The organism is Variovorax ureilyticus (assembly GCF_037889935.1).
Classification (GTDB): Bacteria; Pseudomonadota; Gammaproteobacteria; order Burkholderiales; family Burkholderiaceae_C; genus Variovorax; species Variovorax ureilyticus.
On sequence record NZ_JBBKZU010000006.1, the window covers coordinates 112685 to 167509 of the forward strand.

Annotated in this window: 57 protein-coding genes (2 of these 57 only partly in view); 34 read left to right on the forward strand and 23 right to left on the reverse strand. The window is 67.7% G+C overall.

The annotated features are described in order from the left end of the window. Nucleotides 1-179: the start of a tripartite tricarboxylate transporter substrate binding protein BugE gene (locus WKW77_RS15130; protein WP_340357679.1), read on the reverse strand. Its footprint begins 796 nt before the window's first position; the window shows 179 of its 975 coding nt (coding positions 1-179); the start codon lies at nucleotides 177-179; its stop codon lies off the left edge, out of view. 97 nt (nucleotides 180-276) lie between these two features. On the opposite strand from WKW77_RS15130, the gene WKW77_RS15135 reads away from it, so the two are divergent. Continuing rightward, entirely contained in the window at nucleotides 277-1197 is a 921-nt protein-coding gene (locus tag WKW77_RS15135) for an AEC family transporter (RefSeq protein WP_340357995.1), read from the forward strand. Nucleotides 1198-1241: 44 nt separating this feature from the next. Continuing rightward, on the forward strand, nucleotides 1242-1667 hold the full coding sequence (locus WKW77_RS15140) for a hypothetical protein (RefSeq protein ID WP_340357680.1): 426 nt from the start codon (nucleotides 1242-1244) through the stop codon (nucleotides 1665-1667). On the opposite strand, the gene queG is transcribed toward WKW77_RS15140, so the two are convergent. Next, nucleotides 1654-2724 carry a tRNA epoxyqueuosine(34) reductase QueG gene (queG, locus tag WKW77_RS15145; protein ID WP_340357681.1) on the reverse strand — a complete coding sequence of 357 codons (1071 nt, stop codon included), beginning with the start codon at nucleotides 2722-2724 and terminating at the stop codon, nucleotides 1654-1656. The genes WKW77_RS15140 and queG overlap by 14 nt on opposite strands. Between queG and tsaE the strand changes: the two genes are divergently transcribed. Further along, entirely contained in the window at nucleotides 2710-3204 is a 495-nt protein-coding gene (gene tsaE / locus WKW77_RS15150) for a tRNA (adenosine(37)-N6)-threonylcarbamoyltransferase complex ATPase subunit type 1 TsaE (RefSeq protein WP_340357682.1), read from the forward strand. The genes queG and tsaE overlap by 15 nt on opposite strands. Beyond that, a complete protein-coding gene (locus WKW77_RS15155; protein ID WP_340357683.1) occupies nucleotides 3201-4676 on the forward strand; it encodes an N-acetylmuramoyl-L-alanine amidase in 1476 nt (491 codons plus the stop codon). The genes tsaE and WKW77_RS15155 overlap by 4 nt, the downstream gene beginning before the upstream one ends. A 6-nt stretch (nucleotides 4677-4682) precedes the next feature. Here the strand turns inward: WKW77_RS15155 and WKW77_RS15160 are convergent, their stop codons facing one another. Next, a complete protein-coding gene (locus WKW77_RS15160) occupies nucleotides 4683-5183 on the reverse strand; it encodes a hypothetical protein (protein ID WP_340357684.1) in 501 nt (166 codons plus the stop codon). Between the two features lie 135 nt (nucleotides 5184-5318). Between WKW77_RS15160 and WKW77_RS15165 the strand changes: the two genes are divergently transcribed. Genes WKW77_RS15165 through WKW77_RS15180 form a run of 4 tightly spaced genes read left to right on the forward strand, consistent with a single transcriptional unit; the run spans nucleotide 5319 to nucleotide 7500 of the window. Then, complete coding sequence (locus WKW77_RS15165; protein WP_340357685.1) at nucleotides 5319-6032, forward strand: RNA polymerase sigma factor; 714 nt, start codon at nucleotides 5319-5321, stop codon at nucleotides 6030-6032. Between the two features lie 28 nt (nucleotides 6033-6060). Next, nucleotides 6061-6630, forward strand: a complete 570-nt coding sequence (locus WKW77_RS15170; RefSeq protein ID WP_340357686.1) for a ferritin-like domain-containing protein — start codon at nucleotides 6061-6063, stop codon at nucleotides 6628-6630. Next, a complete protein-coding gene (locus WKW77_RS15175; protein WP_340357687.1) occupies nucleotides 6627-7013 on the forward strand; it encodes a c-type cytochrome in 387 nt (128 codons plus the stop codon). Before WKW77_RS15170 ends, WKW77_RS15175 begins: the two co-directional genes overlap by 4 nt. A gap of 28 nt (nucleotides 7014-7041) precedes the next feature. After that, nucleotides 7042-7500, forward strand: a complete 459-nt coding sequence (locus tag WKW77_RS15180; RefSeq protein ID WP_340357688.1) for a hemerythrin domain-containing protein — start codon at nucleotides 7042-7044, stop codon at nucleotides 7498-7500. A gap of 29 nt (nucleotides 7501-7529) precedes the next feature. On the opposite strand, the gene WKW77_RS15185 is transcribed toward WKW77_RS15180, so the two are convergent. Further along, the gene (locus WKW77_RS15185; protein ID WP_340357689.1) at nucleotides 7530-7952 is read right to left on the reverse strand and encodes an Lrp/AsnC family transcriptional regulator; all 423 of its coding nucleotides are present in this window, start codon (nucleotides 7950-7952) and stop codon (nucleotides 7530-7532) included. Nucleotides 7953-8093: 141 nt separating this feature from the next. On the opposite strand from WKW77_RS15185, the gene WKW77_RS15190 reads away from it, so the two are divergent. Then, entirely contained in the window at nucleotides 8094-9143 is a 1050-nt protein-coding gene (locus tag WKW77_RS15190) for an ornithine cyclodeaminase (RefSeq protein WP_340357690.1), read from the forward strand. A 226-nt stretch (nucleotides 9144-9369) separates the two neighbouring features. Beyond that, nucleotides 9370-9651: a glycine zipper domain-containing protein gene (locus WKW77_RS15195; protein ID WP_340357691.1), complete on the forward strand. Its 282-nt coding sequence runs from the start codon at nucleotides 9370-9372 to the stop codon at nucleotides 9649-9651. 149 nt (nucleotides 9652-9800) lie between these two features. On the opposite strand, the gene WKW77_RS15200 is transcribed toward WKW77_RS15195, so the two are convergent. Further along, entirely contained in the window at nucleotides 9801-10451 is a 651-nt protein-coding gene (locus tag WKW77_RS15200; RefSeq protein ID WP_340357692.1) for a DedA family protein, read from the reverse strand. Between the two features lie 48 nt (nucleotides 10452-10499). Here WKW77_RS15200 and mutL point away from each other — a divergent pair, with 48 nt between their 5' ends. The 5 genes from mutL to WKW77_RS15225 all read left to right on the forward strand — a co-directional run bounded on the left by mutL (nucleotide 10500) and on the right by WKW77_RS15225 (nucleotide 16353). Beyond that, complete coding sequence (mutL, locus tag WKW77_RS15205) at nucleotides 10500-12374, forward strand: DNA mismatch repair endonuclease MutL (RefSeq protein WP_340357693.1); 1875 nt, start codon at nucleotides 10500-10502, stop codon at nucleotides 12372-12374. Between the two features lie 180 nt (nucleotides 12375-12554). After that, nucleotides 12555-13481 carry an alpha/beta hydrolase gene (locus WKW77_RS15210; protein WP_340357694.1) on the forward strand — a complete coding sequence of 309 codons (927 nt, stop codon included), beginning with the start codon at nucleotides 12555-12557 and terminating at the stop codon, nucleotides 13479-13481. A gap of 25 nt (nucleotides 13482-13506) precedes the next feature. Then, the gene (locus WKW77_RS15215; protein ID WP_340357695.1) at nucleotides 13507-14760 is read left to right on the forward strand and encodes a multidrug effflux MFS transporter; all 1254 of its coding nucleotides are present in this window, start codon (nucleotides 13507-13509) and stop codon (nucleotides 14758-14760) included. Next, nucleotides 14750-15703, forward strand: a complete 954-nt coding sequence (miaA, locus tag WKW77_RS15220) for a tRNA (adenosine(37)-N6)-dimethylallyltransferase MiaA (RefSeq protein WP_340357696.1) — start codon at nucleotides 14750-14752, stop codon at nucleotides 15701-15703. The genes WKW77_RS15215 and miaA overlap by 11 nt, the downstream gene beginning before the upstream one ends. Beyond that, nucleotides 15700-16353, forward strand: coding sequence for an ABC transporter ATP-binding protein (locus tag WKW77_RS15225; protein WP_340357697.1), 654 nt, complete (start codon nucleotides 15700-15702; stop codon nucleotides 16351-16353). The genes miaA and WKW77_RS15225 overlap by 4 nt, the downstream gene beginning before the upstream one ends. Here the strand turns inward: WKW77_RS15225 and WKW77_RS15230 are convergent. Next, on the reverse strand, nucleotides 16350-17321 hold the full coding sequence (locus WKW77_RS15230; RefSeq protein ID WP_340357698.1) for a threo-3-hydroxy-L-aspartate ammonia-lyase: 972 nt from the start codon (nucleotides 17319-17321) through the stop codon (nucleotides 16350-16352). The genes WKW77_RS15225 and WKW77_RS15230 overlap by 4 nt on opposite strands. Before the next feature lie 74 nt (nucleotides 17322-17395). On the opposite strand from WKW77_RS15230, the gene WKW77_RS15235 reads away from it, so the two are divergent. From WKW77_RS15235 to WKW77_RS15245, 3 genes are all read left to right on the forward strand, one after another. Beyond that, on the forward strand, nucleotides 17396-18364 hold the full coding sequence (locus tag WKW77_RS15235; protein WP_340357699.1) for a hypothetical protein: 969 nt from the start codon (nucleotides 17396-17398) through the stop codon (nucleotides 18362-18364). A gap of 119 nt (nucleotides 18365-18483) precedes the next feature. Further along, nucleotides 18484-18840: a YciI family protein gene (locus WKW77_RS15240; protein ID WP_340357700.1), complete on the forward strand. Its 357-nt coding sequence runs from the start codon at nucleotides 18484-18486 to the stop codon at nucleotides 18838-18840. Beyond that, nucleotides 18837-20078, forward strand: coding sequence for an RNA polymerase sigma factor (locus WKW77_RS15245; RefSeq protein WP_340357701.1), 1242 nt, complete (start codon nucleotides 18837-18839; stop codon nucleotides 20076-20078). The genes WKW77_RS15240 and WKW77_RS15245 overlap by 4 nt, the downstream gene beginning before the upstream one ends. Before the next feature lie 7 nt (nucleotides 20079-20085). Here the strand turns inward: WKW77_RS15245 and WKW77_RS15250 are convergent, their stop codons facing one another. Next, nucleotides 20086-20430 carry a hypothetical protein gene (locus WKW77_RS15250; protein WP_340357702.1) on the reverse strand — a complete coding sequence of 115 codons (345 nt, stop codon included), beginning with the start codon at nucleotides 20428-20430 and terminating at the stop codon, nucleotides 20086-20088. Nucleotides 20431-20603: 173 nt separating this feature from the next. Here WKW77_RS15250 and WKW77_RS15255 point away from each other — a divergent pair, with 173 nt between their 5' ends. Together WKW77_RS15255 and WKW77_RS15260 are read left to right on the forward strand one after the other, a co-directional pair. Further along, a complete protein-coding gene (locus tag WKW77_RS15255; protein WP_340357703.1) occupies nucleotides 20604-23159 on the forward strand; it encodes an FtsX-like permease family protein in 2556 nt (851 codons plus the stop codon). 7 nt (nucleotides 23160-23166) lie between these two features. Continuing rightward, nucleotides 23167-24258 (forward strand): lipocalin-like domain-containing protein, encoded by a 1092-nt coding sequence (locus tag WKW77_RS15260; protein ID WP_422823195.1) that lies wholly within the window; start codon nucleotides 23167-23169, stop codon nucleotides 24256-24258. A 44-nt stretch (nucleotides 24259-24302) separates the two neighbouring features. Here WKW77_RS15260 and WKW77_RS15265 read toward each other — a convergent pair whose 3' ends face one another. Beyond that, entirely contained in the window at nucleotides 24303-25124 is an 822-nt protein-coding gene (locus WKW77_RS15265; protein ID WP_340357704.1) for a MipA/OmpV family protein, read from the reverse strand. A gap of 191 nt (nucleotides 25125-25315) precedes the next feature. Between WKW77_RS15265 and WKW77_RS15270 the strand changes: the two genes are divergently transcribed. Continuing rightward, entirely contained in the window at nucleotides 25316-25954 is a 639-nt protein-coding gene (locus WKW77_RS15270) for a carbonic anhydrase (protein ID WP_340357705.1), read from the forward strand. A gap of 31 nt (nucleotides 25955-25985) precedes the next feature. Continuing rightward, on the forward strand, nucleotides 25986-26627 hold the full coding sequence (locus WKW77_RS15275; protein WP_340357706.1) for an FABP family protein: 642 nt from the start codon (nucleotides 25986-25988) through the stop codon (nucleotides 26625-26627). On the opposite strand, the gene WKW77_RS15280 is transcribed toward WKW77_RS15275, so the two are convergent. Further along, complete coding sequence (locus WKW77_RS15280; protein WP_340357707.1) at nucleotides 26624-27646, reverse strand: AraC family transcriptional regulator; 1023 nt, start codon at nucleotides 27644-27646, stop codon at nucleotides 26624-26626. The genes WKW77_RS15275 and WKW77_RS15280 overlap by 4 nt on opposite strands. Before the next feature lie 125 nt (nucleotides 27647-27771). Here WKW77_RS15280 and WKW77_RS15285 point away from each other — a divergent pair, with 125 nt between their 5' ends. The 11 genes from WKW77_RS15285 (at nucleotide 27772) to WKW77_RS15335 (ending at nucleotide 40082) form a co-directional block, all read left to right on the forward strand. Further along, a complete protein-coding gene (locus tag WKW77_RS15285) occupies nucleotides 27772-29331 on the forward strand; it encodes a long-chain-fatty-acid--CoA ligase (RefSeq protein ID WP_340357708.1) in 1560 nt (519 codons plus the stop codon). Between the two features lie 29 nt (nucleotides 29332-29360). Further along, nucleotides 29361-30542, forward strand: coding sequence for a lipid-transfer protein (locus tag WKW77_RS15290; RefSeq protein ID WP_340357709.1), 1182 nt, complete (start codon nucleotides 29361-29363; stop codon nucleotides 30540-30542). Nucleotides 30543-30556: 14 nt separating this feature from the next. Beyond that, a complete protein-coding gene (locus WKW77_RS15295) occupies nucleotides 30557-30997 on the forward strand; it encodes a MaoC family dehydratase N-terminal domain-containing protein (protein WP_340357710.1) in 441 nt (146 codons plus the stop codon). Nucleotides 30998-31001: 4 nt separating this feature from the next. Further along, nucleotides 31002-31421, forward strand: a complete 420-nt coding sequence (locus WKW77_RS15300; protein WP_340357711.1) for a MaoC family dehydratase — start codon at nucleotides 31002-31004, stop codon at nucleotides 31419-31421. Between the two features lie 26 nt (nucleotides 31422-31447). Further along, on the forward strand, nucleotides 31448-32278 hold the full coding sequence (locus WKW77_RS15305) for an SDR family NAD(P)-dependent oxidoreductase (RefSeq protein ID WP_340357712.1): 831 nt from the start codon (nucleotides 31448-31450) through the stop codon (nucleotides 32276-32278). Nucleotides 32279-32291: 13 nt separating this feature from the next. Further along, nucleotides 32292-33443: an acyl-CoA dehydrogenase family protein gene (locus WKW77_RS15310; protein WP_340357713.1), complete on the forward strand. Its 1152-nt coding sequence runs from the start codon at nucleotides 32292-32294 to the stop codon at nucleotides 33441-33443. Beyond that, the gene (locus WKW77_RS15315) at nucleotides 33440-34240 is read left to right on the forward strand and encodes an enoyl-CoA hydratase/isomerase family protein (RefSeq protein WP_340357714.1); all 801 of its coding nucleotides are present in this window, start codon (nucleotides 33440-33442) and stop codon (nucleotides 34238-34240) included. The genes WKW77_RS15310 and WKW77_RS15315 overlap by 4 nt, the downstream gene beginning before the upstream one ends. Nucleotides 34241-34853: 613 nt before the next feature. Then, a complete protein-coding gene (locus WKW77_RS15320; RefSeq protein WP_340357715.1) occupies nucleotides 34854-35414 on the forward strand; it encodes a fimbrial protein in 561 nt (186 codons plus the stop codon). 89 nt (nucleotides 35415-35503) lie between these two features. Continuing rightward, nucleotides 35504-36241 carry a fimbria/pilus periplasmic chaperone gene (locus WKW77_RS15325; RefSeq protein WP_340357716.1) on the forward strand — a complete coding sequence of 246 codons (738 nt, stop codon included), beginning with the start codon at nucleotides 35504-35506 and terminating at the stop codon, nucleotides 36239-36241. A gap of 135 nt (nucleotides 36242-36376) precedes the next feature. Then, entirely contained in the window at nucleotides 36377-38965 is a 2589-nt protein-coding gene (locus WKW77_RS15330; protein WP_340357717.1) for a fimbria/pilus outer membrane usher protein, read from the forward strand. Between the two features lie 25 nt (nucleotides 38966-38990). Next, the gene (locus WKW77_RS15335) at nucleotides 38991-40082 is read left to right on the forward strand and encodes a fimbrial protein (protein ID WP_340357718.1); all 1092 of its coding nucleotides are present in this window, start codon (nucleotides 38991-38993) and stop codon (nucleotides 40080-40082) included. Nucleotides 40083-40131: 49 nt separating this feature from the next. Here the strand turns inward: WKW77_RS15335 and WKW77_RS15340 are convergent, their stop codons facing one another. From WKW77_RS15340 to WKW77_RS15385, 10 genes are all read right to left on the reverse strand, one after another. After that, nucleotides 40132-41121 carry a branched-chain amino acid ABC transporter permease gene (locus WKW77_RS15340; RefSeq protein WP_340357719.1) on the reverse strand — a complete coding sequence of 330 codons (990 nt, stop codon included), beginning with the start codon at nucleotides 41119-41121 and terminating at the stop codon, nucleotides 40132-40134. A 31-nt stretch (nucleotides 41122-41152) separates the two neighbouring features. Further along, complete coding sequence (locus WKW77_RS15345) at nucleotides 41153-42028, reverse strand: branched-chain amino acid ABC transporter permease (protein WP_340357720.1); 876 nt, start codon at nucleotides 42026-42028, stop codon at nucleotides 41153-41155. A gap of 130 nt (nucleotides 42029-42158) precedes the next feature. After that, entirely contained in the window at nucleotides 42159-43352 is a 1194-nt protein-coding gene (locus tag WKW77_RS15350) for an ABC transporter substrate-binding protein (RefSeq protein ID WP_340357721.1), read from the reverse strand. Between the two features lie 38 nt (nucleotides 43353-43390). Beyond that, nucleotides 43391-44584, reverse strand: a complete 1194-nt coding sequence (locus tag WKW77_RS15355) for an ABC transporter substrate-binding protein (RefSeq protein WP_340357722.1) — start codon at nucleotides 44582-44584, stop codon at nucleotides 43391-43393. A gap of 33 nt (nucleotides 44585-44617) precedes the next feature. Continuing rightward, nucleotides 44618-45328, reverse strand: a complete 711-nt coding sequence (locus tag WKW77_RS15360) for an ABC transporter ATP-binding protein (protein WP_422823207.1) — start codon at nucleotides 45326-45328, stop codon at nucleotides 44618-44620. 86 nt (nucleotides 45329-45414) lie between these two features. After that, the gene (locus tag WKW77_RS15365; protein WP_340357724.1) at nucleotides 45415-46185 is read right to left on the reverse strand and encodes an ABC transporter ATP-binding protein; all 771 of its coding nucleotides are present in this window, start codon (nucleotides 46183-46185) and stop codon (nucleotides 45415-45417) included. 289 nt (nucleotides 46186-46474) lie between these two features. After that, on the reverse strand, nucleotides 46475-48034 hold the full coding sequence (locus tag WKW77_RS15370) for a DHA2 family efflux MFS transporter permease subunit (protein ID WP_340357725.1): 1560 nt from the start codon (nucleotides 48032-48034) through the stop codon (nucleotides 46475-46477). 18 nt (nucleotides 48035-48052) lie between these two features. Beyond that, nucleotides 48053-49366, reverse strand: coding sequence for an efflux RND transporter periplasmic adaptor subunit (locus WKW77_RS15375; protein WP_340357726.1), 1314 nt, complete (start codon nucleotides 49364-49366; stop codon nucleotides 48053-48055). 30 nt (nucleotides 49367-49396) lie between these two features. Further along, complete coding sequence (locus WKW77_RS15380) at nucleotides 49397-50893, reverse strand: efflux transporter outer membrane subunit (RefSeq protein WP_340357727.1); 1497 nt, start codon at nucleotides 50891-50893, stop codon at nucleotides 49397-49399. Next, a complete protein-coding gene (locus WKW77_RS15385) occupies nucleotides 50874-51428 on the reverse strand; it encodes a MarR family winged helix-turn-helix transcriptional regulator (protein ID WP_340357728.1) in 555 nt (184 codons plus the stop codon). The genes WKW77_RS15380 and WKW77_RS15385 overlap by 20 nt, the downstream gene beginning before the upstream one ends. Nucleotides 51429-51504: 76 nt before the next feature. On the opposite strand from WKW77_RS15385, the gene WKW77_RS15390 reads away from it, so the two are divergent. Next, nucleotides 51505-53289, forward strand: a complete 1785-nt coding sequence (locus WKW77_RS15390) for an ABC transporter transmembrane domain-containing protein (protein ID WP_340357729.1) — start codon at nucleotides 51505-51507, stop codon at nucleotides 53287-53289. A 40-nt stretch (nucleotides 53290-53329) separates the two neighbouring features. On the opposite strand, the gene WKW77_RS15395 is transcribed toward WKW77_RS15390, so the two are convergent. From WKW77_RS15395 to nuoN, 4 genes are all read right to left on the reverse strand, one after another. Continuing rightward, nucleotides 53330-53764 carry a DUF1178 family protein gene (locus WKW77_RS15395; RefSeq protein ID WP_340357730.1) on the reverse strand — a complete coding sequence of 145 codons (435 nt, stop codon included), beginning with the start codon at nucleotides 53762-53764 and terminating at the stop codon, nucleotides 53330-53332. Between the two features lie 7 nt (nucleotides 53765-53771). Next, on the reverse strand, nucleotides 53772-54386 hold the full coding sequence (locus WKW77_RS15400) for an NUDIX domain-containing protein (protein ID WP_340357731.1): 615 nt from the start codon (nucleotides 54384-54386) through the stop codon (nucleotides 53772-53774). Nucleotides 54387-54459: 73 nt separating this feature from the next. Beyond that, nucleotides 54460-54762, reverse strand: coding sequence for a DUF2818 family protein (locus WKW77_RS15405; protein WP_340357732.1), 303 nt, complete (start codon nucleotides 54760-54762; stop codon nucleotides 54460-54462). A 9-nt stretch (nucleotides 54763-54771) separates the two neighbouring features. Continuing rightward, a protein-coding gene (gene nuoN / locus WKW77_RS15410; RefSeq protein WP_340357733.1) for an NADH-quinone oxidoreductase subunit NuoN crosses the window boundary here: on the reverse strand, nucleotides 54772-54825 show its 3' end. Its footprint extends 1434 nt past the window's final position; only the last 54 of its 1488 coding nucleotides appear in the window; its start codon lies off the right edge, out of view; the stop codon is at nucleotides 54772-54774.

The window sequence follows — 54825 nt, forward strand, 5'->3', positions numbered from 1 at the left end:
CCCAGCGCCTTGCCAAGAGGTTCGGAAATCACGCGCGCGACGATGTCGGTGGTGCCGCCCGGCGCGAACGGCACCTGCAATTCGATGGGCCTGTTCGGGTAGTTCTGCGCCCAGCTGGATCCTGCGACCGCGAACAGCGCGGCTGCGCCGGCGAACGCACTCCATTGACGACGGTTCATTGAATGGCCTCCTTGAGCCAAGAAGAAACGAAAGTCCGATGCTAGCGGCTCGGTCGCCACCCTTCCTCGTGGATAACCCACAAGAAGACCACCGTTTATCCTCGGCCGGGTGAACCATGCGCAGCTTCTCTTTCCGGACTTCTCGCTCATCGCCTGCGGCTGGCTCCTGTGCCGCTACACCGCACTCAACCGCCTCGTGTGGGACCAGGTCGAAAGCCTCGTCTACTACTTCCTCTTCCCGGTGCTGCTCTTCCATTCGATCGTGCGCAGCCCGCTCGACTTCGGCGCGACCTCGAACCTGCTGACCGCCGGCGTCGGAGTCGGCCTCTCGGGCATCGTGCTCGCCTACGCCCTGCCCTTCCTGCCGGTGATCGGGGCGCGCATCGACCGGCGCGAGCACGCGGCGAGCGCGCAGATCGCCTTTCGCTTCAATTCATTCATCTGCCTCGCGCTCGCGGGACGCGTGGCCGGTCCCGAAGGGCTGCTGATGATCGCCGTGCTCATCGGCGTGTGCGTGCCGATGTTCAACATCGCCGCGGTATGGCCGATGGCGCGGCATGCGCAGACCGGCTTCGCGCGGCAGCTCGCGCGCAATCCGCTCATCATCGCCACCGCGACCGGGCTCGTCGCCAACCTGCTGGGCCTGGGCGTGCCGACGTGGCTCGAACCCACGCTCTCGCGCATCGGCGCGTCATCGCTGGCGCTGGGGCTGATGGCCGCGGGCGCAGGCATGCAGTTCGCGTCGCTCGCGCGCGGCAAGCTGCTGGCGGTGTCGCTGCTGGCGATCCGCCATCTGGCGCTGCCGCTCATCGGCTGGAGCCTGGCGGTCGTGCTGCGGCTCGATGCGGCGCAGGCGGCCGTGCTGATGACCTTCTCCGCGGTGCCGACCGCATCGAGCGCCTACGTGCTCGCGGCGCGCATGGGCTACAACGGCCCGTATGTCGCGGGGCTGGTCACGCTCTCGACGGTGCTCGGCATTGGCAGCTTGCCTTTCGCGTTGGCGCTGATCGCGCGCTGAAGTCGCCGCTGCCGCAAAGCCCGGCCAGCGGCTACGATGCGCCGATGCGCAACTTCCTCGTCGCTGTCGCTGCGGCGTCGCTCGTCGGCGCCGCGCAGGCGCAGGACTACACGCGCTACCAGGGCGCATGGAACGGCCCATTCCTCTTCTACTTCGCGCAGCAGGACGGCGGCGCGATGGGGCCGCCGATGGTGTACGCGGGCACCCTGCGGATCGAGCAGGACGGCACCGTGCAGGGCAGCGTGCCCGATGCGGCCTGTCTAATGGCCGGCTCCAGCGCCGACTACGTGTCGCCGGTGAACGCGACGATCGATCTGGATGTCAGCGGCTGCCAGGACGTGCGCTTCAATGGCCGCTACAGCGGCAAGCTGCTTAACAATCCGGCACTGAAATACGCCTCGATCCGCCTGAGCTCCACGCGCTCGCTCGAGACCGGCACCGCGCAGATCTCCGCGATCATCCGGCACTGAGGCCGAGCGCCCATTCGACATGCTCGCGCACCAGCGCGCTGGGATGCGACAGGCGTGTCTCCAGCGCGGCGCGGGCGCCTTCATCGCCCGCGCGCAGCGCATTGCCGAGCGCGACCGCCACATTGCGCAGCCATCGTTCATGGCCGATGCGGCGGATCGGACTGCCCTCGGTGTGGCGCAGGAATTCCTCCTCGCTCCATGCGAACAGCTTGTCGAGCTGCCGGCCGGTGAGGCCCTCGCGCGCATCGAAATCGGGCAGTGCGCTCTTCCTGGCGAACTTGTTCCAGGGACAGATGAGCTGGCAGTCGTCGCAGCCGTAGACGCGGTTCGCCATCAGGGGCCGCAGTTCGACCGGGATCGGCCCCGCGTGCTCGATGGTGAGGTAGGAGATGCATCGCCGCGCATCGAGTCGGTAGGGCGCGATGATCGCCCCGGTGGGGCACACGTCGATGCAGGCGCTGCAACTGCCGCAATGCGCGCTGACCGGCTCGCTCGCCGGCAGCGCCATGTCCACGTAGATCTCGCCAAGGAAGAACATCGAGCCCGCCTCGCGGTCCAGCACCAGCGTGTGCTTGCCGCGCCAGCCCTGCCCGCTGCGCGATGCGAGTTCGGCCTCGAGCACCGGCGCGGAATCGGTGAAGGCACGATGGCCGAAGGGCCCGACCTCTTCCGCGATGCGCTCGGCGAGCTTCGAGAGTCGAGAGCGCAGGACCTTGTGATAGTCCCTGCCGCGCGCGTAGAGCGAAACGATGGCCTCGCCCGGCCGCTTCAGCCGCGCGAACTCCACGGCCTGCCATTCGTCGGGTGTGGCGCGCGGCAGGTAGTCCATGCGCGCGGTGATCACCGACACCGTGCCCGGGACCAGCTCAGCAGGTCGCGCCCGCCGCATGCCATGAGCGGCCATGTAGTCCATTTCGCCGTGGAAGCCCTTCGCGAGCCACTGCGCGAGGCCCGGCTCGGCACTCGACAGATCGACGCCCGCAATCCCGATTTGGGAGAATCCGAGTTCCCGGGCGAGTGCCCGAATCCGATTCACGAGTTGATGGCTGCCGATCACCTGCCGATTGTAGAAACGCACAGCGTCACGCGCGTCTGCCGCACGGAAGACGACACGGAAGCATTGGCTCGCGCACTCGCGTCATCGCCGGCGCTGCGTGATGCGTTCATCTCACTGCAGGGCGATCTCGGCGCGGGCAAGACGACTTTCGTGCGCCACTTGCTGCGAGCGCTCGGCATCACGGGCCGCATCAAGAGCCCGACCTATGCCGTGGTGGAACCGCACGAGGCGCCCGATGGACTTGCGATCTTTCATTTCGACTTCTACCGTTTCAGCGATCCGCGCGAATGGGAGGACGCAGGCTTCCGGGACATCTTCGCCGGCCCCGGCGTCAAGGTGGCCGAATGGCCTGAAAACGCCGCAGGCCGCATCCCGCTTGCAGATCTTGCTATTAAAATCGAAGCAATGACAGACGACACCCGCACCGTGACCCTTCGCGCCAACACCGCGCGCGGCAGCCGGTTACTTACCGCCGCATGAGCAGCAAAGGTTTGAAGCGCCGCGAGTTGCTGCAAGGCGGCAGCCTCGCCCTACTGCTCGGCATCCACGAGATCGCGCGCGGCGCGAGCATCGTCGCCGTGCGCGTCTGGCCCGCCGAGGACTACACGCGCGTCACCATCGAATCCGACGGACGGCTGAATTCCCAGCAGCTGGTCGTCGGCAATCCGCCCCGCCTCGCGGTGGACATCGAAGGCATCGATCTCAACCCCGCGCTGCGCGAGCTCGTCGGCAAGATCAAGCCTGACGACCCCTACATCAACGGCCTGCGCGTCGGGCAGTTCGCGCCGAGCGTGGTGCGCATCGTGTTCGACCTGAAGCAGGCGGTGGCGCCGCAAGTGTTCTCGCTTGCGCCGGTGGCGGCGTATCGCGACCGGCTGGTGCTCGATCTCTATCCGCAGAAGCCGATCGATCCGCTCGAGAGCTTCATCAGCGAGCGCATGCGCGAAGTGCCCAACAAGGCACAGGCCGCCGCGCCTGCGCCGCGCAATACGCCGCAGACGGCAGAGGCGCCCGCCGCGCCCAAGGCCGGCGGCGAAGCGGCCGATCCGCTCGGCGACCTGATGGCGCAACAGGCGGTGCGCGCGCCGCAGCAGCCCTCTTCCGCAGCATCCGCTGCCGCGGCGGGCCGTGCACCGGCTGGCGGCGGACTGCCGCTGCAAGTGCCGCCGGTCGCAAGCTCGCCGGCGCCCTCGCCCGCGCGCGGCGGCGCCATGCCCAACCAGACCGATCGCATCATCATCGTCGCGCTCGACCCCGGCCATGGCGGCGAGGATCCGGGCGCGATCGGGTCGAACGGCACGCGCGAAAAGGACATCGTGCTGCAGATCGCCCACCGCCTTCGCGAACGCATCAACGCCAGCACCGTCAACGGGAATCCGATGCGCGCCTTCCTCACGCGCGATGCGGACTTCTTCGTACCGCTCGGCACGCGCGTGCAGAAGGCGCGGCGCGTGCAGGCCGACCTGTTCGTGAGCATCCACGCCGACGCCTTCACCACGCCGGACGCGCGCGGCGCGAGCGTGTTTGCGCTGAGCCAGGGCGGCGCATCGAGCAGCGCGGCGCGCTGGCTCGCCAACAAGGAAAACCAGGCCGACAAGGTCGGCGGCGTCAACGTGGGCAGCCATGAGGTGCAGGTGCAGCGCGCCTTGCTCGACATGAGCACCACGGCGCAGATCAACGACAGCCTCCGCCTCGGCGGCGCGATGCTGGGCGAGATCCGGTCCATCGGCGCACGGCTGCACAAGGGGCAGGTCGAGCAGGCCGGATTCGCGGTCCTCAAGGCGCCGGACATCCCGAGCGTGCTGGTCGAGACGGCCTTCATCAGCAACCCCGAGGAAGAAGCCAAGCTGCGGAGCACGACCTACCAGGAAGACCTGGCAGATGCGCTGATGCGCGGCATACAGCGCTACTTCGCGCAAAACCCGCCCCTGGCGCGGAGTCGGCAGCTCTAGCGACCGCTATTTCAGATCGATCTGCGGATGCCGCAACGGCAGCGGCTCCGTGGCGCCGCAGGAGCGCATCGATTCCTTCTTGAGCTTGGCGATCTCGCCTTTCGATGTCGGCGGCGAAGCGCGGAACGACGTGGCGAAGGCCTCGGCGCTGCAACTGCAGAACTCGCCATGGTTGGGCCGCCTGTCGGCGTTCGAGATGCAGTCCTGCCGGAACCATGCATAGATATTCGACTTCGCGGCCGGGCATTGCTGCAGCAGCTTGTAGTCGCGCACGAGCGCGCGGCGCCGGAAGGTCGAGCCTGTCTCCTTCACCGCCTCCCGGTAGCCTTCGGTGAGGCAGCGGCAGTCGTAGAGGTCGGGGTAGTCCTCGTTCTTGGCGCATGCGACGGCGAAGCGCTGCACCTCCTGCTCGAGCTTCGCCGGGGACGCCGCGACCGCGCCGAGCGCAAAAGCCAGCGCCAAAGCCAGAAACGCCGTCGCGCGGATCGCACGCCAAGCCCCGTTCATCCGTTCTCCTCTGAAGCGGCCGCCATCGGGCGGCGGCGACCATGTTGCCGGGTCTCGCGCCGGCTGTATATGGCGGCTTCCACGAAAGTTGAAACGCGCCGCTGTGATGAACCATCCAATGGGCAAGAGAAGCACATGTCACACATCGCACCCACTCCTTCCAGCCCGCCCTCGCCGCAGGACTCCGATGCCGGGCTCGCGGCCCGCGCCGCCGGCGGCGACGCACAGGCCTTCGCGCTCATCATGCGGCGCCACAACCAGCTCCTGTTCCGCACCGCGCGAAGCATCCTGCGCAGCGACGACGAAGCGGAAGACGCTTTGCAGGAAGCGTACCTGCGCGCCTGGCGCGCGATCGGCAGCTTCCGCGAGGAGGCCCGCCTCTCGACCTGGCTCGCGCGCATCGTCATCAACGAAGCCCTGGCGCGCCTGCGCCGCCGCGGTGCGCAGGTGATACCGCTCGACACCGCGATCGACGCGGCCGCCGAGACGGGCGAGCCATGGGAGGAAGCCGACCCCGACCAGCAACCGGAGCGCATCGCCATGCGGCAGGAAATCCGAAACCTCATCGAGCACAGGATCGACCGGTTGCCCGAGGCCTATCGCACCGTGTTCATGCTGCGCGCCGTCGAGGAGATGAGCGTGTCGGAAACCGCCGAGATGCTCCAGCTCAACGAGGCCACGGTGCGCACCCGCTTCCTGCGGGCGCGCGGGATGCTGCGCGAGCACCTGTCGCGCGACATCGACGTGGCGCTGGGCGATGCCTTCTCGTTCGCCGGCGCGCGTTGCGACCGCATCGTGGCGGGCGTGCTGGCGCGCCTGCCCGAGGGCGCGCAGCCCGCGCGCGACTGACCCATCCACCACCTGAAGGGAGCCCACCATGTCGTTCTTTCTGATGCCATCCACCGCCTCCGCGCGACGTCACTTTCTCGGCCAGACCGGGCTCGTGCTTTCCGGCACGGCCGTGGCGCTGCTCGCCGGCAACCAGGCCCTCGCGGCCAAGGCCGGCGGCGACAGCGCCAATGACGTGCGCATCCTCAACACCGCGCTGGGCGCGGAGCTCGAAGCCATCGCGGCGTACCAGGTCGGCGCGGAAAGCAAGCTGCTCGACAAACCCGTGCTCGATCTGGCGACGACCTTCCAGGGCCATCACAAGCAGCATGCGGACGTGCTCGCGGCAACGATCACCAAGCTGGGTGGCAAGCCTGTCATGGCCAAGTCGAAGTACGACTTTCCGATGGAGCAACTGAAGTCGCAGGCCGACGTGCTGCGCTTCGCGGCGAAGCTCGAACAGGGTGCGGTCAGCGCCTATCTGGGCGCGGTGCCGCTGTTCCAGGAGCGCGAGCTCTCGAAGGCGGCGGCCAGCATCCTCGGCGACGAGGCGATGCACTGGGCCGTGCTGCGCCAGGCGGTGGGCGAGTCGCCCGTTCCTGCGGCCTTCGTGTCGTGAAGGCGCGCTCGCTGGCGGTGGCGGTCGCGTTGACCGCCGGCGCGACCGTGCCCGCATTCGCGGCACCGGACGTCACGCGCGGCGAACAGCTCTATGTCCGGTGCATAGCCTGCCATGCGCTCGCCACCGACCGCGTCGGACCGCGGCATTGCGGCCTGTTCGGCCGGCACGCGGGCAGCATCCCGGGCTACCCCTATTCGGATGCGATGAAGAACTCGCGCATCGTCTGGAACGACAAGTCGCTGGATCGCTTTCTTTCGAATCCGCCCGCCACCGTACCCGGCACCACGATGACGTACGCCGGCATCGACGACCCGGGCGAACGCGCGGACCTGATCGCCTTCCTGCGGCAAGCCGGCGAAGGGCCGCCCTGCGGGCACTGAGGGCTGGTGCGATGATCGACGCCAGACCATGAGTGCATTCGACAACGCGCTGAACCACGAGATCGCGCCCCTGCTCGCGCACCTCTCCGAGCGCCTGCGCCGGGGTCCGCTCGATGCGCGATCGCAGCAGATGCTGCACCGGTTGCGCGAGGTCTTCTTGCCCGCGCTCGCGGCGCACGACGAATGGCTGTCGACGCAACTCTTCCCCGCGCTGTACGAATCGATGGCCGGCTCCGATGCCGTCTGCATTCGCGACATGGAGAGCGGCCTGCGCTCGGACCACCGCAGCCTCGCGGCGCAATGGCACGCGCTGGCACCCCTGCTCTGCAGCGACGCACTCCCTTCGACCCACGCGCAGACGCTGCTGCCGCGCATCGAAGCGCTGACCGCGCTGTGCGCCCGTCTCGCCGAATTCGAGCGCGATGAGCTCTTCCCGATGGCCGAGCGGCTGCTGAGCGACGACGTCCTGGCCCGCCTGCTCGCCTGATCGGGGGCAGCCCGCCGGCCGCGCTTCGATCACAGCTTGTAGGTCGACAGCAGGATGCTGGTCTCGCTGTTCGAGATGCCGGGAATCGAACGGATCGCGGTCAGCACCCGGTCGAAGGCTTCGAGCGTGTCCGCACGCAGCTCGGCCAGCAGGTCCCACCGGCCGTTGGTCGAATGCAGGGCGATCACGTTGGGATGGCCCCGCAGCGCCCGGCGCACCTCGTCGCCGTTGGGGCCGTCGACCTCGATGCTCATCATCGCGCGGATCCGGTAGCCCTCGGCATCGGGCCGCAGGCGCACGGTGTAGCCGACGATGGTGCCATCGGCCTCCAGCTTCGCGATGCGGTTCTGGACCGTCGCACGCGCCACGCGCAGCTTCTGCGCCAGCGCCACCACGGACATGCGCGCGTTGTCTCTCAGCAGTGCGATCAACTGGCGGTCGATGTCGTCCATGAATTGGCATTTTGCTTTCCGCAGTGAGCGATCTGCAAGCTTCATCGCGGGATTTGGCAAGTTGGAGGGTTCAATCTGGCACCATCCGCCGGAACAATGGGCACATACCGGCAGCGGCCGACGCCCAGCGAGGAGAGCCCCATGACGCGCTTCATCGATGTACCCACCATGTCCAGGCTGATCCAGGGCGTCGGCGTGATCCCGTTCATCGGCCAACTCTCCGACGTGATCCGCGAGGACTTCATCCGCTGGGCCGACTTCGACAAATCGGCCCGCATGGCGAGCCATTCCGACATCGGCGTGATCGAGCTGATGCCGGTGTCGAGCGCCAAGACCTACGCCTTCAAGTACGTCAACGGCCATCCGAGCAACACCGCGAAGGGCCTCTACACCGTGATGGCTTTCGGCGTGCTCGCGGAAGTGGAAACGGGCTACCCGGTGCTGCTGTCCGAACTCACCGTCGCCACCGCGCTGCGCACCTGCGCGACTTCGCTCGTGGCGGCGCGCGCACTCGCCCGGCCCGGGGCGCGACGGATGGCATTGATCGGCAACGGCGCACAGAGCGAGTTCCAGGCGCTGGCCTTCCATGCGCATCTGGGCATCCACGAGATCGCGGTCTACGACGTCGACCCACGCGCCACGGACAAGCTGCTTCGCAACCTGTCGATCTATCCGGACCTCAAGCTGGTCCGCTCGGCATCGACCGCCGAAGCGGTGCGCGGCGCCGACATCGTGACCACCGTCACCGCCGACAAGACCTACGCGACCATCCTCACGCCCGACATGATCGAGCCGGGCATGCATATCAACGCCGTCGGCGGTGATTGCCCCGGCAAGACGGAGCTGCACGTGGACGTTCTTCGCGATGCGCGAGTGTTCGTGGAATACGAGCCGCAGACGCGCATCGAGGGCGACATCCAGCAATTGCCGAAGGACTTCCCGGTGGTCGATCTGTGGCGCGTGCTCGCCGGCATCGAAGCCGGCCGTCAGCATGCCTCGCAGGTCACCGTCTTCGATTCGGTGGGCTTCGCGCTCGAGGACTACTCCACGCTGCGCTACGTGTTCGATCAGGCCATGTCGCGCGACATGGGCGTCGATGTCGAACTCGTGCCCGGGGCCGACGACCCGAAGGACCTGTTCCGCTACACCCGCCCCGGTGCTTCGCGCGCAGTGATGCGCCGCGTGGCCTGAACGTCGATCCAGCAGAAGAGGCAGGCGCCTCGGTGCGCAGCATGACTGCGGGCATTCACCTCGCACCGGGCTTGCGCGATGCGATGCCTCTGCACTGATGTCTTGCACGCAATTTGTCGCGCACGCGCCGATAGCGCATTCGCTCATGACACCGGCGCCATTTCCTACACCCGTGTACAGCCGTCTCCACAGAATGAACTCCATCAATCACTGAAAGGTGGACATCATGAAGACGAGACTCTGGATCACGACAGCGACGGCCACCGCCATCATGACGCTGGCAGGGTGTGCCGCAGGACCGAACGAGCAGTTGGGAACGGCCGGCGGCGCAGTCGGCGGCGCGGTGCTCGGCAACGCCATCGGCGGCAACACCGCAGCCACGGTGGGCGGCGCGGCGGTCGGCGGCTTGATCGGCAACCAGGTGGGCCGCAGCGCCGACCAGCGCAACTACGACCGCCAGTACTACCCGAGCAACAGCTACTACCCCAATAACGGACCGCGGTACTAGCACTCCCCCAGGCTCGCGCACTGCGTGTCGCTCTCCACCCCCTCGCCGGGGGCAACCCCGGTGGACCGGCGGAGCCGGATCCGCGGCGTTTCTGGAACAACAAAAAAGCGCGCCTTTGGGCGCGCTTTTTGTTGGGGGGGCTTAGTGGTTCAACGGGCTGCGGAGGCGTTGCGGGAGCCGCGCCAGGCGCCGAAGATGGCGATGAGGCCGGGGATGAGGATCAGTCCCCAGATGATCTTCTCCAGGTGCTCGCGTACCAGCGGGAGGTTACCGAAGAAGTAACCCGCGGTCGTGATGCCCAGGACCCAGATCAACGCGCCGACCACGTTGAACATGGTGAACTTCCCGCGTGTCATGTCGGCCACGCCTGCCACGAAGGGCGCGAAGGTGCGGATGAACGGCATGAAGCGCGCGAGGATGATCGTGATGCCGCCATAGCGCTCGTAGAACGCATGCGCCTGGTCGAAGGCCTTGCGGTTGAAGAAGCGGGAGCTTTCCCACTGGAAGACCTTGGGCCCGAAATAACGGCCGATGCTGTAGTTGCACTGGTCGCCGAGGATCGCGGCCGCGAGCAGGATGGGCACCGCGATTCCATAGCTCATGAGCCCCGCGCCGGCCAGCGCCCCGACGATGAACAGCAGCGAATCGCCGGGCAGGAAGGGCATCACGACAAGCCCGGTTTCGACGAATACGATCAAGAACAGGAGGCCATACACCCAGACCCCATAGGTCGCCACGAAGGCTTCAAGATGCTTGTCGATGTGAAGGATGAAATCGACGAGAAAGCTGATGATTTCCATGGCGCGCATTATCACGACTGCAAAGAGGGGCCCTTCTAGAATGTCCCCGTGAGCGCACTCCCCTCTTCCACGGCTTCCAAGGCCCCTGCAGCGCGGCGCCCGATCCGCGAGCTTCCCGACGAATTGATCAGCCAGATCGCGGCGGGGGAAGTGGTGGAGCGCCCTGCGTCGGTGATCCGCGAGTTGATCGACAACGCGCTCGATGCCGGTTCGCGGCAGATCACCGTGCGGCTTTCGGCCGGCGGCGTGCGGCTGATCTCCGTGGAGGACGACGGCACCGGGTTGCCACGCGACGAGCTTCCGCTCGCATTGCGACGTCACGCGACCAGCAAGATCACGAGTCTTCATGATCTCGAGACCGTCGGCACCATGGGCTTTCGGGGCGAAGCACTTGCGGCCATCAACGCCATTGCCGAACTGAGCATCCAGTCGCGCTTCGCCGGCGCCGACAGCGCCTTCGCACTCGATGGCCGCACGGGCGAACTGCGCCCCGTGGCGCGCGCGAACGGCACCACGGTCGAAGTGCGCGAGCTGTTCTTCGCGACCCCCGCGCGCCGCAAGTTCCTGAAGACCGATGCGACCGAGCTCGCGCACTGCATCGAAGCCGTGCGCCGCCATGCGCTTGCGAGACCTGACGTCGGCTTCTCGATCTGGCACGAAGGCCGCCTCGTCGAGCAGTGGCGCGCGGCCGCCACACTGGAAGAGCGGCTTGCCGACACGCTCGGCGACGACTTCGTCACGCACAGCGTCGCGGTCGCGCGCGAAGCGGGTCCTGTGCGCGTCACCGGCCGCGCGGGCATCCCCGATGCCGCACGGTCGCGCGCCGACCAGCAGTTCTTCTACGTCAATGGCCGCTTCGTTCGCGACAAGGTGCTTGCCCACGCGGTGCGCAGCGCCTACGAAGACGTGCTGCATGGCCAGCGCCAGCCGGTGTATGCGCTGTACCTCGAGATCGACCCGGCGCGCGTCGATGTCAACGTGCATCCGACCAAGATCGAAGTGCGCTTCCGAGACGGCCGCGAAGTGCATCAGGCGGTGCGCCACGCGATCGAGGACGCGCTCGCGGCGCCGCGCGCGGTCGATGCGGCGGCCGCGCCCGCAGAACCCTTCTTCAAGCCGCGCGCCATGCCTGAAGCGGCTTCGTGGACGCAGCCCGCGATTCCGTTCGCCTCCGAACGCGGCCTCGGCGATGCGGCGGCGATGTGGCCCGCCTACCGCAACCAGACGGCCACGCCCGTCGCGCTGCCGACATCGGATGCGCATTCGAAGCCCGCGGCGGCCCCGACATTCGCGCCGGCCGTGCAAGCCCCGGCAAGCCCCGGCGCGGCCCCGGAAGGAAGCTGGCCCCTGGGCCGTGCACTGGCGCAACTGCAAGGCATCTACATCCTCGCGGAGAACAGCCAGGGCCTCGTGATCGTCGACATGCATGCGGCGCACGAGCGCATCGTCTACGAGCGCCTCAAGACGCAGCTCGACGGCGCCTCGATCGCGAGCCAGCCGCTGCTGATTCCGGCGACCTTCGCGGCCACGCCGCAGGAAGTCGCGACGGCCGAAGCCTGCGCCGCAGTGCTGCCTTCGCTCGGGCTGGAAATCTCGCCGTTTTCGCCGCGCACCCTCGCAGTGCGTGCCGTGCCCAGCACGCTGGCGGACGGCGACCCGGTCGAACTCGCGCGCAGCGTGCTCGCCGAGTTGGCCCAGCACGACGCCAGCACCGTGGTGCAGCGCGCGCAGAACGAGCTGCTCTCCACCATGGCCTGCCACGGCGCGGTGCGCGCCAACCGCCGGCTGACCGTCGACGAGATGAACGCGCTGCTGCGCCAGATGGAAGCCACGGAACGCTCCGACCAGTGCAACCACGGCCGGCCGACCTGGCGCCAGTTGTCGGTCCGCGAGCTCGATGCGCTGTTCATGCGCGGTCGCTGAGCGAACACTCACCACTCTGCTTTTCCTTACCTCGCTTACATCCGGCGGTTTTCGGGCCCCGGATGCGCGTACAGCCGCGCCGAACCTAGGGTTTTCCGGGGTCATCGACTTGCCAGGCACATCCGTTGCATGAGGTCTTTCGTTGAACTTTTCCGGCTAAACCCCAATCCTTCGACGTTCATGAAAAAGTGGTCCCTGTATGCATCCGCCACCGCGCTGGTTGCCTTGCTGGCAGCAGGTTGTTCGACCCTCGACGAACGTCAGCGCGAATGGATCTTCCAGCCCAGCGACCGAAGCTGGGGCAATTCGGAAGCCAGCAGCGTCGGCATGGACGACGTCTGGATCGAGTTCAAGTCCACCCTCACCGGCGAGCCGGTTCAGCTGCACGGACTCTGGCTCGGCGGCCGCGCGCCGGAGTCGCCGGACCAGCCGGTCATGCTCTACCTGCACGGTGCGCGCTACAACGTGGCCGGCTCCTCGCCCCGCATGCGGCGGATGAACGAGCTGGGCTTCTCGGTGCTCGCGATCGATTACCGCGGCTTCGGCAAGAGCTCCAAGGGTCTGCCCTCCGAGGATTCGGCGCGCGAGGACGCGCTCGAAGCCTGGAAATGGCTCGCCTCACATCACCCGAAGCAGCCCCGCTACATCTTCGGCCACTCGCTCGGCGGCGCGATCGGCATCGACCTCGCATCGCGCGTGCACGACGAGAGCGGCACCATCGTCGAGAGCACCTTCACCTCCATCGCCGATGTGGTGAGCAGCTTCAAGTGGGGATGGTTGCCCTTCGGCCCCTTCATCACGCAGCGCTTCGAGGCGATCAGCAAGGTCAGGGACATCGGTGCGCCGCTGCTGGTGGTGCATGGCACGGCCGACAGCCTCATCAATCCGACGCTGGGCCGCAAGCTCTACGACGCCGCGACGGTGCCGAAGATGTTCGTGCTGGTCGAGGGCGGCTCTCACCACAACCTCAATTCGATCGGGCAGGCGCAGTACCGCTCGGCCCTCACCCAACTCTTCCGCATGCACGAGCCGCCGCTGGAGCCGCCTGTGGACATGGCGGCGAGCCAACCCACGATCGCACACAACGCGTCCACGCCTTCGCTCTGACCCGGGCTTTGTTACCCTTGGGCGCATGCCGCCCCCCGCCGCACAGGCTCTCTCTCCTTCTTCCACCAACCCCGCACGCGTCGCCGGCATGCCGGCGGGGCTGGTCGTGCTCGTGCTCGCGCTGCTGTTGGGCATCCAGCCGATCACGACCGATCTCTACCTGCCCGCACTTCCCGTACTGACCGCCAGCCTCGGCGCGCAGATGGCACATGCGCAGCTCACACTGAGCGCGCTGCTGCTGGCCTTCGGGAGTTCGCAGCTCGTCTTCGGTCCCCTGTCGGACCGCTTCGGCCGGCGGCCGGTGCTGCTGTGGGGGCTGGGCGGCTATGTGCTCGCGAGCATCGGCAGCGCGCTCGCGCCATCCATCGAAGTGCTGATCGTCTGGCGCACGCTGCAAGGCGCGGCAATGGGCTCGGCGGTGATGGCGGCACGCGCGATCGTGCGCGACCTCTACCCGCCGGCCGAGGGCGCGCGCGTGATGTCGCGCGCGCTGACCGGACTGGGTGTCATCGCCTGCCTGTGCGCACCGATCGGCGGCCTGGTCTCCGACCTCTTCGGCTGGCGCTTCGCGCTGCTGGTTCCGACCTTGTTCGGCGCCGCGACGCTCGCACTGATCGCATTCCGCTTCAACGAAACCCTGCCTGCGCGCAATCCTGACGCCCTGCGGTTCGCCACGCTGGCCGGCACCTGGGCGATGGTGCTGCGCAATCCGACCTTCCTGGCCTTCAGTGCGCTGACGACCGCTGCCTATGGGCTGCTCTTCACCTTCCTGGCTTCGTCCTCCTTCGTCTTCATCCAGGTGCTGGGCCTCACGAAGACGCAGTACGGGCTCGTCATGCTGTGGAATTCCCTCGCCTACATCGCAGGCACCTTCATCTGCCGACGATGGCTCGCACGCCACGGCGTTCGAGGCAGCGTCGCGCGTGCCGGCGTTCTCACGCTGGCAGGTGGCACCGCGATGGGCGCGCTGTCGCTGGCGGGCGTGCAGTCGGTCGCCGCGATCGTCGGGCCGCTCACGCTCATGATGCTCGCGCACGGCGTGCACCAGCCCTGCGGACAGAGCGGCGCGGTCGGGCCCTTCCCGCAGGCGGCGGGCGCGGCATCGGCACTCAACGGCTTCATCATGATGCTGGCCGCCTTCGGCATCGGTGGCTGGCTCGGCGCGCGCATGGACGGCACCGTGATGCCGCTCACGCTCGGCATGTGGTTCTGGAGCGCCTGCATCGCGCTCGTGGCGTGGACACTGGTGCGCAGGCATGGGGAGGCGCATGGCCACTGACGGGCATGCCGTGCCGCGCTACGTCGCGCTGGCCGGCCCGACCGCATCGGGCAAGACGGCCGCAGCGCTCGCTGTGGCGCGCGTGCGGCCGGTCGAGATCGTCAGCGTCGATTCGGCGCTGGTCTACCGCGGCATGGACATCGGCACCGCCAAGCCCTCGCGCGAGGAGCGCGCCGAGGTGCCGCATCACCTGATCGACATCATCGACCCGCGCGAGACCTACAGCGCCGCTGCCTTCGTGCAGGATGCGCGCCGGCTCATCGGCGATATCAGCGCACGCGGAAAGCTGCCGCTCCTCGTCGGCGGCACGATGCTGTACTTCAAGGCGCTCGCCGAAGGCATCGACGCGATGCCGGCCGCCGACCCCGAAGTGCGCAGGCGGCTGGAAGCCGAGGCCGCCGCGCTGGGCTGGCCTGCGATGCACGCGCGACTGGCCGAAGTCGATCCGGTCACCGCCGCGCGTCTCGCACCCAACGACAGCCAGCGCATCCAGCGTGCGCTGGAGGTGTGGCACACCAGCGGGCAGCCGCTGTCGAGCTTCCATGCCGCCGGCGGCACCGGCGCGCTCGCGAGCGGATGGCCTTCCGCAGCGCTGATTTCGCTGGAGCCCACCGAACGCGCATGGCTGCACGAACGCATTGCGATGCGCTTCGACGCGATGCTGGCCTCGGGCTTTCTCGATGAAGTGCGCGCGCTGCGCGCCCGCGGCGACCTGCACGCCGACCTGCCCTCGATGCGCTGCGTCGGCTACCGGCAGGCGTGGGAAGCGCTGGACGGCGACCGGCCCCCGGCCGAGCTTCGCGAGCGCGGCATCGCGGCCACGCGCCAGCTTGCCAAGCGGCAGATCACCTGGCTGCGCAGCATGCCGCAGCGGCGGGTCGTTGCGGCCGAAGCGCCGGATGCCATCCAGCAGGTGGTGCGACAGGTGGCACAGATCGAATGAGTCTGCGCATCACCGATCTGGGCAAGCACTATGGCGATGCGCCAGTGTTCGCGCACGTCTCGCTCGAAGTCGCGAACGGCGAATTCGTGGCGATCGTCGGCGAATCGGGCGTCGGCAAATCGACGCTGCTCAACTGCATGGCCGGCCTCGACCATTGGGACAAAGGCCACGTAGTGCACGACGGCGTCGACATCGGGACGCTCGATGCCGAGGCCCGAGCCATCTGGCGGCGCAGGCATGTCGGCTTCGTGTTCCAGGCCTTTCACGTGCTGCCGCACCTCGACGTATCGCAGAACGTCGCGCTGCCGCTGATGCTGCTCGGAGAACGCGGCGCGGCGGCCGATGCGCGCGTGGAACGGATGCTCGATGCAGTGGGCCTCGCCGGGCTCGGCGACCGCCTGCCGCAGCAGCTCAGCGGCGGCCAGTTGCAGCGGGTCGCGATCGCGCGTGCGCTGGTGCACCAGCCTTCGCTTCTGCTGGCGGACGAGCCGACCGGCAACCTCGATCCGACCACTGCCGCGCGCGTGCTGGAGGTGCTGCTCGCGCAGACGCGCGAGCACGGCGCGGCGCTGGTGCTGGTCACGCACTCGGAAGCCGCAGCGGCGCGCGCTGATCGCGTACTGCATCTCAGCGCGGACGGCGTTCGCTAGGCCGGCTGACCGGCAAGCAGCGATGCAAAGCGCGCCAGGTCGACATTCCCTCCGCTGATCAGCACCCCGACCCGCGCGCCCCTGATCGCATCGCCTGCGGCACAGGCCCCCGCGAAGGCGAGACACCCTGTGGGCTCGACGACCATCTTCATGCGCTCGGCGAAGAACCGCATTCCTTCGACCAGCTGCGCGTCGCTCACCGTCACGATGTCGTTCACGTCCCGCTTGATGATGCCGAAGGTGTATTCGCCCAGGTGCTGCGTCTGCGCGCCGTCTGCGATGGTCTTCGGCGTGTCGATGTGGACGATGCGGCCTTCGCGCAAAGAGCGCTGCCCGTCGTTGCCCGCCTCGGGCTCGACGCCGTAGATCCTGCAATCCGGCGACAGCGCGCGCGCGGAAAGCGCCGAGCCGCTGGTCAGCCCGCCGCCGCCGAGGCACACATACAGCACGTCCAGCGGTCCCGTCTCCTCGATCAGTTCCTTGACGGCCGTGCCCTGGCCCGCAATCACGTCGGGATGGTCGTAAGGCGGGATCAGCGTCATGCCGCGCTCCTGGGCGAGCCTTCGCGTGAGCGCCTCGCGGTCCTCGGTGAACCGGTCGTACTGCACCACCTCCGCGCCGTAGCCGCGCGTGGCGGCGAGCTTGGCCGCCGGCGCATCGTTGGGCATCACGATGACCGCGGGCATGCCGAGGATGCCCGCGGCGAGCGCCACCGCCTGGGCGTGGTTGCCGGACGAGAACGCGATCACGCCGGCCTTGCGCTGCGCGGCATCGAACTTCGACAGCGCGTTGAACGCGCCGCGGAACTTGAATGCACCCATGCGCTGGAAGTTTTCGCACTTGAAGAAGAACTGCGCCCCCCAGCGCGCATCGGCGGTGCGCGAACGCAGCACCGGCGTGCGGTGAGCATGGCCCCGGATTCGCCCGGCGGCAGCGAGAACATCGTCGTAGGTGGGAAGTGGGTGCATATCGGCCTCGGTTGGGACAGCGCTGTCGGACACGTCTGACAGACAGCAGAGTTGGAGCGTGCAATTTTTACCGGATGTCCAATCCTCTCGTCTGCGGAAACTGCGGAACCCCCAACCGCGCGAATGCGAAGTTCTGCATCGGCTGCGCCGGGCGGCTTCCCGGCCTGGCGCCGGCCGGCGGTGTTCATGCACAGATCGCGCCGATGCAGGATTTCGAGCGTGAACGGCCGATGGCCGCGTCCCGGCCGGAGCCGGCGCCCACGTCCTTCTGGCTGCATCTCGGCCTCGTGGGATTGACGATGGTCTTCGCTTTCGTCGCGTGGTGCGTCTACGTCCTGCACGGACGGACCGCGCCGTGGAGTCAGCGCGCCGAGTCCACGGCATCGCAGGCTGCGGCAGTGCGCGAGCCGATCGAGGCACCGGTCCCTGTTCCGAGCCCGACCCCACCCCCGACGACGACGCCAACGCCGTCGCCGGCCGCCGCCGCGCCAGCCGCTGCGGCACCGCCCCGGACGGCAGCGGCCGAGCCCCCGACCCGTGCCGCAGGCGCCCCCCCGGCCTTGGATGCCGTGACGCAGGCCCTTGCCCTGGCAAAGCGGCAGGCGGCTGCGGCTGCCCAGGCCGCCACGCCGGCTCCGGCCCCACAGCGGCAAACGGACGCAGCGGAACGGACAGCCTCCGCGGCCCGATCCGCGCCGCCACGCACCGCCTCCGCACCGCGCGCGCGCCGCGACACGCGCGATCTCGCGGACCCGCTCGACTCCCCGGTGGTCGTCCGCCGGCCCGGTTCGCAGCCGGACCCCGGACCACCGATCGCCGCAGGGCCTGGCCCCCAGTACAGCTGGACGCGGCCCGCCGCTCCGCGCGCCGCCGAGGACCCCGGCCCGCCCATCGCCGCCGGACCCGGCCCGCGCTACGAGACCCGGCCGGAAGTGCGCGCGCCGGTCACGGCGGTCATGCCGAGCGGCGATGCGGGCCCGCCGATCGCGATCGGGCCCGGACCGCGGTACGACTACTCGACGCCCCCGGCCCGGGAGCGCTGACACGCGTCCCCTCTCCATCCCGCCTCGCACTTTTTCGGCACGTGCTGTCGAAATGCCCTCTTGCGCGCCGTCATTGCAGTGAGCGATCCTGCTCGGCACATTTCTTTGCGAGGGTTTCCATGCAATACATGCTCATGTTCTATCAGCCGGAATCGGAATTCCTGGAGCGCGACGAGATCGCCAGCCAGGCCTACCGCGCGAGCTGGATGGATTACGTCGGCGCGATCCGCAAGTCCGGCGTCGCGCTCAACGGCCACGGCCTGCATCCGCCGATGACCGGCACCACGCTGCGCATCCGCGGCGACAAGCGCCAGGTCCAGGACGGACCGTTCGCCGACACCAAGGAGCAGCTCGGCGGCTACTTCGTGATCGACGTCGCCGATCTCGACACCGCGCTCGAATGGGCCGCGCGCGCGCCCTGCGCGAGCACCGGCGGCGTCGAGGTGCGCCCGGTCTTCACCACGTCCACGATGTGACCCGGCCTGCGCAGCACGAAGCGCGGACGGCAGCCGAGAGGGCCGCACGCCATTCGTACGGCCGTCTCGTCGCGATTCTTTCGGCGCGCACACGGGACATCGCGGCCTCGGAAGACGCTCTCGCCGATGCCTTCGCGCGTGCGCTCGAACGCTGGCCAGCCGAGGGCGTGCCCGACCGGCCAGAAGCCTGGCTGCTGAGCGTCGCGCGCCACCGCACGCTCGATGCCTGGCGGCACAGCCGGGTGCAGGATGACGCGGCGCAGACCCTTCTCCTCCTGGCCGACGAGGTCGCAGCGGACACGGAGGGCGCGGAGGCGGTGCCCGACGATCGCCTGCGCCTGCTCTTCGTGTGCGCGCATCCGGCGATCGACGAGGCGGCTCGCGCGCCGCTGATGCTGCAGACCGTGCTCGGCCTCGACGCGACGCGCATGGCCGGTGCCTTCCTCACCGCGCCGGCGACGCTCGGGCAGCGGCTGGTGCGCGCCAAGGCGCGGATCCGGGCGGCGGGCATCCCGTTCGAGTTTCCGCGCGCGCAGGATTTGCCGCAGCGCCTGCAGGATGTGCAGGACGGCATCTATGCCGCCTACGGCACGGGGTGGGACGACGTCGACGGCGCGGATGCCAAGCAGCGCGGCCTCACGGCCGAAGCGATCGAACTGGGCCGCATCCTGTGCCAGCTCATGCCTCGCGAGCCCGAGCCGTGGGGGCTCCTCGCGCTGATGCTCTTCTGCGAAAGCCGCGCCGCCGCCCGCCGCAGCGACGCGGGCGACTACGTGCCGCTCGACGAACAGGACACCGCGCGCTGGGACCCTGCCCTTCGCGCGCAGGCCGAGCAGGCGCTGCGCACCGCCGCCGTCCTGAACCGGCCGGGCGCCTACCAGCTGGAGGCTGCGATCCAGTCGGCCCACTGCGCGCGGCGCCTGGGCGCCGAGGTGCCGGCCGATGCGCTCGTGGCGCTGTACGACGGCCTCCTCGCCCTGCGCCCCGGCCTGGGCGCGCAGGTGAGCCGTGCCTGCGCCCTGGCGAACGCCGCCGGTCCGGCCGAGGGCTTGCGCGCGCTCGATGCCACCCCTCCGGCGCAGATCGCGAACTACCAGCCCTACTGGGCGGCACGCGCGCATCTGCTGGGACGGACGGGAAAGGTGGCCGAGGCGCGCGAAGCCTATGCGCGAGCGGCCGGCCTGAGCACGAGCCCGGCCATCCGGGCTTATCTGATGGCGGCGGCCAGCCGGCTGTGAGTCGCGGTCAGTTCGCGTTCTTGAGGCGGAGCCAGGACGGGAACGCGCGATCGAATTCCTGGGCCGTCACGTCCTGGAGATGCTCGCAGGCGCTGAGCGGCAACCCCACGCTGACCTCGCGATGCCAGAGCACCACGCCGGCCACGCGCTTGACGAGGATCCGTTCCTCGCGCGGCACCGGGTAGTCGGACACGCTGCTGGGGAGCCGCTCCATGGCCACCCGGCGGCGGACCTCCACGGTGGTCAGGCCCTTGCGTTGCCGCCTGATACACATCGACCTGCCCAACCAGTGCTCCAGATAGAACTCCCGCAGTGCCAGCGCAGCGACCAGAACAAGCACACAAGCCAACATGAAATGTCCGCCGTAAGTTGTTGAGTTGAAAGAGTTTGACCGTGAACAAAAGATAGGCCTGCACCCTGACGCAGCGCAATACGGCAAAAGCGGTAGAGGCGCTGTGCAGTCACGAACTGCGTGACTTTTGTCGCATCCGAACAACCACCGGGCATCGCGGCAGAATGCTTCGCATGTGGGCGCTGCTATCCACCTTTTCCTTGCAGGAACTGCGCCACCACCCGTGGCGCAATGCGGCGGCGATCGTCGCGGTGATGCTCGGCGTGGCGCTGGCCTTTTCGGTCCAGCTCATCAACGCCTCGGCGCTCGACGAGTTCTCTAGCGCGGTGCGCTCGGTCAACGGCCAGCCCGACCTGGAACTGCGCGCCGTCCAGGGCGGCTTCGACGAGGCGGTCTTCGCAAAGGTGGCGACGCACCCGATGGTGTCGCTCGCGAGCCCCGTGGTCGAAGTGCCGACCGTCGCTCTGGCGGACGGGCGCCAGATCCCGATCCGCGCCGTGGGCATCGACCCGCTGGTGCTGCCGTCGATCGCGCCCGCGCTGATGCCGAAGCCGGCCGAAGGGAGCGAGCGCCTCGCGCTGCTCCGTCTCGGCCATGTGTTCCTCAACGCCGCGGCGCGCGGCGCACTCGGGGAGACGGCTGCGACGGTGCAGCTGCGCGTCGGCGGCCAGTGGCAAACGGTGAAGGTCGCAGGCCAGGTGGCAACCGGCGGCGCGGCGCTCGCGGTGATGGACATCGGCGCGGCGCAGGATCTTTTCGACCGAGGCGGCCAGCTCACGCGCATCGATCTGCGGCTCGCGGCAGGGACGGATCGCGCCGCCTTCATGCGCGCCTTGCGCGAATCGCCCGGCTGGCCGCAAGGCATCCAGATCGCGGAGCCCGGCGACGCGGCGGAGCGCGTGAGCAATCTCTCGCGCGCCTATCGCGTGAACCTCACGGTGCTCGCGCTCGTGGCGCTGTTCACCGGGGCTTTCCTCGTCTTTTCGGTGCTGGCGCTCAGCGTGGCGAAGCGCGCGCAACAGCTCGCGCTGCTCGGCGTGCTGGGGCTCACGCCAAGCGAGCGGCTGAAACTGGTGCTGGCCGAGTCGCTGGTGCTGGGCCTGATCGGCAGCGCGGCCGGCATCGCGCTCGGCACCGCGCTGGCGGCGTTTGCGCTCAAGGTGCTCGGCGGCGATCTCGGCGGCGGCTATTTCGAAGGCGTCGCGCCCACACTGCGCTGGAGCTGGGGGGCCGCCCTGCTCTATGGCGCGCTCGGCGTGCTGGCGGCGCTGGTGGGCGGGTGGTGGCCCGCGCGCGCGGCGCAGGCGCTGCCGGAGGCGCAGACGCTGAAGGGCCTCGGCACGACGCATGCGCAGCGCGGCACGCACCGCATCGCCTTGCTGCTGATCGCCGCCGGCATCGCGCTGGCGACCGCCCCGGCGGTGTTCGGCATCCCGATCGCGGCCTACCTCTCCGTCGGCTTCCTGCTGGTGGGCGGCATCACTGCGCTGCCGTGGCTCATCGCCCTGCTGTACGACCGCATCGCGCCCCTTTTCTCGCAGCACGTGCTGCCGCTGCTCGCGATCGAGCGCGCGCGGCGCATGCGCGGCACGGCGGCGGTCGCGGTCAGCGGCGTGGTGGCCAGCCTGAGCCTCGCGGTCGCGCTCACGGTGATGGTCGCGAGCTTCCGCGATTCGGTCACGCGCTGGCTCGACGTGGTGCTGCCGGCCGATCTCTACGTGCGCAGTTCGAGCGGCGGCAGTTCCGCGAGCGAGCAGGCCTCGTTCACGCCCGCGACGGTGCAGGCGCTCGCGCAGATTCCCGGCGTCGCGCGCACCGGCACCCTGCGCACGCGCGCGTTGCTGCTCGACCCCTCGCGGCCCTCGGTCACGCTGATCGCGCGCAGCCTTGACGACGGCGCCGACCGCTCGCTGCCGCTGCTCGGCGCGGCGCTGCCGGTGCCCGAAGGCCAGATCGGCGTCTACGTGAGCGAGGCGATGGTCGAGCTTTACGGCGCGCGGCCCGGCGCGGCGTTCGAGCCGCTCGCGCGCGCGTTCGCCTCCGCTTCGTCCGCGGGAGCCCCCGTCTTCTTCGTCGCCGGCGTGTGGCGCGACTACGTGCGGCAGTTCGGCGCGATCACGATCGATGCGCGCGACTTCACGCAGCTCACCGGCGACCGCAGCGTCAGCGACGTGGCGCTCTGGCTGGCCCCCGGCGCGGACGCGTCGAAAGTGACGCAGACGGTGCGCGACGTCGCGGCGCAGAAGCTCGGCCCGGCCGAGCCGATCGAGATCGCCTCGGTCGGCCAGATCCGCGCCACCTCGCTGCGCATCTTCGACCGCAGCTTCGCGGTCACCTACTGGCTGCAGGCGGTGGCGATCGGCATCGGGCTGTTCGGCATCGCGGCCAGCTTCAGCGCGCAGGTGCTCGCGCGGCGCAAGGAGTTCGGGCTCCTGGCGCACCTGGGCTTCACGCGAAGGCAGGTGCTCGCGATCGTCGCGGGCGAAGGCGCGGCGTGGACCGCCATCGGCGCGATCGCCGGCCTGGCGCTCGGGCTCGCGGTGTCGGTGGTGCTGGTGCATGTGGTGAATCCGCAGAGCTTCCACTGGACGATGGACCTGCTGGTGCCGTGGCTGCGACTCTTCGCGCTGTGTGCTGCGGTGCTCGCGGCCGGCACGCTCACCGCGTGGCTTGCCGGTCGTGCGGCTGCGGGCCATGACGTGGTGATGGCTGTCAAGGAAGACTGGTGAGCCGAAGATGACCCTCGTTCGCATGCATGCACCCGCGGTCCCGCGCCTGTCACGGCGTTCGCTGATGCTCTGCGCGCTCGGCCCGCTGGTCGCACCCGTTGCCGCCTGGGCGCTGCCGCCGCGCGAGATGCGCTTCCCGCGCGACTTCGGCAGCCATCCCGACCTCAACACCGAGTGGTGGTACATCACCGGCCATGCGCGCTCCGGTGCGCGTGAGTTCGGGTTCCAGCTCACGTTCTTCCGGTCACGCATTGCCGAAACGCAGGACATGCGATCGGCATTCGCCGCGCGCCAGTTGATCTTTGCGCATGCGGCCATCACCGATCTCGAAGGCCGCAAGCTCTGGCACGACCAGCGCATCGCGCGCGCCGGGTTCGGGGTGGCGTCGGCTTCCGAAGAAGACACGGACGTGCGCCTGCGAAACTGGATGCTCAAGCGCGAGAGCAAGCGCTACGTCGCGCAACTGCCGGCCGAAGGCTTCGCGCTCGACCTGCGCTTCACGCCCACGCAGGCGGTGATGCTCCAGGGCAGCGCAGGCCTTTCGCGCAAGGGGCCCGATGTCGAACAGGCGAGCTACTACTACAGCGAACCGCAGCTCGCCGCCGAGGGGCGGCTCACCCTGCAGGGCCGCAGCTTCGACGTGCAAGGCACAGCGTGGCTCGATCACGAATGGAGCGATGCCTACCTGCATCCCGAGGCGTCGGGCTGGGACTGGATCGGGATGAACCTCTTCGACGGCGGCGCACTGATGGCCTTCCGCATCCGCCATCGCGACGGCTCGACGCTGTGGGCCGGTGGCTCGATGCGCACTCCGGATGGCCGCATGCGCGTGTTCGGTCCTCAGGAAATGCAGTTCACGCCCGAGGGACGATGGGTGAGCCCGCGCACGCGGGCGGACTATCCGGTGCGGCTACGCATCCAGACGCCGGTGGGCACGTTCAGCGTGCATCCGCTGCTGGACGACCAGGAGCTCGACAGCAGCGGGTCGACCGGCGCGGTGTATTGGGAAGGCTTGAGCGATCTGCGCGATGGAGAGGGGCGGACCGTCGGGCGGGGGTATCTGGAGCTGACAGGGTACGTGCGGGCCTTGAAGATGTGAGGCCACGGTGCCCGTGCGCCCGCTACGCAACCGCCCGCTCGTCGTCAGAACCTGTACGAGGCGTAGACCCCGTAGGTGTTCTGCGTCTTGTCTTCCGTGATCGGACTGCGCTTGGCGTCGCCTTGCAGCCAGGCGGTGATGATGCTCGCCCCGATGCCCCATTGCTCGGTCAGCTGGTACTGCGCGCCGACGGAAAAGCGCACCGTATTGAGGCCCGCTCCGGCCCGGTAAGGAGGCACGCCGGCAATCAGGCTTTGGGAGGCCGTGATTCCGTAGAAGGTCTGGGTATAGCTTCCGTTGGCCCAGGTGATGCCGGGCCCGGCGGTCAGCAGGAGCCTTTCGTTGACCAGGTACTTGCCCTCGGCGTCGAAGGCGATCCGCGTGCCTTGGCCGTTGCCGCCCAGGTCGGAGACGAGAAAGCCCCGGACCGTCAGCCAGTCGTGCGAGTAGGTGGCGAACACGCTTCCGAGCGCCGTCTCGGGAATGTCGCCCCAGCCATGCAGGAGCGGCGCATCGGAGGCCTTCCGCGGCTTGGTCAGTTCTCCCCCCAAGGCCACGCCGAAGCGCCAGGTGTCGTCCTGAATGAGGTTCAAGCCGATTCCGAACGGAAAGCCCGCGCCGGGCGTGCCCCCGATGAAATAGCGTCCGTAGTTGGCGGTGACGAGCGGTACTGCGACGACCTGGCTGTCGCCGCTGCCCGGATACCGCGGACGATCGAAGACACCGAGCCCCGCCGAGAAGCGCCAGCTCTCATCGCTCGCCTGCTCCAGTCGTGCCTGGGCTCGCGCATCCTGCGCGGTGATCGCGGCGGCGAGCGTCGCCGCCGAAAGAATGAAAAGGGCGCTGCTCTTGCGACGGTGGATCATTGGGCGTTCTGCTGGAGAGTTGGGACGACGGAGTATCGGTGCACTTTTTGAAAAGTCTGGGGTGCCTCGCGAACTTTGTCACCCGCAGCGGAAACTGGCACGCGCGAACCGCCCGTGATCGACACCCCGGCCACACTCGGCCACACTCGGCCATCATCGGTAACGGCCCATTCATTCCCGAGGTATCTCCCATGTTTCCCAAACGACTCTCCGACGGCTACCAGGCGTTCCTCAGCGGCCGTTTCCACAACGAACGCATCCGCTACGAACAACTGGGCGAACTCGGCCAAAGCCCCGAGATCCTGCTGATCGGCTGCTGCGATTCCCGCGTCTCGCCGGAGGTGATCTTCGACGCCGGACCGGGCGAGATGTTCGTCATCCGCAACGTGGCCAACCTGGTGCCGCCGTATGAACGCGAAGCGGAGTCCTCCTCCTATCACGGCACCAGCGCGGCCATCGAGTTCGCCGTCAATGCGCTCGACGTCAAGCACATCGTGGTGCTGGGCCACGCTTCGTGCGGCGGCGTGCGCGCGGTGTTCGACGACGTCGAGCCGCTGACCAAGATCGACTTCGTCGGCAAGTGGGTGTCGCAGATCGTCCCCGTGGCCGACAACCTTCCGCGCACGGGCGATCGCGCCATCGATGTCCAGCGGCTCGAATGGGCCGTGGTCGGGCACAGCCTCGCCAACCTCATGACATTCCCGTCGATACGCACGCGGGTCGAGCAAGGCAGGCTGGAGCTGCACGGCGCGTACTTCGGCGTGGCGACGGGGCTGCTGTTCCTGCGCGATCCCGCCACCGGCGAGTTCTCGCCCTGCCCCTCACGGTAGGATCGCCCGGACGCAACACCCACGCTGAGTTATGTCCGACTTCCCTCAAGACATCTACACCGAACCCTCCGACCTCGATGGCAACACGCTCGCCAACCTGGGGCCCCTGCGCCGCATGGCGGGGCTGTGGCGCGGAGAGAAAGGCGTCGACGTCAAGCCCAAGGCGCAAGGCCCGAAGACGCAGGTCTACGTCGAACACTACGAGCTGCAGCCGATCGATCCGCAGACCAACGGTCCGCAGGTCTTCTACGGGCTGCGCTATCACACCTTCATCCACAAGCCGGGGCTCACCAAGATGTATCACGACCAGGTCGGCTACTGGCTCTGGGAGCCAGCGACCGGCCAGGTGCTGCACACGCTCGCGATTCCGCGCGGCCAGATCGCCATGGCGACCGGTCACGCGACCGCGGACGCGGATCGCTTCGAGCTCCATGCCGTGCGCGGCAGCCTGACCAGCGGCATCGTGTCCAACCCGTTCCTCGAGCACGCCTTCACCACCACCGACTGGCACGTCGAGGTGCAATTCAACGCCGACGGCACGTGGACCTACAGCCAGGACACGGTGCTGCAGATCCGCGGCCAGGCCGAGCCCTTCCACCACACCGACCGGAACACGCTCACGAAGGTGGGCGAGCCCTCGCCGAATCCGCTGGCGTCGGCTGCGATGCGCTAGGCCTTGCCCTGGCGGTAGGCACCGGGCGAGGTTCCGGTCCAGCTCTTGAACGCGCGCTGGAAGCCCGCGCTGTCGGTGAAGCCCAGCTCCAGCGCGAGGTCCGCCAGCGGCGTCGCGCTGGTGTTCAGGCGCACGATGGCCACATCGCGCCGCAGTTCGTCCTTCAGGGCCTGGAAGGATGTCCCCTCGAGGGCCAGCCGCCGCTGCAGGGTCGAGGTGGACATGTGCATTGCGGATGCCGTCCCGGTCAGGTCGGGCCAGCTCGGCTGGGTGCGCCGCAGGTGGTTGCGCACGCGCGCGCCGATCTCGTCCTCGTTGCGGCGCGGCGTGATGATGTTGGCCTGCGCATCGGCCAGAAAGATGCGCAGCGCGGCTTCGTCCCGGCGCACCGGCACCTGCAGCCATGACTCGTCGAACCAGATCGCGGTGTGCGCTCGGCCGAACTGCAGCTGCGCCGGAAAGACCTGGCTGTAGCTGCCCACATGCGGCGGGCAGGCGAATGCGAAGTCGAACCGCATGGCCGGCAGACGGCCACCCGCGAGCCACGCGACGAGCCGCCAGAACACGCGCAGCAGCAGTTCGTGAAGAAAGTGCTGCCGCGCAACCCCGGTGTCGTTGAACGTCAGCGCCAGCGCGGCGAGCTGACCGTCGCGCTGCAATTCGAGCGCCACGTCGTCGCGCATCAGCCAGGAGGTCTTCGCGACGCGGCGGATGGCCTCGTCCAGGTCGCGCGCACCCAGTGCCGAGTGCGCCATCAGCGCGAAGCTGCCCGGCTTGAGCGGGCGGGCGAGAAAGCCCAGGCTCTCGTCGGCGCGCCGCTCGATCAGGAGCCGGAACAGCGCGACGTACTGCTCGGCCGTGACGCGCGCGCCAGGATGCGACAACAGCTCCGCGGGAATGGCCGCATCGGCCAGGTACGTATCACTCGATTCACCGCGCGCCTCGATGCCCGCGAGCATGCCGTGCACCATGGACACCGGAATGGTGATCGGTGTCTTCTTCGTCAGTCGGTGGCGCACTTTGGATTGATGTGATTTGCCATGCGAACGATGCGTTCTGCCATTGTGGGTCGCGATCCGCGTTCCTAGCATCGGGCCCATCGACCACAGTCATGCGCACGGCCGCTGGCACAACGGAGACAGTCATGTACCTTACCCAAGCGCTGCATCGCGCCGTTCAGCAGAAACCCGAGCGCGTCGCGGTGCGCTTCGGCAACCGCAGCCGGACCTTTCGCGAGTACGCCGATCGCGTCGCGCGGCTGGCCGGCGCGCTGCGCGAACTCGGCATGAACGAGGGCGACCGGGTCGCCATGCTGGCGCTGAACTCCGACCGCTATCTCGAGTACCAGATGGCCGTGCCTTGGGGCGGCGGCGTGCTCAACCCCTGCAACATCCGCTGGTCGGCAGCGGAGATCCTCTACGCGCTCAACGATTCGGGCTCGGTCATCCTGCTGGTCGACGACACTTTCCGTGCATTGGTCGAATCGATCCGCAAGGACGCCGCGTCGCTGCGCGAGGTGGTGTACTGCGGCGAGGGCGATGTGCCCGCCGGCATGCGCGGCTACGAGTCGCTGCTCGCGGACGCACAGCCGGTGCCCGATGCGGCGCGCCGCGGCGAGGATCTGGCCGGCATCTTCTACACCGGAGGCACCACCGGCTTTCCCAAGGGCGTCATGCTGAGCCACACCAACATGTGCAGTTCGGGTCTCGCGCTGCACTCGGAAGGGCTGGCGAGCGCCGGCGGGACGTATCTGCACGCGGCGCCGATGTTCCATCTCGCCGACATGGGGCTGTCGATGCCGCACTGGATCGAAGGCAACACGCACTCGGTGATTCCGGCCTATGCGCCGGAAGCGGTGCTGGACACGGTGGCGAGCGATCGCGTCACCCACCTGCTGCTGGTGCCCACCATGATCCAGATGCTGGTCGACCACCCCGCGATGAAGCAGCCGCGCGACCTGAGCTCGCTCAAGGCGATCGCCTACGGTGCATCGCCGATCTCCGAAGCCGTTCTCGAACGCGCGATGGCGGCGCTGCCCGGCGTCGACTTCGTGCAGGCCTACGGCATGACCGAGCTGTCGCCGCTGGCCACGATCAACCCGGCCTGGTACCACACGGCGGAAGGACGGGCCGCGGGCAAGCTCCGTTCGGCCGGACGCGCGGGCTTCTGCTGCGAAGTGCGCATCGTGGATCCCGACGATCGCGAAGTGCCGCGCGGCACGGTGGGCGAAGTGGCGGTGCGCGGCCCGAACGTGATGCAGGGCTACTGGAACAAGCCCGAGCAGACGGCCGCCGCGGTCCGCAACGGATGGATGCACACCGGGGATGGCGGCTACATGGATGAAGACGGCTTCATCTACATCGTCGACCGCCTCAAGGACATGATCATCAGCGGCGGCGAGAACATCTTCTCGGCCGAAGTCGAGAACGCGCTCGCCCAGCACCCGGCGGTCGTCGCCTGCGCGGTGATCGGCATCCCCAGTGCCGAGTGGGGCGAAGCGGTGCACGCCGTGCTGGTGCCCAGGCCGGGCGCCAAGGTCACGCCCGACGAGCTGGTCGCGCACTGCAAGACCCTCATCGCCGGCTACAAGTGCCCGCGCAGCGTGGAGTTCCGTGACGCCCTTCCGCTCTCCGGCGCCGGCAAGGTGCTCAAGACCGAACTGCGCAAGCCCTTCTGGGAAGGCCTGGCGCGGCAGGTGGGCTGAATCTTTTCAACACAACACAAGGACACAACATGAGCAATGTGTACGTCGTCGGCGTGGGCATGATCCCCTTCGCCAAGCCGGGCAAGCATGCCCCTTACCACGAGATGGCCGCCGTGGCCACGCGCGCCGCATTGGCCGATGCTGGCATCGGCTACGACCAGGTGCAGCAGGCCTACGTCGGCTATGTCTACGGCGACTCCACCGCCGGGCAGCGGGCGCTGTACGAGGTGGGCATGAGCGGCATTCCGATCGTCAACGTCAACAACAACTGCTCCACCGGATCGACGGCGCTCTTCCTCGCGCGCCAGGCGGTGCAGAGCGGCGCGGTGGAGTGCGCACTGGCCCTGGGCTTCGAGCACATGAACCCGGGCGCGCTCGGCGCCGTCTTCGCCGACCGGCCCAGCCCCTTCGATCGATTCGACGGTGCGACCGAGCAACTGGTGGGCCACGCCGAGATCCCGCTCGCGCTGCGCTACTTCGGCGGAGCCGGCAAGGCGCACATGGACCAGTATGGAACCAGCCTTTCCACCTTCGCGAAGATCCGCGCCAAGGCCAGCCGCCATGCGGCCAACAATCCGGTGGCCCTCTTCCGCTCCGTGGTGAGCGAGGAAGAGGTCATGGCCGCGCCCGTGATGTGGCCCGGCGTGATGACGCGGCTGATGGCCTGCCCGCCCACCTGCGGCGCGGCGGCCGCGATCGTCTGCTCCGAAGCCTTCGCCAGGGCGCACGACCTGGACCGCAGCGTGCGCGTGAAGGCGCAGGCGATGACCACGGATACGCCGGCCGCCTTCGAAGCGCGCGACATGCGCGAAGTGGTCGGATTCAGCATGGCCAGGGAAGCGGCGAATCGCGTCTACGAGGCAGCGGGCGTGGGCCCGGAGGACATCGACGTGGTCGAGTTGCATGACTGCTTCGCGCACAACGAGCTCATCAGCTACGAGTCGCTGGGCCTGTGCCCCGAAGGCGGTGCGGAGAAGTTCGTGCTCGACGGCGACAACACCTACGGCGGTGCCGTGGTGACCAATCCCTCGGGTGGCCTGCTGTCGAAAGGCCATCCGCTGGGTGCCACCGGGCTTGCGCAGTGCACGGAGCTGGTCCAGCAGCTGCGCGGGACAGCCGAAGCGCGGCAGGTGCAGGGCGCACGCCTGGCGCTGCAGCACAACCTGGGCCTGGGCGGCGCCTGCGTGGTGACGCTCTACGAGCGCGTCTGAAAGGAGACGGCACGATGATCGACAGGAAATGGATCGGGCACGAGCTGCCTGCGAGCGAACTGCCCATCGAGCGCAGCCGGTTGCGCTTCTTCGCCAAGGCGATCGGCGAGACCGATCCGGTCTATACCGACGAAGCCGCTGCGCGCGATGCCGGCTACCCGGACCTTCCGGCGCCGCCGACCTTCCTCTTCGCGGCGGAACTGGATTCCGGCGCGAGCGACGGGCTGCTGGCCGACCTCGGCATCCCGCTGTCGAAGCTCCTGCATGGCGAGCAGGGCTTCACCTACCACCGCACGGCCTGCGTGGGCGACACCGTCACGGTGCGCTCTCGCATCGAGGACATCTACGACAAGAAGAACGGCGCGCTCGAATTCGTCGTGAAGACCTCGCGCGCCACCGACCAGCGCGGCGAACTCGTCGCCGAGATGCGCACCGTGATCGTCTGCAGGAACTGACTCCATGACCGCACCCACTTTCGATTCCGTCCAGGTTGGCGACGCGTTGCCGGGCCTGCAATTGCCGCCCGTCGACCGCACCACGCTGGCGCTGTTCGGCGGTGCGTCGGGCGACCACAACCCGATCCACATCGACATCGACTTCGCGCGGCGGGCCGGCATGCCCGACGTGTTTGCGCAGGGCATGCTGGGCATGGCTTGGCTGGGACGGCTTCTCACGAGTTGGGCGCCGGAATCGCGGCTGCGGCGATTCGACGCGCGGTTCCAGGGCATCACGCACCTGGGCAATGCCATGCGCTGTGAAGGGCGCGTGGTCGAGAAGTTCGAGGCCGACGGCGAACGCCGCGTGCGTGTCGAAGTGCACAGCACCAACCAATATGGGCAGACCAAGATCGCCGGCGAAGCCGTCGTTGCGCTGCCCTGATCCCATTTCACCTGGAGACATCCCTCATGACACAAAGACTCGACGGCAAGGTGGCGCTGGTCACCGGCTCGGGCCGCGGCATCGGCCGCGCCATCGCACTCAAGTTCGCCTCAGAAGGCGCGCGCGTGGTCATCAACGACCTCGATGCGGGTCCGGCCGATGAAGTCGTCGCGGAAATCCGCGCCGCAGGCGGGCAGGCGGTGGCCTGTGCCGGCAGCGTGACGGCACCGGACTTCGCAGACCGCTTCATCGGCACCGCCGTCGGCGAATTCAAGGGCCTGGACATCATCGTCAACAACGCCGGCTATACCTGGGACAACGTGATCCAGAAGATGACCGACGAGCAGTGGTACGCGATGATCGACTGCCACCTCACGGCACCCTTCCGCATCCTTCGCGCGGCCTATCCGGTGATGCGCGACCTCGCCAAGGCCGATCAGGCGACCGGCAGGCGCGTGGTGCGCAAGGTGGTCAACATCTCATCGGTCGCGGGCCTCTTCGGCAACGCGGGACAGGTGAACTACTCGACCGCCAAGGCCGGCATCCTGGGCATGACGCAGACGCTGGCCAAGGAATGGGGCCGCCTGAACGTCACCGTCAACGCGGTGGCCTACGGCTTCATCAAGACCCGCCTGACCGGCAACGCGGCCGACGGCGGCACCGCGAACATCGACGGGCGCGAGATCAAGGTCGGCGTGAACCCCGACCTGCTCGCGGCGATGGAGCGCGGCATTCCGCTGGGCCGTGGGGGCACGCCCGAAGAAGCGGCCGGCGCGGTGTTCCTGCTGTGCCTTCCCGAGTCGGACTACGTGAGCGGCCAGACGCTGATGTGCTCCGGCGGGCTCACGGGCATCTGAGGAGGTGCCCGCAATGCTTCCCCCGCTCTATCGACATCGCTGGATGGACGACGACATCGAGGCCTTCCGCGAGCAGGTGCGGCGCTACGTCGCCGGCGAGATGGCGCCCGGCCTCGACGGCTGGCGGCGCCAGGGTTATGTGCCGCGCGAGGTGTGGGCGCCGTTCGGCAGGATGGGATTCATGCTGTCCGAACTCGACGAGGCCTACGGCGGCGCGGGCGCGAGCCTGGCGTACCAGTGCGTGGTGCAGGACGAGCTCGCCAAGGCCGAGATGCCCGCCAACACCGCGGTGCACACCATCGCGGCCCACTACATCCTCGACTACGGCACCGAGGCGCAGAAGCAACGCTGGCTGCCCAGGCTCGCCAGCGGCGAGATGCTGGCCGGCATCGCGATGACCGAGCCCGGCTGCGGCTCGGACCTGCAGGCGATGCGCACCCGCGCGCGGCGGGATGGGGCCAGCTACGTCATCGACGGCGCCAAGACCTTCATCACCAACGGCTCCACCGCGAACCTGCTGGTGGTGGCGGTGCGCACCGGCGAGGCCGGCAGCCGCGGCGTGTCGCTGGTGGTGCTCGAGACGGAAGAGCTCCCCGGCTTCCGGGTCGGCCGGCGGCTCGAGAAGCTCGGCCAGCATGCCTCCGACACCGCCGAGCTGTTCTTCGAGAACGTGCGCGTTCCGGCGGATCACCTGCTGGGTGAAGTCGAAGGCCGCGGCTTCGCGCAGCTGATGAGCCAGCTGCCCTACGAGCGCATGCTGCTCGCGGTGCCGGCGGCCGCGGTGATCGAACGCGCGGTCGAACTCACGCTGCAGTACACGCAGGAGCGCAAGGCCTTCGGCCAGTCGCTCTACGAGTTCCAGAACACGCGCTTCAAGCTGGCCGAATGCGCCACGCTCGCGCATGTGGTGCGCAGCTTCGTCAACGACTGCGTGCAGCGTCTGCTCGACGGCCATCTCGACGACACCTCCGCCTACATGGCCAAGTGGTGGTGCACCGAGCAGCAATGCAAGGTGGTTGACGAATGCCTGCAGCTCTTCGGCGGATACGGCTACATGGCCGAATACCCGATCGCACGCCTCTATGCGGATTCGCGGGTGCAGCGCATCTACGGCGGCGCCAACGAGATCATGAAGGAGCTCATCGCACGAAAACTGGCCGCATGAAGGCCATGCACGAAGCGATGCAGCAGGCCGATGGCATCGCCTGGGGCGTGTCCGATCGCATCGGCCGCATCGTGCTCCGACGGGCCGATCGGGCGAACGCCATCTCGCGCGCCGCGAGCCGCGCCCTGGTGCGGGCGATCGACGAGGTGCTGGACAGCCGGCCGCGCGTCGTTCTGCTGGCGGCGGAAGGCCAGGTGTTCTGCGCCGGCGGCGACATCGAAGAGTTCGCCGCCGCCGGCCCGGCGCTGGACGCGCTCATCGACGAGGTGCTCGAACCGCTGCATCCGGCGTTGTGGCGCCTCGCGACCGCGCCGCTGCCCGTGGTGTCGGCCGTGAACGGTCCGATCGGCGGCGCAGGCATCGGGCTCGCGCTGTGCGCCGACTTCGTCCTCGCGGCGGAATCGATGAAGCTGCGCACCGGCTATGCGGCCATCGGGCTTTCGCCGGACCTCGGCGCTTCCTTCTTCCTGGCGCGCCGGGTCGGCGCCGTGCGTGCGCAGCAGTGGTTGATGCTGAGCGATCCGATCGACGCGAGCGAGTGCCTGGCCCACGGCGCGGTGGATTCGCTGCATCCCGACGGTAACCTGCAAAGGGCATCGGAAGCACTCGCGCACCGCCTTGCCCATGCAGCGAGCGGTTCGCTGGCAGCCATCAAATCCTTGTGCACCGGGCTTCCGGGACGCGACCTGCATGCCCATCTGAAAATGGAACATGCGTTGCTCGCAGAACGCGCTCGCAGCGCGGACGCGCACGAAGGCGTGCGCGCCTTTGTGGAACGGCGGCCGCCGCAGTTCTGATCGATGCCGTAGGCGGCCAGCGCGAAAACGTCCACGGCCGCCAGCAGGCCATTGGCCTGCGCGCGCAGCGAGGTGGCAGCCGCGGCCGCCTCGCCGACCAGCGACGCGTTCTCCTGCGTCACCTGGCCCATCCGGGCGATGGCGCGATTCGATCGCGATGACCGCGCGTGTCGCCAATGCTCCAGGCAAGTGAAGCGCCAGCGCCGTGCAGCACCCGAGTGCGGCGGGAAGTCCGATGACCACTGCCCACTGCAGCGTGCCATTCACGCGAGCGAGCGCGACTGACATCGCGAACAGCCACATGAGCCTGTCGGACTTCATGTGAATGAGGCGCAGGGCGGAATCGGTTCGGTTCATCGCTCGTATCGGATGCGGCAGAGGTCCTGCACGTATCGGCAGTTGGCGTGCCGCCTCGAAGGGGCACCGCAGGAATCCATGCGAAGGCCATGTGAAGTACTGCTCGCGGCCTCCGCCTCGCCGACCGTTGCTCGCGGTTTGAGAGCGTTCTTATTAAAAAGTGATTGACCGATGGGCATAGTTCCGCCCTCCGGAGCAGACGGCTTCAACGCCACCGGCACCGGATTCACCAATCTCATGAATGAATAGAAAGCATATGAAGAAGAATCTTCTTTCCGCCGCACTGACCGTCGTTATCGGCGCCTCGGTCGTTCCGTCCGCCTTCGCCGCCGACGGCAAGATCACTTTCAAGGGCCAAATCGAAGATGCCACCTGCAGCGTGACCGGCGGCGCCGGCACCGACGGCGGCGCGCAGGACTTCACCGTCACGCTGGACAAGGTGCAGAAGGCGGCACTGGGTGTCGCCGGCGCTCGCGCAGGTGACAAGGCGTTCTCGGTCAAGATCGGCGGCGCCGGTGAGACCGGTTGTCCGGACGGCAAGATCGCGGGCCTGAAGTTCGAGCAGGCACAGAGCCCGGTCGACGTCGCCACCGGTCGCCTGACGAACGTCGCGGGCACCGCCGCGGTCGTTCAGGTCGGTCTGCTCAACGAGCAGAAGCAGGACATCAACCTCAACGACGGCACCAATGCGCCGGTCGCGACGATCGCCGGCAACACCGCCACGATCAACTATTTCGCGCAGTACTACGCCCCGGCGACGGGCGTGACGGCCGGTACGGTCGACACGTACGTGATGTATTCCGTGGCCTACAACTGATCATCCATCCGTGATCCATTCGGGGTCGGCCGCGCCGACCCCGAATCGCTTCCCGAAGACAACACGCTTTTTTTGGCAGGAACAGGCCCATGAAGGTCATCGCACGTTTCGTTTCCCTCGCCTTGCTGGCCGCCGGCTGCTTGTCCGCGGCACACGCAGGCCTCCAGGTCATGGGAACCCGCGTCGTCTATCGCGGCGCGGACCGCGACGTGTCCGTGCGCGTCAACAACACCGGCAACTCGCCGCGTCTCTTGCAGGCGTGGGTCGACAGCGGCAACGAGCGCGACAGGGCCGAGACTTCGACGGCGCCCTTCCTCGTCACGCCGCCCGTGTCGCGCGTGGAGCCCGGCAAGGGCCAGGCGCTGCGCCTGAGGTTCACGGGCAGCAGCCCTCTTCCGCAGGACCGCGAGTCGGTGTTCTGGCTCAACGTGGTGGAGATCCCGCCGCGCCCTGAGGCCGACGACGGTGAAGGCACCCACTTCCTGCAGTTCGCGGTGCGAACGCGCATCAAGATTTTTTATCGGCCGGCCGCCCTGAAAGGCGATGCGGTCGCTGCGGCGGACCAGTTGGCCTGGCGCCTGGTCAAGCAAGACGGAAAGTCGGCGCTGGAGTGCGTCAACGACACCGACTACAACGTGTCCTTCGCCGACGTGCGGCTGAAGGGCGCGCCGGACAAGCCGAACGATGCCACCGGTGGTGGCATGTGTCCCGCGAAGGAACGTGCAAGCTTCGCGCTGGAAGGCGGCGCCGATAGTGGCCGCCTTACGTTCCGCAGCATCGACGACTACGGCGCCTTCCGTGAGGGCGAAGCCGCCTACTCGCGATAGCCCCGCGCGCCTCCACGGCGCCGCCCGTCCCCATTCGTCATCCATCCGGCCCTTCGCGAGAAGGGCCTCGGAGGGCTGCGCCTTGCCGCGACGTTTACGCGCCGTGCGCAGGCCCTCGCGACGCTCATCCATCCCATGCTCAAGATCGCCTCGAACAGAACGCCCCCGGTCGCCGCCCCGCGTGCGTTGCGTCGCAACCGCCTCGCGCACTGCATCCTCATGGCGCTGGGCACATTGCCGGCCGGCCCCTTGCTGGCTGCGCCTTCGTCCGCACCACAGAAGGTGGAATTCAGTCCCGGCTTCCTTGGCAACAGCGCCCGCAACATCGACCTGTCCCGCTTCGAGCGCGGCAATCCGATGCTTCCGGGCGAGTGGCGCGTCGACCTGTACGTCAACCAGTACCTGGCATCGCGCGAACGCGTGGTCTTCCGCGCCGACGACGCCAAAGACCAGGCGCAGCCCTGCTTCGATCGCGCGCAGTTGGCCGCGATGGGCGTGGACACACTCAAGCTCGAAGCCGCAGGCGCGGACCTGGGGGGCGATTGCCTGAATCTGGAGCGGCTGATCCCCGATGCCAGCGTCGCCGTGGACGCCAGCGAGCTTCGGCTGGACATTTCGATTCCGCAGGTGGCGCTCGTTCGCAATCCGCGCGGCTACACGGACCCCAAGCTGTGGGACCGCGGCCTGAATGCGTTCACGCTCGGCTACAACTTCAACGCCGCGCAGTCCGAGAGCAACCGGCAGCAGAGCCGCGACGCGTACCTCGGTCTCGATGCGGGACTGAACGTCGGCGGCTGGCGGCTGCGCAATCAATCCAACGTCCGCTGGACAAATGGCAACGGCAGCGAGTCCCAGAACATCCGGACCTACGCCCAGCACGACGTCGACCCCCTGGGATCCCAGCTGACCATCGGCGACACCTTCACCTCGGGACAGGTGTTCGATTCGGTGGGCGTGCGTGGCGTCTCGCTGGCCACGGACGACCGGATGCGCCCGGATTCGATGAACGGCTACGCGCCGGTCGTCCGCGGCGTGGCCGAGACCCATGCGCGCGTGCTGGTCCGCCAGGCCGGCTATGTGATCTACGAGACCAACGTCGCGCCGGGCAACTTCGAGCTCACCGATCTCAGCGCCACCGGCTTCGGCGGCGACCTGGACGTCACCGTCATCGAGGCCGACGGCCGCGAGCGCAGCTTCCGCGTGCCCTTTGCCGCCGTGCCCAACCTGTTGCGGCCGGGCATCTCGCGCTACGCGGTCACTGCGGGCCAGGTGCGCAATGCGGCGCTGGTCGCCAGTTCGCCGACCTTCCTCGAGGCGACCTACCAGCGCGGCCTCAACAACCTGATGACCGGCTACGCGGGCGTGCAGTCCACCAGTTCCAGTCTGTATCGCAGCGCAGTGGTCGGCGCGGCGTTCAACACGCCTGCCGGTGCGGTGTCGCTGGACGTCACCGGTTCGCAAACTCATCTCAGCGGCCAGGCCGGCGAAAAGAGCGGCTACTCCACGCGCGCCACCTACAGCAAGAGCATTCCGCAAACGCACACCGACTTCGCGCTCGCGGCGTATCGCTTTTCGAGCAGGGGCTATCTGGGCCTGGACGATGCCGTGCGCCTCGATGATCTCGTCCGCAGCAGCCTGAGCGCCAGCGGCGCGGTCGAAGACTTCGCGCGGCAGCGCAGCCGCTTCCAGCTGACGCTCAGCCAGAGCCTGGGCGAAGGCGCCGGGCAGCTGTACGTGAGCGGTTCACGCAGCCAGTACTGGACGGGGCAGTCCGACTGGACCAGCTACAACATCGGCTACAGCAACCGCTACCGCTCCCTGTCCTACAGCGTCTCCGCCACGCGAAGCCGCCTGGCCGACGGCCGGTCCCAGGACACCTTCTACGTGAACCTGTCGATTCCGTTGGGCAACACCACGGCCGGCCACCGTGCGCCGACGCTGTCGATGCAGGGTTCGCACAGCCCGCAAGGCAACGGCCTCACGACCAGCGTCGCCGGCAACTTCGGCGAGCGCGATCAGTACCAGTACGGCGTCAACGGCAACGTCGGCAGCGCCGGCCCCGACAGCGTCGCGGTCAGCGCCGGCTGGCAGGCACCCTACGCCACCCTGGGCGGCTCCTACACGCAGGGCACCGGCGGCACGCGCCAGACGGCGGTCTCGGCAAGCGGCGGCATGGTGGTTCATGCCGGCGGCGTCACGCTGGCGCCGCAGCTCGGCGACACCATCGGCCTGATCGAAGCCCAGGGGGCCCAGGGCGCGCACCTGGCCAGCAACAGCGCCATCGAGATCGACGCGCGCGGCTATGCGGTCGCGAGCAATCTTTCCCCCTACCGGATGAACGAGGTCATGCTGGACCCCCAGGGCCTGTCCGCGAACGTCGAACTCGACGATGCGCGCCTGCAGGTGGCGCCACGCGCCGGCGCGGTGGTGCCGCTGAAGTTCAAGACCAGCACCGGACAGGCCCACCTGCTCCAGTTGTCGAAAGCCGATGGCGCACCGGTGCCTTTCGGCGCCGAGGTGCTCGACGCTTCGGGCAGGAACGTGGGCTACGTGGGCCAGGGCGGGCAGGCGCTGGTGCGCCTCGCCGGCACCGAGAACGGCGCGCTGTCCGCGCGCTGGGGCGACGGCGGCAGGCAGTGCGCGATCGATTGGAAGCCTGCGGGCACCGGCGCGCAAGCGGATGCAACGCTACAGGCCGTGCCAGCCACCTGCCGCGCGCTCTGAACCAACCCATCCAAGGATCTGAAAAATGAACTTCGTGAACGCGACATGGCACGGCCGGGCGCGCCGCCATGCCCTGGCCTTCCTTGCCGCCATGACGCTGGCGCTGCTCTTTCATGGAACGGCACGCGCCGGGATGACATGTTCGAGCAGTTCTCCGTCACCGGCGAGCTTCAATTTCAGCACCCCGTCGGGCACCTTCACCGTGCCGCGCGACGCGCCCATCGGCACGCTGCTTACGCCCTGGACCGGCATGCAAGGGAACGCCACCGCGGTCTGGAGCGGCTGTAACGCCAGTGCCAACGTCTGGTACGGCCCCGCCTATCTGGCGATGCTTGAAGACGAAAGTAACCTGGTCAGCGTACAAGGCGTCACCTACATCGCCTACAAGACCAGCGTGCCCGGCGTGAGCCTGATCGGCCGGGCGAGTTCGTACCTGAATGGTGGATGGTCACCCACCCAAGTGCTTCGTCGCAAAGGCAACGGCTGGGTCACGCTCGTAAATTGGTCAACCTCGAGCAATACGAGCGACGTGCGCTTCGGCTTTGCGATGCAGTTCGCGTTCGTCAAGACGGGGGTGATCGAAGGGGGCACCACCAATCCGCCCGGGCTCGCCTTCCAGGTCGGGATCGAGGCCGACTCGGGGACCAACCCTTCCCACATCGGCAACGTGAATCTTTCCGGCAGCGCCACCTTCGTCGTGCTGTCATGCACCACGCCCGACGTCACGGTGGAGATGGGCAAGTACCCGCTCAAGCACTTCACCGGCCAGGGCTCCCTCACCCCGGCGAAGGACTTCAACATCCAGCTGCAGAACTGTCCGGCGGGCATGAACAGCATCAAGTACCAGATCGATCCCACCACGAACGTCGTGAGCGCGATCGATTCCATCGTCGCGCTCGACGCCGGCTCCACCGCCAGCGGAATCGGCCTGCAGTTGCTGAACGCGGCGGGCACCGCCGCCCATCCGTTGTCGACGACGATCGTCTTCAGCGGCTACCAAGGGGCCACCGGCGGCAGCTACACCATCCCGCTGAAGGCGCGGTACTACCAGACCGGCCCGAGCGTCCAGGGCGGCATCGCGAACACGTCGATGATGTTCACGATGACCTACGACTGAACGTGCCCGTCCGCTGCTGCGTTGCGGCAGTGGAAGCGTTCGAGGTCGTTCACCCTTTCGAAGGTCCGCGCCCGCGGTCCATGAACGCGATGATCTCGCCCATGACGCCGCGCCGGAACGCGAGCACGCAGATCACGAAGATCAGGCCGGTGACGATGGTGACCGACTCGCCGAGCGTGTTGAACCAGTCGACGGTTGTGATGCGCGCCAGCAGGTGGCCAAGTTCCCCGATCTTGTTCTCGAGCAGCACCACCACCGCCGAACCCACGAGCGGCCCGGAAAGCGTGCCCAGGCCGCCGACCAGCGTCATCAGGATGACCTGGCCGGACGCGCTCCAGTGCACGTCGGACAGCGTCGCGAAGCCGAGCACCAGCGTCTTGAGCGAACCCGCGAGGCCCGAGAGCGCCGCCGAGATCACGAAGGCGAGCAGCTTGAAGCGGCTCACGTCGTAGCCCAGCGAGAGAGCGCGCGGCTCGTTTTCCTTGATGCCCTTGAGCACCTGGCCGAACGGCGAATGGATGGTGCGCACGATGAGGAGGAAGGCTGCCACCACGATCGCGAGCGTGACGTAGTACATCGTCAGGTCGCTCTGCAGGTCGACCACGCCGAAGAGCTTGCCGCGCGGCACGCCCTGCAGGCCGTCCTCGCCGCCGGTGAACTTGGCCTGCAGCGCGACGAAGAACACCATCTGCGCGAGCGCGAGCGTGATCATCGCGAAGTAGATGCCCTGCCGGCGGATCGCGAGTACACCGAAGATCCAGCCCAGCAGCGCGCCGGTGAGCGTGCCGAGGATGAGGCCGATCTCGGGCGTCACGCCCCACACCTTGATCGCCTGGCCCGCGATGTAGGCCGACCCGCCGAGGAAGGCCGCGTGGCCGAAGGACAGCAGCCCCGTGTAGCCCAGCAGCAGGTTGAAGGCCGAGGCGAACAGCGCGAAGCACATCAGCTTCATCACGAACACCGGATAGGCGCCGGCGAAAGGCGCGACGATCAGCGCCAGCAGGAGCAGCGCATAAGCGATAGGAGTTATTTTCTTCATGTGGCTCTGTTCGTGGAGGCCGGGGCGGGCTTCATTTCTCTTTTCCGAACAGGCCGGCGGGGCGGATGAGCAGCACGATGACCATGATCACGAACACGACCGTGGACGAAGCCTCCGGATAGAACACCTTGGTCAGCCCCTCGATCACGCCGAGGCCGAGCCCGGTGAGGATCGCGCCCATGATCGAGCCCATGCCGCCGATCACCACCACCGCGAACACCACGATGATGAGGTTCTGGCCCATGAGCGGAGAGACCTGGATCACGGGTGCGGCGAGCACGCCGGCGAAGGCGGCCAAGGCCACGCCGAATCCGTAGGTGAGCGTGATCATCAGCGGCACGTTGACGCCGAAGGCCTCCACCAGCCGAGGGTTCTCGGTGCCTGCGCGCAGGTAGGCGCCGATGCGCGTCTTCTCGATCACGAACCAGGTCGCGAAGCACACCACGAGCGAGGCCACGACGACCCACGCACGGTAGTTGGGCAGGATCATGAAGCCGAGATCGGTCGCGCTCGCGAGGACGTCAGGCGTGTCGTAGGGCAGGCCCGAGACGCCATAGATCGAGCGGAACACGCCTTCGATCAGCAGCGTGAGACCGAGCGTGAGCAGCAGGCCGTAGAGATGATCGAGCTTGTAGATCCAGCGCAGCAGCAGCCGCTCGATGAGGATGCCGAACAGGCCGACGAGCACCGGCGCGACGATCAACATCACCCAGTAGTCGACGTTGAAGTAGTTCATCGCCATCCAGGTCGACACCGCGCCCAGCATGAACAGCGCGCCATGCGCGAAGTTGATGACGTTGAGCAGGCCGAAGATGACCGCGAGCCCGAGGCTCAGGATGGCGTAGAACGACCCGTTGACCAGCCCCAGCAGAAGCTGGCTCAACAGGGCAGGAAGAGAAATGCTCATAGGGGAACTCGACAGCCGCGCGCTTCCCTATGCCAGGGGGCCGCCGCGCCCAGCCGCCCGAAGCGGCCGGCCCGCCCCCCTTGCAGAGGGGGGTTGGCGAAGCGACACGAAGTGCTCGAAAACTGGGGGGTTATTTCCATAGTGCGCACTTGGACTCCGCCTTCGTCGTGAAGACCTCCTCGCCCGGCAACTTGGCCACGACCTTGTAGTAGTCCCATGGCTGGCTCGATTCGGACGGCGACTTCACCTGCACGAGATACATGTCGTGCACGAAGCGACCGTCTGCGCGAACCTGGCCCTTGGCGTAGAAGTCATTGACCGGCGTCTTCTTGATCTCGGCCATCACCTTGTCCGCGTCGGTACTCTTGGCCGCCTGCACCGCCTTCAGGTAGGTCATCGTGGCCGAGTAGTCCGCCGCCTGGATGTCGGTGGGCATGCGCTTGGTCTTGTCGAAGAACTTCTTGCCGAAGGCACGCGTCTGGTCGTTCAGGTTCCAATCCCAGCTCGTGGTGAGCAGCAGGCCTTCGGTGTTCTTCAGGCCCAGGCTGTGAATGTCGGTGATGAAGACCAGCAGGCCGGCCATCTTCATGGTCTTGTTGATGCCGAATTCCTTCGCGGCCTTGATCGCGTTGATCGTGTCGCCGCCCGCATTCGCGAGGCCGAGGATCTGCGCCTTGGAGTTCTGCGCCTGCAAGAGGAACGAAGAGAAGTCCGATGCATTGAGCGGATGCTTGACGCTGCCGACCACCGTGCCGCCCTTTTCCTTCACGACCTTGGCGGTGTCGGCTTCGAGCGCCGCGCCGAAGGCGTAGTCGGCGGTCAGGAAGAACCAGCTCTTGCCGCCGTTGGCGACGACCGCGCCGCCGGTGCCCTTGGCGAGCGCGACGGTGTCATAGGCGTAGTGCACTGTGTAGGGGCTGCACTGCTCGTTGGTCAGCGCCGAGGTGCCGGCGCCGTTGACCATGAAGACGCGCTTCTTCTCCTGCGCGACCTTCGCCATCGCGAGGCCGGTACCGGAGTTGGTGCCGCCGAAGAGCATCGTGAGGTTCTCGGTGTCGATCCACTCGCGCGCCTTCGAGGCGGCGATGTCGGCCTTGTTCTGGTGATCGGCGGTGATGAGCTCGATCGGCATGCCGTTGACCTTGCCGCCGAAGTCGTCGATCGCCATCTGGATCGCGGTCGCGCCGCTCTTGCCCTCGACGTCCGCGTAGAGGCTGGACATGTCGGTGATGAAGCCGATCTTGACCTTGTCCTCGGCCTGAGCGGCGCCTGCCGCGAGCGCGATGGCGAGAGAGACGGCGGAAAGTGCGAGGGTCTTTTTCATGTTCTGGGTGAGTTGTTGGGCAAAGAAAAGGGGCGGTGTCATTTCCAGAGGGCGCACTTCGAATCGGCCTTCGCCGTGAAGACCTGGTCGCCCGGCAGCTTGGTGATGACCTTCAGGTAATCCCACGGCTGCTTCGATTCGGCCGGCGTCTTCACTTCGACGAGGTACATGTCGTGCACGAAGCGGCCGTCGGCGCGGATCTGGCCCTTGGCGTAGAAGTCGTCGATCGGCATCTTCCTGAGCTCCGCCATCACCTTGTCGGCATCGGTGGTCTTGGCCGCCTGCACCGCCTTCAGGTAGGTCATCGTGGCCGAGTAGTCCGCGGCCTGGATGTCGGTGGGCATGCGCTTGGTCTTGTCGAAGAACTTCTTGCCGAAGGCGCGCGTCTGGTCGTTGAGGTCCCAGTACCAGCTCGTGGTGTGCAGCAGGCCTTCGGTGTTCTTCAGGCCCAGGCTGTGGATGTCGCTCAGGAAGATCAGCAGCCCGGCGAGCTTCATGTTCTTGCCGATGCCGAATTCCTTGGCGGCCTTGATCGAGTTGATCGTGTCGCCGCCCGCGTTCGCGAGGCCCAGGATCTGCGCCTTGGAGTTCTGCGCCTGCAGGAGGAAGGACGAGAAGTCCGATGCATTGAGCGGATGCCGCACCGCGCCGACCACCGTGCCGCCCTTGGCCTTGACGACGGCGCTGGTATCCGCTTCGAGCGCGTGACCGAACGCATAGTCGGCAGTCAGGAAGAACCAGCTTTTGCCGCCGCGCTCTACGACCGCGCCGCCGGTGCCCTTGGCGAGCGCGACGGTGTCGTACGCATAGTGAACCGTGTAGGGGCTGCACTGCTCGTTGGTCAGTGCGGAGGTGGCCGCGCCGTTGTTGAAGTACACGCGCTTCTTCTCCTGCGCGACCTTCGCGGTCGCGAGAGCGGTGCCTGAATTGGTGCCGCCGAAGACCATCGTCACGCCTTCGGTGTCGATCCATTCGCGAGCCTTCGAGGCGGCGATGTCGGCCTTGTTCTGGTGGTCGGCGGTGAGCAGTTCGATCGGCTGCCCGAGCACCTTGCCGCCGAAGTCGTCGATGGCCATCTGGATCGCGAGCGCGCCGTTCTTGCCTTCGACGTCGGCATAGAGGCTCGACATGTCGGTCACGAAACCGATCTTCACTTTTTCCTGCGCATGAGCGCCGGACGCGAGAGCCAGTGCGGCCACAGCGAGGGAAAGTGCGGAGAGAGAGGTCTTCATGCTTGACTCCATCCAGTCGGAAAGGTTGAAGGATCAGACGCCGAGCAGCTCGTTGAGCACCGGCATCTTGGCGTCGAGTTCGGCCGCGCTGAAAGCCTCGACCATGCGGCCGTGTTCCATCACGTAGAAACGATCGGCGAGCGGCGCGGCGAAGCGGAAGTTCTGCTCCACCATCACCACGGTGTAACCCTTGCCGCGCAGGGTGTGGATCATCCTGGCCAGCGCCTGCACGATGACCGGCGCCAGCCCTTCGGAGATCTCGTCGAGCAGGAGCAGCCTGGCGCCCGTGCGCAGGATGCGACCCACGGCCAGCATCTGCTGCTCGCCGCCCGACAGGCGCGTGCCCTGGCTGTGCCGGCGCTCGGCAAGGTTGGGGAACATCGCGTAGATCTCGTCCACCGACATGCCCTTGTCGCTGCCCTTCAGCGGCGGCGGAAGCATCAGGTTCTCTTCGCACGAGAGGCTTGCGAAGATGCCTCGCTCCTCGGGGCAATAGCCGATGCCGTAGTGCGCGATGCGGTGCGTCGGCAGGTGGATCGTCTCCTGGCCGTTGACCTTGATGCTGCCCTTGCGTGCGCCGGTCAGCCCGAGGATCGCGCGCATCGTCGTGGTGCGGCCTGCGCCGTTGCGGCCGAGCAGCGTGACGACTTCGCCGGGCTGCACGACCATGTCGACGCCGTGCAGCACGTGCGACTCGCCGTACCAGGCCTGCAGGCCGCTGATTTCGAGTGCGGGAGCCGCCATCATGCCTGCCGCCGGGCCGCCCCAAGGGAGGGATGCGCCCCCCCGGGGGGTAGCGAGCTACACGAAGTGAGAAGCTCGGGGGTCATTCAGTGGGCTCCTTGGAGTTGGCCTTCGGTGGTGCCCATGTAGGCTTCCATGACCTGCGGGTTCTTCGAGACCACCGCATACGGACCTTCGGCGAGCACCGCGCCGCGCTGCAGCACGGTGATGGTGTCGGCGATGGTCGAGACCACGCTCATGTTGTGCTCGACCATCAGGATCGTGCGGCCGGCCGACACACGCTTGATGAGTTCGGCAACGCGGTGCACGTCCTCGTGGCCCATGCCCTGCGTGGGCTCGTCGAGCAGCATGAGTTCGGGCTCCATCGCGAGCGTGGTCGCGATCTCGAGCGCGCGCTTGCGCCCGTAGGGCAGGTTCACGGTGAGCTCATCGGCAAGATTTTCGAGGCCGACCTGCGCGAGCAGTTCGCGCGCGCGTGCATTGAGCGGCGTCAGCGATTTCTCGCTCTTCCAGAAGTGATACGAGGTGCCGAGCGAACGCTGCAGCCCGAGGCGCACGTTCTCGAGCAGCGTCAGGTGCGGAAACACGGCGGAGATCTGGAACGAGCGGATGATGCCGCGCCGCGCGATCTGCGCCGGCCGCTCGCTGGTGATGTCCGCGCCGTTGAACAGGATCGTGCCCGAGGTCGGCTCGAGGAACTTGGTGAGCAGGTTGAAACAGGTCGTCTTGCCCGCGCCGTTGGGCCCGATCAGCGCGTGGATCGACCCACGAACGACCGACAGATCAACCTTGCTGACTGCGGTAAAGCCCTTGAATTCCTTGGTGAGCTGGCGTGTTTCGAGAATGATGTCGGTCATCTCGCGCGGTCACCCATGAGCTGGCAGAAGAAGTCGGTCATGCGATCCATGTTTGTGCATGGCCACTATGGCCGTGCGGAACGCATTGTTCGCAGGCGTAACAAACCTGCCTACTGGGGCAAATGCCTATGCTGCGCTGCGGCACTCAACCCAGCCGCAAGCGGCTGGCCCCGCAAAGCGCGCCCCCTTCGCGAAACACCGCGGAACCGGCTCTGCCGGGCCGCTGGTGTTGCCCCCTGCAAGGGGGTTGGCGCAGCGACACGAAGTGCGCGAAGCCTGGGGGTGGGCTCTAATGCGCGCCTGCGGCGGCGTCGGACGAACCGCCTCCGCGCGCTGGGCGCGCAAGCCACACCAGCGGGATCAGCAGCAGGAACAGGATGGCGGAGCCGTAGAACACGTCGCTCGACGCCAGCATGAAGGCCTGCTGGTCGACGAGGCGATTGATCTGTCCGAGCACCTGTTCGGTGGAGAAGCCGGCGCCGCCGAGGTTGGCCATCGCGCCGCTCGCGGCCGAACTGCCCTGGTTGATCGCTTCGACCAATTGCGCGTGATGCAGCGTCGCCCTGTTCTCCCACAGCGTGGTGGCGGTCGAGGTGCCGATGGCACCCGCCGTGATGCGCAGGAAGTTCGACAGGCCCGACGCGGCCGGGATGCGGTCCGGCGTGAGGCCCGACAGCGTGATCGTCACCAGCGGGATGAAGAAGAACGCCATCGCCACGCCCTGGATGACCGTCGGGATCATGATCGTCCAGAAATCCGCCTGGGTGTTGAAGTTGGAGCGCATCCACAGCACCAGCGCGAAGACCAGGAACGAGAAGGTCGCATAGCGCCGCGGATCGACCCTCCCCACCGTCATGCCCACGATCGGCGAGAAGAAGATCGCCAGCAGGCCCACCGGCGCCATGATCATCCCGGCCTGCGTGGCGGTGTAGCCCATGTACTGCTGCAACCACAGCGGCAGGATCACCACGTTGCCGAAGAAGAGCCCGTAGGCCACCGCGGTCGCGAACGCACCCGACCAGAAGTTGCGACGCTTGAAGAGCGACAGGTCGACCACCGGATGCTTGTCGGTGAGTTCCCAGACCAGGAAGAAGGCGAAGCCCACCACCGCCACCACCGCGAGCGTCACGATCTGGGCCGAGTGGAACCAGTCGAGCTCCTTGCCCTTGTCGAGCATGAGCTGAAGCGATCCGACCCACAGCACCAGCAGCGCGAGCCCGATGCCGTCGATCGGCACCTTGCGCGTCTGACTCTCGCGCTTGTGGTAGATGCCCCAGGTGATCCCGGCCGCCAGAAGACCCACGGGGATGTTGATGTAGAAGATCCACGGCCAGGAGATGTTGTCGGTGATCCAGCCGCCGAGCAGCGGCCCCATCACCGGCGCGACCAGCGTGGTCATCGACCACATGGCCATCGCCAGGCCCGCCTTGGCGCGCGGATAGCTCGACAGCAGCAGCGTCTGCGACAACGGGATCATCGGCCCCGCGACGAAGCCCTGCAGTGCGCGGAAGGCAATCAGCATCGTCATGTTGGGCGCGAGACCGCACAACCACGAGCTGATGATGAACAGCAGCACGCTCGCCATGAACAGGCGCACCTGCCCGAAGCGCTGCGTGAGCCAGCCCGTGAGCGGCACCGCGATGGCGTTGGCCACCGCGAAGCTCGTGATGACCCACGTGCCCTGCGTCGAACTCACGCCGAGGTCGCCGGAGATCGCCGGCAGCGACACGTTCGCGATGGAGGTGTCGAGCACGTTCATGAAGGTCGCGGCCGACAGCGCGATGGTTCCCCACAGGCGTGCGGAACCTTCGAGAGGCGGAGGCGGCTGCAGTGCAGCGGCGTTCGACATGGCGCGAACCTCGCTCGATCAGCCCGGCTGGGCCACCGATGCGGACGGCGTCGCCGACTTGGTGCCGTTCGAAGCCGGCGCCTTCTGCGGGGCTTCGTGGCCGAGGTTCGCGGCGATGATGCGCTGCACTTCGGCATCGGCGCCGCGCTCGAGCTGGCTGTAGACCTGCGTCTGCGCCGCCGCTGCCTCGCCGCGCGGTGCGTCGGCGAGCATCTTGCCGCCCTTGTCGCGCACGTCGATCTCGGCGTCCATCGACAGGCCGACGCGCAGCGGGTTCGCCTTGAGCTGCTCGGAGTCGAGCGCAATACGGACCGGCACGCGCTGCACCACCTTGATCCAGTTGCCGGTCGCGTTCTGCGCGGGCAGCAGCGCAAAGGCCGCGCCGGTGCCGACGCCGAGGCCCTGCACATGGCCGGTGTACTCGACCTTCTTGCCGTACAGGTCTGCGGTGAGCTTCACCGGCTGGCCGATACGGATGTTGCGCAGCTGCACTTCCTTGAAGTTGGCGTCGACCCAGAGCTGGTTGAGCGGAACGATCGACATCATCGGCGTGCCGGCGGTGACGCGCTGGCCGAGCTGCACGGTGCGCTTGGCGACGTAGCCGTCGACCGGCGCGGGCATCCCGACGCGCTGCGTCGAGAGGAAGGCCTCGCGCACCTTGGCGGCGGCTGCCTGCACGCTCGGGTGCTGCTCGACGCTCGTGCCTTCGGTGAGCGACTGGTTGCTCGACAGTTGCTCCCTCGCGGCGAGCGCGCCTGCCTGCGCGGCAGCCAGCGCGCTCTTGGCGTTGGCCAACGCGGTTTCGGAATGGTTGAGCTCTTCCTTCGACACGGCGCCGCCGCCCGCGAGCGCCTGGCGGCGCTTCAGGTCGTCCTGGGCGCGGGCGATGTCGCTCTGCGCCCGGACGATGTCGGCCTGCTTCAGGGAGACCTGCGCCGCGAGCGAGGCGTTGTTGACGTACAGCGTGCGGACCTGCCGGACCGCCTGGGCCAGTGCCGCTTCCGCCTGGTCGAGCGCCACGCGGGCGTCGGACGGATCGAGTTGCACCAGCGGTTGGCCGGCCTTCACGAAATCCGTGTCATCGGCATTGATCGCCATCACGGTGCCGCCGATCTGCGGCGTGATCTGGATCACGTTGCCCTGCACATAGGCGTTGTCGGTCGACTCGTAGCGGCTGGCGACCAGCCATTCATACGCGCCCCACCCGCCGCCCACGACCACGACGGCAGCGGCCAGCGCGGTAAGCGCGCGGCGACGCTTGTTGTTGGAGCCCTGCGCTTCTGCTGCGGCTCCGGCCGGAGCGGCGGGGTTGGCGGCGTTGTTGTTTTCCATGACGATGTCTTTCGGGTACGAAACGTTTGTTCAGTTGTGCGCGGTGGCGGAGCCGGCCGCAGCGGTCTTTGCGTCGTCAGGCTGCCAGCCGCCGCCCAGTGCACGGGCCAGGCCGACCTGCGAATCGAGGGCGCGCGCGGCGAGATCCACGCTGTCGCGGCGCTGTCCCAGCACGGTGACTTCGGCCGAGAGCACATCGAGGAAGTTGCCAAGGCCGGCGCCGTAGCGCTGCACCGCGATGTCGTAGGCCGCTTCGGCGGCATCCTGCGCCTCTCGCTGCTGCACCTGCTGTCGCGCGACCGACTGCACGCTGGAAATCTGGTCCGCAACGTCGCGGACGGCATCGATCACGGTCGCGTTGTAGCTTTCGATCGCGGCGTCGAGATCGGCCGACTTGCCCCGCAGATTGGCACGCAGACGGCCGCCCTCGAAGATCGGCAGGCGCACGGCGGGACCCACGCCCCATTGCTGGCTGCCGGACTTCAGCAGGTTGTCGAATCCGATGCTCTGGAAGCCGGCGAAGGCCACCAGGTTGACGTTGGGATAGAACAGGGTCTTGGCGTTCGCCACGTCGCTCGTGGCAGCCTCCACGCGCCAGCGCGCGGCCGCGATGTCGGCGCGGCGGCCCAGCAGATCGGCCGGGATCGTCGACTGCAGCGCGATCGGTTTCATGTTGGCGAGCACCGGCGCCGTCAGCCCCTGCGTCACGCCCGGCTTGGCAACCAGCGCATCGAGCGCATGCTGGGCGATCTCGATCTGTTCCTTGAGCGATTCGATCTGCTGGCGCGCCTCGGGCAGGCCGCCCTCGCTCTGCTTCAACTGCAGACGGGTGTCGAGGCCGGCGGAGACGCGGTCCCGCACGAGCTTGAAGGTCTCTTCGCGCTGCGCGAGCGTGCGGTTGGCCACCGCAAGGCGATCCTGCAGGCGTGCCCACTGCACGTAGCCGCGCGCGACATTGCTCGCGAGCAGCACACGCGACGCATCGGCATCCGCGGCGGCGGCGTTGGCGCTGCCGATGGCGGCCTCGATCGCGGTGCGGTTCTTGCCGAAGAAGTCGAGCTCCCAGCTTCCATTGAATTGCAAGGTTCCCGCTTCCTGGATCGAGCCACCCAGCGGAGACGGGTAGATGTAGTTGGCAGAGAACTTCTCGCGAGTGAGATCGAGCGCACCGTTGAGCTGCGGCTTGTCGTAGGACTGGGCCACCGAAACCGCGGACTGCGCACGCGCGAGGCGTGCACGGGCGACTTGCAGATTCGGATTTCCTTCCAGCGACTGTGCGATCAGCCCGTTGAGCTGGGCATCGCCGAAGGCCAGCCACCATTGACTGTCCAGAGCCGCCACGGCCGCGGCGGGCGCCGCAGCAGTCGTCGATGCCGGGGCCGTCAGACCGAGCGAATCGGCATCGCGCAGCTTGGCCTGCGACGAAATGCCGCCCATGTCGGCACAACCGGCCAGCGCCAGCGCGAACACGGCGGTCGCGACTGCGGTGGCTCGGCGCAAGGTGCCTTCAGGAAGAAGAGGAGTCATTTTTTTCTTTGCGGGCCGAGATGGCCTGTGCGTTATCAAGAATGCGCCGCAGATAGCTCTTGAGCTGCTCCCATTCCTCGTCGGAGAAACCGGCGAGGTGCTCGTTCTGCACGCGGCAGAGCAGATGCGGTACTTGTTTGGCGGCAGCACGGCCTTCGTCGGTGAGTTCGATGTTGACCACACGGCGGTCGGACACCGAGCGGACGCGTCGGCAGAGGCCCTTGGCCTCCAGACGATCCAGCAGGCGGGTCATGGCGCCGGTGTCGAGTTCGCACTCGCGCGCGAGTTCGGCCACGGTCGTGGCCTGACCCATGTGAAGCTTGTGCAGCGGCACCCATTGCGGGTAGGTGGGGCTGCCAGGTTCGCACATCAGCGATTCCACGGACTGGCCGACCGCCGTCATGATGCGCCGCATCAGGTAGCCGATGCTCTCCTCGGAACGGTAGTTCTCGGCCTTGTAGAACGCCTTGACGGCACGCGGTTCACCGGGAGGCGACTCAGCCAGCGTGTACTCGGAGCTCTTGGATTCGGGCATGTAGCGGATATTAGTTGCCGAGGCAATTATTGTCAAGGCGACCTTTGAGTGGGCAAGCGTTAGCTAGAATCGGGCCATGGCTTCCTCCGCTTCCAACCGGCCCGGCAAAGGCTCTCCGAAGTCCTTGTCCGGGCTGGCGCCCTTTCTTCGGCCCTACCGCACGCAGATCATCCTGGCCGGGGTTTTTCTGGTGCTTGCCGCCGTCACGACGCTGATCTTCCCGATCGCGCTGCGCAGCCTCATCGACGGAGGCCTCGTCTCCAGCGACAAGGGCGAACAGACGATGGCGTTGCGGGACCATTTCGTCGCCCTCTTCGGTGTCGCGGTGGCACTCGGGCTTTTCTCAGCGGCGCGCTTCTACACCGTCAGCTGGCTCGGCGAGCGCGTCACGGCGGACCTGCGCAACGCCGTCTACGCACACGTGCTGCGCCAGAGCCCGGTCTTCTTCGAAACCACGCAGACGGGCGAGGTGCTTTCGCGACTGACCGCCGACACGACGCTCGTCCAGACCGTCGTGGGCTCGTCGCTCAGCATGGGTCTGCGCAATGCGGTGATGGGCGTGGGGGCGCTCGCCATGCTGATCTGGACCAATCCCTATGTGATGGTCCAGGTGCTCGGCATCCTCGTGCTGGTGGTGCTGCCGAGCATGTGGTTCGGCCGGCGCGTGCGCAAGCTGTCGCGTGCCAGCCAGGATCGCGTGGCGGACTCGAGCGCCATCGCTGCCGAAGTGCTCAACGCCATCCCGGTCGTCCAGAGCTACACCGCGGAAGCGCGCGAATCGGCCCGCTTCGACGCGTCGACCGACAGCGCCTTCCACACCGCCGTGCGGCGCACGAAAGCGCGCTCGATCCTCGTCGCATTCATCATCATCGCCACCTCTGCGGCACTGCTCTGGGGGCTCTACCAGGGCACGCAGGCGGTGCTGCACGGCGACATCACGGCCGGCCACCTGGGACAGACCGTGGTCTACGTCATCATCCTTGCGAGTGCCGCGGCAGTGCTCGGCGAGGTCTACGGGGATCTGCTGCGCGCGGCCGGTGCGACCGAGAGGTTGATGGAACTGCTCCACGCCAGGTCGGTGATCGAATCGCCCGCCGCGCCCATCGATGCGCCTGTGCCCGCCGGGGGAAGCTCGGTCCGATTCGACTCGGTGACCTTCCACTACCCTTCCCGGCCCGGCGTTCCGGCGCTGCGCGATTTCGATCTCGCGATCACGCCGGGCGAAACCGTGGCGCTGGTCGGCTCGAGCGGGGCTGGCAAGAGCACGGTCTTCCAGTTGCTCTTGCGCTATTACGACCCGCAGTCGGGTGGCATCTCGCTCGACGATGCGCCGCTCGGCGCGGTGTCGCTGAACGCGCTGCGCGAGCGGATCGGTCTGGTCCCGCAGGACGCGATCATCTTCTCGGCGACCGCCTTCGAGAACATCCGCTACGGCCGGCCGGATGCAACGGCCGAAGAGGTCCGGGCCGCGGCCAGGGCCGCCTTCGCTGACGACTTCCTGCGCGCCCTGCCGGAGGGATACGACACCTTCCTGGGCGAGCGCGGCGTGCGCCTTTCCGGTGGCCAGCGCCAACGCATCGCGATCGCGCGCGCCATGCTGAAGAATCCACCGCTGCTGCTTCTCGATGAGGCCACCAGCGCACTCGACGCCGAGAGCGAGCGCATGGTGCAGGCGGCACTTGAATCGGCGATGTCCGGACGCACCACGATCGTGATCGCGCACCGTCTCGCGACAGTGCAGAAGGCCGACCGTATCGTGGTGCTCGACCACGGCGGCATCGTCGAGCAAGGGACGCATTCGAGCCTGGTGGCGCGCAACGGCGTCTACGCCCGCCTCGCGGCGCTGCAATTCGTGGCCTGAAGAGTGCGCAGGCGCGGGCGGCACCAGCCCGCGGGCGTCGTTACTGCAAGGTTTCCTTGAGCGCCGGCGGCAAGGGCAGCGAGAACACCGGGATGCCCTCGTCGACCAGGCTTTGAGCCTGCTCGCGCGTGGTCTGGCCGCGGATGCCGCGCTCTTGCGCCTCCCCGTAGTGCATCTTGCGCGCCTCGTCGGCGAAGCGATCGCCGACGTCTTCGGTTTGCGCGATCACCTTTCGCACGGCCTGAAGCCAACGGCCCTCCGGCGAATCGGCTTCAGCGGGCGGCGCTGGAGGCTCAGCCGGCTTGTTGCTGCCCAGATTCAGCCGAGGTGCGGCCAGCAGCTTCGTGATCTTGCTGTCTCCACACAGGGGGCACTCGACCAGCCCCCTCGAGAGCTGGCCCTCGAACTCCTCGTGGGATGCGAACCATCCCTCGAAGCCGTGCCCGTGTGCACATTGGAGATTGAGGACCTTCATGCACCCATTATCCCGCCGTGCCGAACGGCGCGGGCGATCGCCAGTCGAGCACCCATGCGCCGGAAAGGACGTTCTGCAGCCACAGCGAGCAGGTCTGCGACTTGGCGTCGGTCACGATCCCGTCGCGGCACCAGGCAAGCACCTCCTGCGGCGTCGCGGTGATCACGTCGAGGAACTCGCCGTGATCGAGCTGGCGGGTGCCAAGCGAAAGGCCGCGCGCGAAGTAGATGTGGATGATTTCCGTCGAATAGGCGACGGCGAGGTGCATGGCACCAGCGTACGCCCATTCGCGCGCGGTGTAGCCGGTCTCCTCGAGGAGTTCGCGCTGGCCGCACAACAGGGGATCCTCGCCGGCATCGAGCTTTCCGGCGGGGAATTCGGTCATCACATGGCCGATCGGGTAGCGGTACTGGCGCTCGAGCACGAGGCGCCCATCGTCCAGCAAAGGCACCACCACGACCGCGCCCGGGTGAACGATGTATTCGCGCGTCGCAGTGTGGCCATCCGGCAGCTTGACGGTATCCCGCTTGGCGCGAAGGAAGTTCCCCTGGAACAACAACTCGCTGGCCGTGCACTCTTCCCGCAGGTGCGTATCAACGCCGTCGGGGGTCTTGGAACTCATTGGATAACCTCCGTGCCTCGCACTGCGGAGCGACCGCCTTCGGGCGGCCGGGCGGCGTTCATTGCGATTTCCCTCACCGATGCTTCAGCAGGTAGCGCCACGTGAATCCCGGGAACGCCAGAACGACGAACAGCGCGGCCGTGACGGCGTAGAACTCCCATCCCTGCGGCGCAATCTGCCCGACGCGGCGCTCGAACAGCAAACCGATGCCGCCGACGACGAAGTACAGCAGCACCAGTTCACCGACACGGATCGCCAGCGACTTGGTCGCGCCGGGCGGCGCCACGAGCCCCAGTATGCGCTCCGTGAAGAACGGGAAGTTGGCTGCCAGCAGCGCAAGCAGCAGCACCACCCAGACCGAGGCGCTTTGCGACACGGAGCCGAATCAGCTCGCCAGCGTCGCCACGATCGCCTGCGCGCAAAGCGTCATCAGGCTGCC

What these genes read in the sequence shown, in the direction of transcription:
- WKW77_RS15140 (WP_340357680.1), top strand. Translation starts at nt 1,242, where the DNA reads ATGCGCAACTTCCTCGTCGCTGTCGCTGCGGCGTCGCTCGTCGGCGCC.
- tsaE (WP_340357682.1), top strand. Translation starts at nt 2,710, where the DNA reads ATGGCTGCCGATCACCTGCCGATTGTAGAAACGCACAGCGTCACGCGC.
- WKW77_RS15155 (WP_340357683.1), top strand. Translation starts at nt 3,201, where the DNA reads ATGAGCAGCAAAGGTTTGAAGCGCCGCGAGTTGCTGCAAGGCGGCAGC.
- WKW77_RS15160 (WP_340357684.1), bottom strand. Translation starts at nt 5,183, where the DNA reads ATGAACGGGGCTTGGCGTGCGATCCGCGCGACGGCGTTTCTGGCTTTG.
- WKW77_RS15165 (WP_340357685.1), top strand. Translation starts at nt 5,319, where the DNA reads ATGTCACACATCGCACCCACTCCTTCCAGCCCGCCCTCGCCGCAGGAC.
- WKW77_RS15170 (WP_340357686.1), top strand. Translation starts at nt 6,061, where the DNA reads ATGTCGTTCTTTCTGATGCCATCCACCGCCTCCGCGCGACGTCACTTT.
- WKW77_RS15180 (WP_340357688.1), top strand. Translation starts at nt 7,042, where the DNA reads ATGAGTGCATTCGACAACGCGCTGAACCACGAGATCGCGCCCCTGCTC.
- WKW77_RS15185 (WP_340357689.1), bottom strand. Translation starts at nt 7,952, where the DNA reads ATGGACGACATCGACCGCCAGTTGATCGCACTGCTGAGAGACAACGCG.
- WKW77_RS15190 (WP_340357690.1), top strand. Translation starts at nt 8,094, where the DNA reads ATGACGCGCTTCATCGATGTACCCACCATGTCCAGGCTGATCCAGGGC.
- WKW77_RS15195 (WP_340357691.1), top strand. Translation starts at nt 9,370, where the DNA reads ATGAAGACGAGACTCTGGATCACGACAGCGACGGCCACCGCCATCATG.
- WKW77_RS15200 (WP_340357692.1), bottom strand. Translation starts at nt 10,451, where the DNA reads ATGGAAATCATCAGCTTTCTCGTCGATTTCATCCTTCACATCGACAAG.
- WKW77_RS15210 (WP_340357694.1), top strand. Translation starts at nt 12,555, where the DNA reads ATGAAAAAGTGGTCCCTGTATGCATCCGCCACCGCGCTGGTTGCCTTG.
- WKW77_RS15215 (WP_340357695.1), top strand. Translation starts at nt 13,507, where the DNA reads ATGCCGCCCCCCGCCGCACAGGCTCTCTCTCCTTCTTCCACCAACCCC.
- miaA (WP_340357696.1), top strand. Translation starts at nt 14,750, where the DNA reads ATGGCCACTGACGGGCATGCCGTGCCGCGCTACGTCGCGCTGGCCGGC.
- WKW77_RS15225 (WP_340357697.1), top strand. Translation starts at nt 15,700, where the DNA reads ATGAGTCTGCGCATCACCGATCTGGGCAAGCACTATGGCGATGCGCCA.
- WKW77_RS15230 (WP_340357698.1), bottom strand. Translation starts at nt 17,321, where the DNA reads ATGCACCCACTTCCCACCTACGACGATGTTCTCGCTGCCGCCGGGCGA.
- WKW77_RS15235 (WP_340357699.1), top strand. Translation starts at nt 17,396, where the DNA reads ATGTCCAATCCTCTCGTCTGCGGAAACTGCGGAACCCCCAACCGCGCG.
- WKW77_RS15240 (WP_340357700.1), top strand. Translation starts at nt 18,484, where the DNA reads ATGCAATACATGCTCATGTTCTATCAGCCGGAATCGGAATTCCTGGAG.
- WKW77_RS15250 (WP_340357702.1), bottom strand. Translation starts at nt 20,430, where the DNA reads ATGTTGGCTTGTGTGCTTGTTCTGGTCGCTGCGCTGGCACTGCGGGAG.
- WKW77_RS15255 (WP_340357703.1), top strand. Translation starts at nt 20,604, where the DNA reads ATGTGGGCGCTGCTATCCACCTTTTCCTTGCAGGAACTGCGCCACCAC.
- WKW77_RS15260 (WP_422823195.1), top strand. Translation starts at nt 23,167, where the DNA reads ATGACCCTCGTTCGCATGCATGCACCCGCGGTCCCGCGCCTGTCACGG.
- WKW77_RS15265 (WP_340357704.1), bottom strand. Translation starts at nt 25,124, where the DNA reads ATGATCCACCGTCGCAAGAGCAGCGCCCTTTTCATTCTTTCGGCGGCG.
- WKW77_RS15270 (WP_340357705.1), top strand. Translation starts at nt 25,316, where the DNA reads ATGTTTCCCAAACGACTCTCCGACGGCTACCAGGCGTTCCTCAGCGGC.
- WKW77_RS15275 (WP_340357706.1), top strand. Translation starts at nt 25,986, where the DNA reads ATGTCCGACTTCCCTCAAGACATCTACACCGAACCCTCCGACCTCGAT.
- WKW77_RS15285 (WP_340357708.1), top strand. Translation starts at nt 27,772, where the DNA reads ATGTACCTTACCCAAGCGCTGCATCGCGCCGTTCAGCAGAAACCCGAG.
- WKW77_RS15290 (WP_340357709.1), top strand. Translation starts at nt 29,361, where the DNA reads ATGAGCAATGTGTACGTCGTCGGCGTGGGCATGATCCCCTTCGCCAAG.
- WKW77_RS15295 (WP_340357710.1), top strand. Translation starts at nt 30,557, where the DNA reads ATGATCGACAGGAAATGGATCGGGCACGAGCTGCCTGCGAGCGAACTG.
- WKW77_RS15300 (WP_340357711.1), top strand. Translation starts at nt 31,002, where the DNA reads ATGACCGCACCCACTTTCGATTCCGTCCAGGTTGGCGACGCGTTGCCG.
- WKW77_RS15305 (WP_340357712.1), top strand. Translation starts at nt 31,448, where the DNA reads ATGACACAAAGACTCGACGGCAAGGTGGCGCTGGTCACCGGCTCGGGC.
- WKW77_RS15310 (WP_340357713.1), top strand. Translation starts at nt 32,292, where the DNA reads ATGCTTCCCCCGCTCTATCGACATCGCTGGATGGACGACGACATCGAG.
- WKW77_RS15315 (WP_340357714.1), top strand. Translation starts at nt 33,440, where the DNA reads ATGAAGGCCATGCACGAAGCGATGCAGCAGGCCGATGGCATCGCCTGG.
- WKW77_RS15320 (WP_340357715.1), top strand. Translation starts at nt 34,854, where the DNA reads ATGAAGAAGAATCTTCTTTCCGCCGCACTGACCGTCGTTATCGGCGCC.
- WKW77_RS15325 (WP_340357716.1), top strand. Translation starts at nt 35,504, where the DNA reads ATGAAGGTCATCGCACGTTTCGTTTCCCTCGCCTTGCTGGCCGCCGGC.
- WKW77_RS15330 (WP_340357717.1), top strand. Translation starts at nt 36,377, where the DNA reads ATGCTCAAGATCGCCTCGAACAGAACGCCCCCGGTCGCCGCCCCGCGT.
- WKW77_RS15335 (WP_340357718.1), top strand. Translation starts at nt 38,991, where the DNA reads ATGAACTTCGTGAACGCGACATGGCACGGCCGGGCGCGCCGCCATGCC.
- WKW77_RS15340 (WP_340357719.1), bottom strand. Translation starts at nt 41,121, where the DNA reads ATGAAGAAAATAACTCCTATCGCTTATGCGCTGCTCCTGCTGGCGCTG.
- WKW77_RS15345 (WP_340357720.1), bottom strand. Translation starts at nt 42,028, where the DNA reads ATGAGCATTTCTCTTCCTGCCCTGTTGAGCCAGCTTCTGCTGGGGCTG.
- WKW77_RS15350 (WP_340357721.1), bottom strand. Translation starts at nt 43,352, where the DNA reads ATGAAAAAGACCCTCGCACTTTCCGCCGTCTCTCTCGCCATCGCGCTC.
- WKW77_RS15355 (WP_340357722.1), bottom strand. Translation starts at nt 44,584, where the DNA reads ATGAAGACCTCTCTCTCCGCACTTTCCCTCGCTGTGGCCGCACTGGCT.
- WKW77_RS15360 (WP_422823207.1), bottom strand. Translation starts at nt 45,328, where the DNA reads ATGGCGGCTCCCGCACTCGAAATCAGCGGCCTGCAGGCCTGGTACGGC.
- WKW77_RS15365 (WP_340357724.1), bottom strand. Translation starts at nt 46,185, where the DNA reads ATGACCGACATCATTCTCGAAACACGCCAGCTCACCAAGGAATTCAAG.
- WKW77_RS15370 (WP_340357725.1), bottom strand. Translation starts at nt 48,034, where the DNA reads ATGTCGAACGCCGCTGCACTGCAGCCGCCTCCGCCTCTCGAAGGTTCC.
- WKW77_RS15375 (WP_340357726.1), bottom strand. Translation starts at nt 49,366, where the DNA reads ATGGAAAACAACAACGCCGCCAACCCCGCCGCTCCGGCCGGAGCCGCA.
- WKW77_RS15380 (WP_340357727.1), bottom strand. Translation starts at nt 50,893, where the DNA reads ATGACTCCTCTTCTTCCTGAAGGCACCTTGCGCCGAGCCACCGCAGTC.
- WKW77_RS15385 (WP_340357728.1), bottom strand. Translation starts at nt 51,428, where the DNA reads ATGCCCGAATCCAAGAGCTCCGAGTACACGCTGGCTGAGTCGCCTCCC.
- WKW77_RS15390 (WP_340357729.1), top strand. Translation starts at nt 51,505, where the DNA reads ATGGCTTCCTCCGCTTCCAACCGGCCCGGCAAAGGCTCTCCGAAGTCC.
- WKW77_RS15395 (WP_340357730.1), bottom strand. Translation starts at nt 53,764, where the DNA reads ATGAAGGTCCTCAATCTCCAATGTGCACACGGGCACGGCTTCGAGGGA.
- WKW77_RS15400 (WP_340357731.1), bottom strand. Translation starts at nt 54,386, where the DNA reads ATGAGTTCCAAGACCCCCGACGGCGTTGATACGCACCTGCGGGAAGAG.